Source organism: Cloacibacillus sp. (assembly GCA_036655895.1).
Lineage (GTDB): Bacteria > Synergistota > Synergistia > Synergistales > Synergistaceae > JAVVPF01.
In genome coordinates this window covers 1-56440 of the sequence record JAVVPF010000017.1, presented here as the reverse complement: position 1 = coordinate 56440, position 56440 = coordinate 1, and the positions used below count along the sequence as shown (strand labels likewise).

General features: G+C 55.8%; 62 protein-coding genes (1 of these 62 cut by a window edge). 9 read left to right on the top strand and 53 right to left on the bottom strand.

What is annotated here, in order from left to right; translation table 11 throughout:
- The 3 genes in view from RRY12_07060 to RRY12_07050 are tightly spaced (at most 42 nt apart) and all read right to left on the bottom strand, a layout consistent with a single transcriptional unit that may run on beyond the window.
- Positions 1-1874, bottom strand: the 5' portion of a protein-coding gene (locus RRY12_07060) for an LTA synthase family protein (GenBank protein MEG2184421.1). Its footprint begins 31 nt before the window's first position; 1874 of the gene's 1905 nt are visible here — the first part of the coding sequence; it begins with the start codon at positions 1872-1874; its stop codon lies beyond the left edge, outside the window.
- Positions 1875-1916: 42 nt separating this feature from the next.
- On the bottom strand, positions 1917-3458 hold the full coding sequence (malQ, locus tag RRY12_07055; GenBank protein ID MEG2184420.1) for a 4-alpha-glucanotransferase: 1542 nt from the start codon (positions 3456-3458) through the stop codon (positions 1917-1919).
- Entirely contained in the window at positions 3458-4894 is a 1437-nt protein-coding gene (locus tag RRY12_07050) for an FAD-linked oxidase C-terminal domain-containing protein (GenBank protein MEG2184419.1), read from the bottom strand. Before RRY12_07050 ends, malQ begins: the two co-directional genes overlap by 1 nt.
- 63 nt (positions 4895-4957) lie before the next feature.
- Here RRY12_07050 and glgB point away from each other — a divergent pair, with 63 nt between their 5' ends.
- Entirely contained in the window at positions 4958-6859 is a 1902-nt protein-coding gene (glgB, locus tag RRY12_07045; protein ID MEG2184418.1) for a 1,4-alpha-glucan branching protein GlgB, read from the top strand.
- Between the two features lie 74 nt (positions 6860-6933).
- On the opposite strand, the gene lat is transcribed toward glgB, so the two are convergent.
- The 50 genes from lat to RRY12_06795 all read right to left on the bottom strand — a co-directional run bounded on the left by lat (position 6934) and on the right by RRY12_06795 (position 46748).
- The gene (lat, locus tag RRY12_07040; protein MEG2184417.1) at positions 6934-8298 is read right to left on the bottom strand and encodes an L-lysine 6-transaminase; all 1365 of its coding nucleotides are present in this window, start codon (positions 8296-8298) and stop codon (positions 6934-6936) included.
- A gap of 206 nt (positions 8299-8504) precedes the next feature.
- On the bottom strand, positions 8505-8927 hold the full coding sequence (locus RRY12_07035) for a YkgJ family cysteine cluster protein (protein MEG2184416.1): 423 nt from the start codon (positions 8925-8927) through the stop codon (positions 8505-8507).
- Complete coding sequence (locus RRY12_07030) at positions 8927-9976, bottom strand: rod shape-determining protein (GenBank protein ID MEG2184415.1); 1050 nt, start codon at positions 9974-9976, stop codon at positions 8927-8929. Before RRY12_07030 ends, RRY12_07035 begins: the two co-directional genes overlap by 1 nt.
- A 64-nt stretch (positions 9977-10040) precedes the next feature.
- The gene (truA, locus tag RRY12_07025; GenBank protein ID MEG2184414.1) at positions 10041-10796 is read right to left on the bottom strand and encodes a tRNA pseudouridine(38-40) synthase TruA; all 756 of its coding nucleotides are present in this window, start codon (positions 10794-10796) and stop codon (positions 10041-10043) included.
- Positions 10793-11602: an energy-coupling factor transporter transmembrane component T gene (locus RRY12_07020; protein MEG2184413.1), complete on the bottom strand. Its 810-nt coding sequence runs from the start codon at positions 11600-11602 to the stop codon at positions 10793-10795. Before RRY12_07020 ends, truA begins: the two co-directional genes overlap by 4 nt.
- Entirely contained in the window at positions 11592-12434 is an 843-nt protein-coding gene (locus tag RRY12_07015) for an ATP-binding cassette domain-containing protein (protein ID MEG2184412.1), read from the bottom strand. Before RRY12_07015 ends, RRY12_07020 begins: the two co-directional genes overlap by 11 nt.
- Entirely contained in the window at positions 12419-13252 is an 834-nt protein-coding gene (locus RRY12_07010; protein MEG2184411.1) for an ATP-binding cassette domain-containing protein, read from the bottom strand. The genes RRY12_07015 and RRY12_07010 overlap by 16 nt, the downstream gene beginning before the upstream one ends.
- 56 nt (positions 13253-13308) lie before the next feature.
- Positions 13309-13662, bottom strand: coding sequence for a 50S ribosomal protein L17 (gene rplQ / locus RRY12_07005; protein MEG2184410.1), 354 nt, complete (start codon positions 13660-13662; stop codon positions 13309-13311).
- Between the two features lie 3 nt (positions 13663-13665).
- Positions 13666-14754 (bottom strand): DNA-directed RNA polymerase subunit alpha, encoded by a 1089-nt coding sequence (locus RRY12_07000; protein MEG2184409.1) that lies wholly within the window; start codon positions 14752-14754, stop codon positions 13666-13668.
- A gap of 11 nt (positions 14755-14765) precedes the next feature.
- The gene (gene rpsD, locus RRY12_06995; GenBank protein MEG2184408.1) at positions 14766-15392 is read right to left on the bottom strand and encodes a 30S ribosomal protein S4; all 627 of its coding nucleotides are present in this window, start codon (positions 15390-15392) and stop codon (positions 14766-14768) included.
- 24 nt (positions 15393-15416) lie between these two features.
- Positions 15417-15809, bottom strand: coding sequence for a 30S ribosomal protein S11 (gene rpsK / locus RRY12_06990; GenBank protein MEG2184407.1), 393 nt, complete (start codon positions 15807-15809; stop codon positions 15417-15419).
- Between the two features lie 23 nt (positions 15810-15832).
- Entirely contained in the window at positions 15833-16210 is a 378-nt protein-coding gene (gene rpsM / locus RRY12_06985; GenBank protein MEG2184406.1) for a 30S ribosomal protein S13, read from the bottom strand.
- 6 nt (positions 16211-16216) lie between these two features.
- On the bottom strand, positions 16217-16342 hold the full coding sequence (gene rpmJ / locus RRY12_06980) for a 50S ribosomal protein L36 (protein ID MEG2184405.1): 126 nt from the start codon (positions 16340-16342) through the stop codon (positions 16217-16219).
- 56 nt (positions 16343-16398) lie between these two features.
- On the bottom strand, positions 16399-16617 hold the full coding sequence (infA, locus tag RRY12_06975) for a translation initiation factor IF-1 (protein MEG2184404.1): 219 nt from the start codon (positions 16615-16617) through the stop codon (positions 16399-16401).
- On the bottom strand, positions 16599-16946 hold the full coding sequence (locus RRY12_06970) for a KOW domain-containing RNA-binding protein (GenBank protein ID MEG2184403.1): 348 nt from the start codon (positions 16944-16946) through the stop codon (positions 16599-16601). Before RRY12_06970 ends, infA begins: the two co-directional genes overlap by 19 nt.
- Positions 16937-17707 carry a type I methionyl aminopeptidase gene (gene map, locus RRY12_06965; protein ID MEG2184402.1) on the bottom strand — a complete coding sequence of 257 codons (771 nt, stop codon included), beginning with the start codon at positions 17705-17707 and terminating at the stop codon, positions 16937-16939. The genes RRY12_06970 and map overlap by 10 nt, the downstream gene beginning before the upstream one ends.
- Positions 17708-17718: 11 nt before the next feature.
- Positions 17719-18360, bottom strand: coding sequence for an adenylate kinase (locus RRY12_06960; GenBank protein ID MEG2184401.1), 642 nt, complete (start codon positions 18358-18360; stop codon positions 17719-17721).
- Positions 18361-18380: 20 nt separating this feature from the next.
- Positions 18381-19676, bottom strand: coding sequence for a preprotein translocase subunit SecY (gene secY / locus RRY12_06955; protein ID MEG2184400.1), 1296 nt, complete (start codon positions 19674-19676; stop codon positions 18381-18383).
- 1 nt (position 19677) lies between these two features.
- Entirely contained in the window at positions 19678-20124 is a 447-nt protein-coding gene (rplO, locus tag RRY12_06950) for a 50S ribosomal protein L15 (GenBank protein ID MEG2184399.1), read from the bottom strand.
- Positions 20125-20136: 12 nt separating this feature from the next.
- On the bottom strand, positions 20137-20319 hold the full coding sequence (rpmD, locus tag RRY12_06945) for a 50S ribosomal protein L30 (GenBank protein ID MEG2184398.1): 183 nt from the start codon (positions 20317-20319) through the stop codon (positions 20137-20139).
- A gap of 14 nt (positions 20320-20333) precedes the next feature.
- Entirely contained in the window at positions 20334-20855 is a 522-nt protein-coding gene (gene rpsE, locus RRY12_06940; protein MEG2184397.1) for a 30S ribosomal protein S5, read from the bottom strand.
- Between the two features lie 16 nt (positions 20856-20871).
- Entirely contained in the window at positions 20872-21237 is a 366-nt protein-coding gene (gene rplR, locus RRY12_06935; protein ID MEG2184396.1) for a 50S ribosomal protein L18, read from the bottom strand.
- Positions 21238-21253: 16 nt separating this feature from the next.
- Positions 21254-21796, bottom strand: a complete 543-nt coding sequence (gene rplF / locus RRY12_06930) for a 50S ribosomal protein L6 (GenBank protein ID MEG2184395.1) — start codon at positions 21794-21796, stop codon at positions 21254-21256.
- Between the two features lie 15 nt (positions 21797-21811).
- Entirely contained in the window at positions 21812-22216 is a 405-nt protein-coding gene (gene rpsH, locus RRY12_06925) for a 30S ribosomal protein S8 (protein MEG2184394.1), read from the bottom strand.
- Positions 22217-22233: 17 nt separating this feature from the next.
- Positions 22234-22419, bottom strand: coding sequence for a type Z 30S ribosomal protein S14 (locus RRY12_06920; protein MEG2184393.1), 186 nt, complete (start codon positions 22417-22419; stop codon positions 22234-22236).
- A 13-nt stretch (positions 22420-22432) separates the two neighbouring features.
- A complete protein-coding gene (rplE, locus tag RRY12_06915; protein MEG2184392.1) occupies positions 22433-22975 on the bottom strand; it encodes a 50S ribosomal protein L5 in 543 nt (180 codons plus the stop codon).
- Positions 22976-22990: 15 nt separating this feature from the next.
- Positions 22991-23317: a 50S ribosomal protein L24 gene (gene rplX / locus RRY12_06910; protein ID MEG2184391.1), complete on the bottom strand. Its 327-nt coding sequence runs from the start codon at positions 23315-23317 to the stop codon at positions 22991-22993.
- Positions 23318-23329: 12 nt separating this feature from the next.
- Positions 23330-23698, bottom strand: coding sequence for a 50S ribosomal protein L14 (rplN, locus tag RRY12_06905; GenBank protein ID MEG2184390.1), 369 nt, complete (start codon positions 23696-23698; stop codon positions 23330-23332).
- A gap of 1 nt (position 23699) precedes the next feature.
- Complete coding sequence (rpsQ, locus tag RRY12_06900) at positions 23700-23990, bottom strand: 30S ribosomal protein S17 (protein MEG2184389.1); 291 nt, start codon at positions 23988-23990, stop codon at positions 23700-23702.
- Between the two features lie 6 nt (positions 23991-23996).
- A complete protein-coding gene (gene rpmC, locus RRY12_06895; GenBank protein MEG2184388.1) occupies positions 23997-24212 on the bottom strand; it encodes a 50S ribosomal protein L29 in 216 nt (71 codons plus the stop codon).
- A 2-nt stretch (positions 24213-24214) separates the two neighbouring features.
- On the bottom strand, positions 24215-24634 hold the full coding sequence (gene rplP / locus RRY12_06890; GenBank protein ID MEG2184387.1) for a 50S ribosomal protein L16: 420 nt from the start codon (positions 24632-24634) through the stop codon (positions 24215-24217).
- Positions 24635-24640: 6 nt separating this feature from the next.
- A complete protein-coding gene (gene rpsC / locus RRY12_06885) occupies positions 24641-25315 on the bottom strand; it encodes a 30S ribosomal protein S3 (protein MEG2184386.1) in 675 nt (224 codons plus the stop codon).
- 14 nt (positions 25316-25329) lie between these two features.
- Entirely contained in the window at positions 25330-25662 is a 333-nt protein-coding gene (gene rplV / locus RRY12_06880) for a 50S ribosomal protein L22 (protein ID MEG2184385.1), read from the bottom strand.
- A gap of 13 nt (positions 25663-25675) precedes the next feature.
- Positions 25676-25960: a 30S ribosomal protein S19 gene (gene rpsS, locus RRY12_06875; GenBank protein MEG2184384.1), complete on the bottom strand. Its 285-nt coding sequence runs from the start codon at positions 25958-25960 to the stop codon at positions 25676-25678.
- 25 nt (positions 25961-25985) lie between these two features.
- Positions 25986-26810 carry a 50S ribosomal protein L2 gene (gene rplB, locus RRY12_06870; protein ID MEG2184383.1) on the bottom strand — a complete coding sequence of 275 codons (825 nt, stop codon included), beginning with the start codon at positions 26808-26810 and terminating at the stop codon, positions 25986-25988.
- A gap of 21 nt (positions 26811-26831) precedes the next feature.
- On the bottom strand, positions 26832-27128 hold the full coding sequence (gene rplW, locus RRY12_06865) for a 50S ribosomal protein L23 (protein ID MEG2184382.1): 297 nt from the start codon (positions 27126-27128) through the stop codon (positions 26832-26834).
- Positions 27128-27751 carry a 50S ribosomal protein L4 gene (gene rplD, locus RRY12_06860; protein MEG2184381.1) on the bottom strand — a complete coding sequence of 208 codons (624 nt, stop codon included), beginning with the start codon at positions 27749-27751 and terminating at the stop codon, positions 27128-27130. The genes rplW and rplD overlap by 1 nt, the downstream gene beginning before the upstream one ends.
- A 17-nt stretch (positions 27752-27768) precedes the next feature.
- Complete coding sequence (gene rplC, locus RRY12_06855; protein ID MEG2184380.1) at positions 27769-28395, bottom strand: 50S ribosomal protein L3; 627 nt, start codon at positions 28393-28395, stop codon at positions 27769-27771.
- A 30-nt stretch (positions 28396-28425) separates the two neighbouring features.
- Positions 28426-28734 carry a 30S ribosomal protein S10 gene (rpsJ, locus tag RRY12_06850; protein ID MEG2184379.1) on the bottom strand — a complete coding sequence of 103 codons (309 nt, stop codon included), beginning with the start codon at positions 28732-28734 and terminating at the stop codon, positions 28426-28428.
- Positions 28735-28751: 17 nt separating this feature from the next.
- Positions 28752-29942: an elongation factor Tu gene (gene tuf, locus RRY12_06845; GenBank protein MEG2184378.1), complete on the bottom strand. Its 1191-nt coding sequence runs from the start codon at positions 29940-29942 to the stop codon at positions 28752-28754.
- 35 nt (positions 29943-29977) lie between these two features.
- On the bottom strand, positions 29978-32044 hold the full coding sequence (gene fusA / locus RRY12_06840) for an elongation factor G (GenBank protein ID MEG2184377.1): 2067 nt from the start codon (positions 32042-32044) through the stop codon (positions 29978-29980).
- A 43-nt stretch (positions 32045-32087) separates the two neighbouring features.
- The gene (gene rpsG, locus RRY12_06835) at positions 32088-32558 is read right to left on the bottom strand and encodes a 30S ribosomal protein S7 (GenBank protein ID MEG2184376.1); all 471 of its coding nucleotides are present in this window, start codon (positions 32556-32558) and stop codon (positions 32088-32090) included.
- A 28-nt stretch (positions 32559-32586) separates the two neighbouring features.
- Positions 32587-32958 (bottom strand): 30S ribosomal protein S12, encoded by a 372-nt coding sequence (gene rpsL, locus RRY12_06830; GenBank protein ID MEG2184375.1) that lies wholly within the window; start codon positions 32956-32958, stop codon positions 32587-32589.
- Between the two features lie 33 nt (positions 32959-32991).
- Complete coding sequence (locus tag RRY12_06825; protein ID MEG2184374.1) at positions 32992-33198, bottom strand: ribosomal L7Ae/L30e/S12e/Gadd45 family protein; 207 nt, start codon at positions 33196-33198, stop codon at positions 32992-32994.
- Positions 33199-33386: 188 nt separating this feature from the next.
- Complete coding sequence (rpoC, locus tag RRY12_06820) at positions 33387-38399, bottom strand: DNA-directed RNA polymerase subunit beta' (protein MEG2184373.1); 5013 nt, start codon at positions 38397-38399, stop codon at positions 33387-33389.
- A complete protein-coding gene (gene rpoB / locus RRY12_06815; GenBank protein ID MEG2184372.1) occupies positions 38399-42085 on the bottom strand; it encodes a DNA-directed RNA polymerase subunit beta in 3687 nt (1228 codons plus the stop codon). Before rpoB ends, rpoC begins: the two co-directional genes overlap by 1 nt.
- Before the next feature lie 221 nt (positions 42086-42306).
- On the bottom strand, positions 42307-43956 hold the full coding sequence (locus RRY12_06810; GenBank protein ID MEG2184371.1) for a lectin like domain-containing protein: 1650 nt from the start codon (positions 43954-43956) through the stop codon (positions 42307-42309).
- Positions 43957-44194: 238 nt separating this feature from the next.
- Positions 44195-44788 carry a DUF1847 domain-containing protein gene (locus RRY12_06805; GenBank protein ID MEG2184370.1) on the bottom strand — a complete coding sequence of 198 codons (594 nt, stop codon included), beginning with the start codon at positions 44786-44788 and terminating at the stop codon, positions 44195-44197.
- Between the two features lie 48 nt (positions 44789-44836).
- Positions 44837-45733 carry an RluA family pseudouridine synthase gene (locus RRY12_06800; protein MEG2184369.1) on the bottom strand — a complete coding sequence of 299 codons (897 nt, stop codon included), beginning with the start codon at positions 45731-45733 and terminating at the stop codon, positions 44837-44839.
- Between the two features lies 1 nt (position 45734).
- Positions 45735-46748 carry an HD domain-containing protein gene (locus tag RRY12_06795; protein ID MEG2184368.1) on the bottom strand — a complete coding sequence of 338 codons (1014 nt, stop codon included), beginning with the start codon at positions 46746-46748 and terminating at the stop codon, positions 45735-45737.
- A gap of 251 nt (positions 46749-46999) precedes the next feature.
- Between RRY12_06795 and RRY12_06790 the strand changes: the two genes are divergently transcribed.
- From RRY12_06790 to RRY12_06755, 8 genes are all read left to right on the top strand, one after another.
- Positions 47000-48211 carry a PLP-dependent aminotransferase family protein gene (locus tag RRY12_06790; protein ID MEG2184367.1) on the top strand — a complete coding sequence of 404 codons (1212 nt, stop codon included), beginning with the start codon at positions 47000-47002 and terminating at the stop codon, positions 48209-48211.
- Between the two features lie 131 nt (positions 48212-48342).
- The gene (gene mnmE, locus RRY12_06785; GenBank protein ID MEG2184366.1) at positions 48343-49704 is read left to right on the top strand and encodes a tRNA uridine-5-carboxymethylaminomethyl(34) synthesis GTPase MnmE; all 1362 of its coding nucleotides are present in this window, start codon (positions 48343-48345) and stop codon (positions 49702-49704) included.
- Positions 49667-50950 (top strand): acyltransferase domain-containing protein, encoded by a 1284-nt coding sequence (locus RRY12_06780; protein ID MEG2184365.1) that lies wholly within the window; start codon positions 49667-49669, stop codon positions 50948-50950. Before mnmE ends, RRY12_06780 begins: the two co-directional genes overlap by 38 nt.
- 231 nt (positions 50951-51181) lie before the next feature.
- Complete coding sequence (locus RRY12_06775) at positions 51182-51553, top strand: hypothetical protein (protein MEG2184364.1); 372 nt, start codon at positions 51182-51184, stop codon at positions 51551-51553.
- A gap of 93 nt (positions 51554-51646) precedes the next feature.
- Complete coding sequence (locus tag RRY12_06770) at positions 51647-52237, top strand: TRAP transporter small permease (GenBank protein ID MEG2184363.1); 591 nt, start codon at positions 51647-51649, stop codon at positions 52235-52237.
- A complete protein-coding gene (locus RRY12_06765) occupies positions 52234-53550 on the top strand; it encodes a TRAP transporter large permease (GenBank protein ID MEG2184362.1) in 1317 nt (438 codons plus the stop codon). Before RRY12_06770 ends, RRY12_06765 begins: the two co-directional genes overlap by 4 nt.
- Positions 53551-53702: 152 nt before the next feature.
- Complete coding sequence (locus RRY12_06760; protein MEG2184361.1) at positions 53703-54836, top strand: exonuclease SbcCD subunit D; 1134 nt, start codon at positions 53703-53705, stop codon at positions 54834-54836.
- The coding region (locus RRY12_06755) for an SMC family ATPase (GenBank protein ID MEG2184360.1) at positions 54833-56440 on the top strand (1608 nt) is incomplete at its 3' end. The genes RRY12_06760 and RRY12_06755, both read left to right, overlap by 4 nt.

Here is a 56440-nt window from a genome sequence, read left to right as displayed (position 1 = left end):
AGTATCTTGTCGCTTACGTCAAGCATCTCCGCCGCGTTTTTCGTGGTCCTGTCATACTTGCCGTAATCAAGAGGCGCGCCAGTGCGCAGGTCGACAGCGCTTTTTTTCGCCGGCTGAACGAAGACGCCGCCTGTCACGTATGAGCCGTTTCTGAATATGACGGGCGCGTCTGTGTTTTCCATGTCAAAATAATCTCCGCCGAGCCCGGATTTAAAGTCTGCTCCAAGCAGCGCGCAGAGCGTGCGCGGCAGCCCCGCCAGGCCGAGCGCCGTTTTTTTGTTGTACTTGAGGCGCTTTACCCCGGGCACGTTTATTATTATCGGGACGCTTGAAACGCGCCGCCAGTTGTGATCCCGCGTAAGGTCTACGACAAGCAGCTTTGAGAGGTTAGGCGAGTCCCATTTCGGGATGGCGTTGTGGTCGCCGTAGACGACGATGACGCTTGTATCGTAAAGCCCGTCTTTTTTCAGCCCTTCGATGAAGGCGCCGAACTGAGTGTCAAAATAATGGATGGCGGCGAGGTAGTCGCCTACGACGCTTCCTTTGAGCGGCCCCGCGTCAAAGCCGGACTGTTCGACGAGGCCGGGAAAGTTGAACGGATAGTGGCTCGAGAGCGTCACCAAGAAGGCGTAGAAGGGCTTTTTTTCAGCTTTCATCATCGGCAGCGCCTGCCGGAAGAAGCTCTTGTCGCTTAGCCCCATGCCTATTCCTTCGTCATAGACGAAGTCCTTGCGGCTGACGAAGCGCTCGAAGCCGAGCGCCGGGTACATGTGGCCGCGGTTCCAGAAGCCGGCGCGGTCGCCGTGCAGCCCGAAGGTGGAATAGCCGCTGTCGCGCAGCGTCTGCGGCATCGCGCGGTAGCTGTTGCCGGCGAAGCGCGTGTAGGCGACGCCTGCGGCGGACGGATAGAGGCCTGTGTTTGCTATAAATTCCGCGTCGGAGCTGTTGCCGGCCGCCGTCTGGTTGTAAATGTTCGAGGCAAGCGACGCCTCCCTGAAAAAGGCGTTGAGGTGCGGCGTCACATATTTGCCGTCGTATTTGAGCCCTATGACGAAGCTTTGCAGAGACTCCACCTGTATGACGATGAGATTTTTTCCCTTCGCCGCGCCGAACACTCCCTCCGGCAGCTTTTCTTTCGCGTTCTTCGCGCCGAAGGCGGCCTTAACGGCCTCCACCTCCAACGGCGAGAGCTTCTTGCGAGACGCGGCGTCGAAGAGGCTGTTTTTTGTATCGACGAGATGGTAGGTAAGAGCGCCTACGTTGTTGCAGACGGCGGGCCTGTCCCACATCGCGCGCAGCACGCCAGGCACCTTTGCGTTGTAGCTGTATATACGGTATGAAAAGAGAGCAAGCGCGGCGCAGAAGAAAACAAGCGTGACGCGGAGCCTGCGGCGCGTTATCCTGCGAAAGAAGGGGCGTACAGAGGCTTTTTTGAAGAAGAGCATATAGCCCGCAAGCACGGGGACGTCCGCAAAGTAAAGCAGATCCTTCACGGAAAAGAGCGCGAAGACCGATTCGGATATCTCCCCCACCTGCGCGGAGAGGCCTATATTATGGAACGAAAACAGGTCCGAATAATAGCGGATATGGAGCAGGTCGGTCACGACGAGCGCCGTCACAGCAAGGTCGAAAAGAATCGCCAGCGCAAAGCGCCCCCTGCGCCAGAAGAGCGATACCGGCAGCGCAAAGAGCAGGATTATGGCAAAAGAGGCCGCCATCGACAGCGGCATCCGCGTGACGGCGCCCGAGACCTCGTACTCGAGGAAGTAAAATTTAAAGAAGAGCGCGCATACGAGGAGGGCGAAAAAGACCAGCTCCCTGTAGTCGCGGCGCGCGCGCGTATATGCTCCTCGTGAGTTCATTACATGTTCCATTTTGACGCCCTTTCTCATTTTTATATCTGTTTATATTATATTTTATATCCTGCCGTATATCTTGTTTAGCTCTTTCAGCACGCCGACAAAGTCGCAGCCGGGTTCCGCTATGTTTTTCATCTGCTGCGGCGTCAGGCGCCACTGCCAGCTCCCAGATGCCTGCGACGGGACGTTCATCCGGCACGAGCCGTCAAGCCCAAGGATGTCCTGCACAGGCACGACGGCCAGCTCCGCCGCGGAGGAAAGAGCCATGCGCGTCATGACGGCCGCCGCATTCTCGCGCGTCACCTCGCGTCCGCTGTAGAGGCTGAAATTTATCCTCTCACGCACCGAGGAACCCGCGCGCCACCAGCCAACCGCTGTGTCGTTGTCATGCGTGCCGGTGTAGACGACGGAGGCCGGCTCCGTGTTGTGCGGAAGATACGGGTTGTCCACCTCTCCGCCGAAGGCGAACATAAGCACCTTCATGCCGGGCAGGCCAAGCTCGCGCATCAGATCGCGCACGTCGTCCGTAATTATGCCAAGGTCTTCCGCAATAAACGGCAGAGGCCCGCGCCCAGCCCAGTCAATCTTGTAAAAGGCGCGCAGCATCTCTTTGCCTTGCGCCTGCCTCCACTCTCCGTTTACCGCCGTAGGCTCTGAGGCCGGTATCGCCCAGAAGGCGCAGAGTCCTCTGAAATGGTCTATGCGAAGCAGCCCGAAATATTTAAGAGTATGGGCGATGCGCGCGCGCCACCACGCAAAATCGTCGGCGCGCATACGCTCCCAGTTATAAAGAGGGTTGCCCCACCTCTGCCCAGTTGGGCTGAAATAGTCGGGCGGCACGCCGGCCACGCCGCGCGGAAAGCCCTGCTCGTCAAGGTCGAAAAGCTCGCGCGAAGCCCATACGTCCGCGCTGTCCCAGGCGATATATATGGGAAGGTCGCCCATAAGCGTGACGCCGCATTCCGCGCAGCGCAAAGAGAGCGCGCGAAGCTGGCGGTAAAAGACAAACTGGCAGAATCGGATGAAATCTACGCCCTCTTTTTCTTCGCAAAGAAGCAAATCAAGCGCAGATTCATCATGCGCGGCATACGGCGCGGGCCACGCGGCCCACGGCGCGCCGTCGAATTTTTCCTTAAGCAGCGTAAAGAGCGCATAATCGCGAAGCCAAGAATCTTCTTCGGCGCAAAAGGCCTCATATTCGCCGCGAACGTCTGCAAATTTTTCCGGCTCCGCGCAAAAACGCCTCCACGCAAGAGCAAGCAGCGATTTTTTGCAGCTGTGCGCCGAAGCAAAATCGGCGCGGCCCAACGATGGCGCAAACCACGCGGCAAGCTCCTCCTGCGTCACAAACCCCTCCTGGGCAAGCGCATCCGGGCTTACAAGAAGCAGGTTGCCCGCGAAGGCGGACGGCGCGCAGTAAGGCGAGTTGCCGAAAATTTCAGCGGTCGGCGTGAGCGGCAGCATCTGCCACACGGAAAAACCAAGCCGGCTCATGTGCCCGGCAAAGTCAACGGCCACCGGCCCCATGTCTCCCACGGAATAGGCGCCCGGCAGCGAGGTTATGTGGATCAAAAGGCCGCTTTGTCGTCTGCGCGGCATCAGTCGCCGGTCTTCCAGTCAACCAGTTTTCCGGGATTCAAAATATTCCTCGGGTCAAAGGCGAGCTTCACGCGCTTTATCAGTTCAAGCTGCGCCTCGTCTATAAAATATTTCATGTAATCCTTGCGCTTGAATCCTATGCCGTGCTCGCCGGATAGCGTGCCTCCAAGCCTCTTTATTTTTTTGTAGATATCCTCCTGCGCCGCGTGGAGCCGGTCGTGCCAGTTCGGGCAGTCGGGCGAGATTATCGTGCAGTGCATGTTTCCGTCGCCCGCGTGGCCGTAGGCTATCCACTCCAGACCGTCGGCCTCCGCCGTCTCGCGCACCATTTCAAGCAGCTTCGGCACAAGCGCGGTGGGAACTACGAGGTCCTCCTTCGTGTATCGGCTGTAGAAAAAAGAGACCGCCTCGGGGACGCTCTTGCGCGCCTGCCAGATGCGCTCTTTCGTGCTGCGCGTATCCGCCACGTAGACCTCGTAGGCGCCGTGGCGCTGCGAAAGTTTGCCTATCTCTTCAAACTGGGCCTCGAGCCTCGCCGCGTCGTTTTCTTCAAGCTGGATGATAAGCGCAGCACCCGCCTCTCCAGCTGGAACGGGAGAACCCAGATACCGCTGCGCGAGGTCCAGCGCCTTTTTATCAAGAAACTCTATCGAGGCGGGGATCAGCCCGCCTTCGGTGATTATCTTTGGGACGAAATCTATCGCGCTCTGCGGGTCGTCAAAGGCGGCGAGCAAGTCCACAGAAAAGCGCGGCAGAGGCAGCAGCTTCAGCACCGCCTTCGTGATGACGCCAAGCACGCCCTCAGAGCCGGCCATAAGATGCACGAAGTCAAGCCCCGTTACGTCCTTGCGGCGTTTGCCGCCAAACCATGTGACGGAGCCGTCCGGCAGCACCACCTCCAGCGCCAGCACCTGAGCGCCGGTCGCGCCGTACTTTATCACCTTGTTGCCGCCGGCGTTTTCCGCGATATTGCCGCCGATGTACGAGGCGTCCCCGCTGCACGGGTCGCCCGCGTAAAGCAGCCCGTGCTGCGCCGCCATGCGGCTAATCTCCGAAGTGACGACGCCAGGTTCGGTGGTCAGAGTCAGGTTTTCTTCGTCAAGCTCCAGGATGTTGTTCATCTTCTCAAAGCTCATTACGATGCCTCCGCAGACCGGCATAGCGCCTCCGGAAAGCCCTGTGCCGGCGCCGCGCGGCGTAACCGGTATGCGACGTTCCCACGCTATCTTCATGACCGCCGAAACGTGCTCCGTGCTCTCTGGGAATACCAGCAGCTCCGCGCAATATTCTCTGTCATAGGCGCTCTGCGGCACCTCGTCGCGCGAATAGGTTTTTACCTTTTCCTCGTCGCGGCAGACGTTGCAGGCCCCGATTTTTTTCTCTATCTCATCTATAGCTTCATTGGTTATCTTATTATACGAAAAGAGTGCGTCCATTATCCTACCTCCGATACCATTATCAGGATATAATATCATAAATAAGAGCGGAGGCGATTATCAATGAACAGCGACATTATTTACGGGCCTACGCTGGCCACCGAAAACGATATATACCTCTTCCGTGAGGGAACTCACAGGCGGGTCTACGATTTCCTAGGCGCGCATCCGCATAGCCACGAGGGCCGTGAGGGCGTTCATTTCGCCGTATGGGCGCCCGCGGCGGGCGCGGTAAGCGTCATAGGCGACTTCAACGGCTGGGACGCAGGGCGCGCGCCGCTTGCGCCGCGATGGGACTCCTCCGGCGTATGGGAGGGCTTCGTGCCCGGCGCAAAAACCGGCGAAAAATATAAATACAGCATCACTGCGGCAAACGGAGAACGTTTTAACAAGAGCGACCCTATGGCCTTTTTCTGCGAAACGCCTCCCGACACCGCCTCCGTCGTGGCGGCGCCTATGCACGCGTGGCGCGACGAGGAGTGGATGGCGGCCCGCGCGCAAAAGAGCGACTGCTCTGCGCCTCAGTCCGTCTACGAGATGCACGCCGGTTCCTGGCGGCGCGCGGAGGGCGGCCGCTTTCTCACATGGCGCGAGCTTGCGCAAACGCTGCCGCAGTATCTTACGGAAAACGGCTTCACTCATGTGGAGCTGATGCCGATAATGGAACACCCCTTCTACGGCTCGTGGGGATACCAGACGACCGGATATTTCGCCCCCACCTCGCGCTACGGCGCGCCGGAAGATTTCATGGAGCTAGTCGACGCGCTTCACGAAGCGCAGATAGCCGTCATACTCGACTGGGTGCCATCGCATTTTCCGACCGACGCCTTCGGCCTTTCAAAGTTTGACGGCACCGCGCTATACGAGCATCAGGACCCGCGTCAGGGCTTCCACCCGGACTGGAAGAGCGCCATCTTCAACTACGGGCGCGGCGAGGTGCGCAGCTTTCTGATCTCCTCCGCGCACATGTGGGCCGAACGATACCACGCAGACGGCCTTCGCGTAGACGCGGTAGCCTCTATGCTCTACCTTGACTACTCGCGGCGCAGCGGCGAATGGATACCGAACAAATACGGCGGCAAAGAAAACCTTGAGGCGATAGATTTCCTAAAGGAGCTCAACTGCGCGCTCTACGAAGATTTTCCCGGCATACAGATGACGGCGGAGGAATCCACCTCGTGGCCTATGGTGACGAAACCAGTATGGCTCGGCGGCCTGGGCTTCGGTTATAAATGGAACATGGGCTGGATGAACGACTTCATCTCATACATGTCAAAGGACCCGATATACAGAAAATATTATCACGACCGTCTCACCTTCGGCATGTGGTACGCCTACGCCGAAAACTTCGTGCTGCCCTTCTCGCATGACGAGGTTGTCTACGGCAAATGCTCGCTGCTTGAAAAAATGCCGGGAGACGCATGGCAGAAGGCGGCGAACCTGCGGCTTTTGTTCGGATGGATGTTCGCGCACCCCGGCAAGAAGCTGCTCTTTATGGGCGGCGAGTTCGGTCAGAGCCGCGAATGGAACCACGACCAGAGCCTTGACTGGCATGAGCTCGCAGACCCGCTCCACGCTGGCGCCGCAAAGTGGCTGGCCGACCTGAACAACTTCTACAAAAGCCGCCCTGAGCTATGGGAGCTTGACACAAGTCAGGAGGGCTTTCAATGGATAGACTGCGCCGATAAAGACGCCGGCATAGTCTCCTTCATAAGGCGCGACAAGGCGGGCAACGAACTTGTCGCCGCCGTGAACTTCACACCAGTGCCGCGTACCGGCTACCGCATGGGCTTCCCAAAACCCGGCCTCTGGAAAGAGGCGCTCAACAGCGATGCCTGTGTATACGGCGGTTCCGGCGTCGGCAACATGGGCGCGGTGACGGCGCAGGATATCCCGTTCCACAACAGGGACAGCTCCGCCGAAATAACCGTGCCGCCTCTTGCCTGCGTGATTTTTGTGAAATAAAAACTGTGAAAATAAAAAAGCTCGGGGCGAAGGCCCCGAGCTTTTTGTTTGTAAGGAGTGTTTTATTGTTGGTATTAGCCGAATATTTTCTTTGCGGCTGTGCGGGAGATCTCGATGCCCTTCTGGATGTCCTCAAGAGGAACGTTGAGGGCGGGACGGAAGCGGACTGTGTTGCTGCCGCAGCCGAGGATGAGCATGTTTTCTTTGTGGCATTCGCCGAGGAACTTGTTGCGGAGCTCCGGCGTGCAGATGTCGTATGCGCACATAAGACCCTTGCCGCGGACGTTGCGGATGTATCCGGGGAATTCTGACTCCAGCTCTTTGAGGCCGGCGTAGAGCGCGGGGCCTGCAACGTTGCTGACGTAGTCAAGGACTTTTTCGTCGCGGTAGATCTCAAGGTATCTCTGCGCGCGGACCATGTCCACGAGCGTGCCGCCCCATGTTGAGTTGATGCGGCTGGAGACCTTGAAGCAGTTGTTTTCGACTTCGTCGACGCGCGGGCCGGCTACGAGTCCGCATATCTGCGCCTTCTTACCGAAGGAGAAGAGGTCAGGCTTTACAGGTGCGTGATGTTCCCAGGCCCACATCTTGCCCGTGATGCCCATGCCGCACTGGACTTCGTCGAAAATAAGGAGCATTTCGTTTTCGTCGCAGATGTCGCGGAGCTGCTGCATGAACTCTGTGCGGAAGTGGTTGTCGCCGCCTTCGCCCTGGATGGTCTCGAGGATTATCGCCGCGTGTCCGTCAGGATCGTTCATGAGGGCTTCTTTTATCTGCTTGACAGCCTGCGCTTCAAGCCATTCCACCTGTCCGAGGTTCTCTTCGAGCGGGAATGTGACCTTCGGGTTGAGGATGCGCGGCCACTCTGTGAACTTGGCGTAGCGCTGATGTTTGTTGGGGTCGTTGGTGTTGGTGACGGAGAGCGTGTAGCCTGAACGGCCGTGGAACGCCTCGTTGAAGTGCATAATTTTTGTGCCCTTGCGTCCGTTGTAGGCTTCGCCGGGGGTCACTTTGCCCTTCTGCATCAGCTTCTGGACTTTCCAGTCCATGGCTACCTTGAAAGTGTTCTCGACTGCGAGCGTACCGTAGTCGATGAAGAATACGTGGTTGAATCCCTCGGGGACTGCAACTTCGCCGAACGTCTTTACAAACTCGGCCATCTCCTGTGTGTAGATGTCGGAGTTGGCGACTTTATTGATCGCGGCGCGGAATATTTTTTCTTTAAATTCCGGGTTGTCAAGCTTGGGATGGTTCATACCAAACGGTGATGACGCGAAGAATGTGTAGAAGTCGAGCCATTTTGCACCACTGGCTGCATCAACTATGTGGCTTCCTTTTGACTGTTCCATGTCGATGACGATGTCGAAACCGTCACGAAGCAGAAGCTTTTCGATGGTTGGGAATACATCTTTCGGTGCTACTGAGCAATTTGATGGCATTTGAACAACCTCCTCAATTTTGTGAACCCCATAAAGGTTTTGGTTCAATTAAAAGTTCTTTACATATATAAGTTTAACCTTAGTACATAATAAAATCAAGATGCAATTTCAAGAATATAACGCTCAATTTAGTCTAATTTATCTAATATATCAGCTATAGGAGATTATATTTTCTGACAAAAGAGCAGCTTTACCCCAAATAACGGCTATAAGTACCGCGCAGCTGGCAAATTTAAGAATTTATTCAATATTTCAGGCAAATATAATTTACCTTGATTCATTCCTTGGCAAAAATTGGCGTAATAATTCCAACCATTTTGATCGGTCAGCAGCGAGGGCCAAAACGGAAAAAGACGACACTGTAGCGGCCGTACTTTGTAAATTTTGCACCTCGCTGAGTTTCGTTCAAGAAATATGCAGTCGTAGTTTTCAAGTTCAATAAGGCTGCATTTGCCTTCAAGCCTGACCATATATTTTTCCCTAAAGGCCATCGCGTCGATGCCGAGTTCCTTCGCTATGTTGGCTCTTTCCGCCGGCGTCGTCCAAACGACGCCGGGAGAGCCGCCGCAGCATCGCCCGCAGGCGGCGCATTCAAACCTGAGGCCGCTTTCGCTCCACCAGTAGTCCATTATCTGCTGTTTGCCTTGATGCCTCTTTTTGTAGCAAGATACACTGCGCCAGTTTCTTTGAGTTTGTCGAGCGATTCAAGCGCTATGCCTGTGCCAAGCGCCACGCATTCTCCCGCCGATTCGGCAACGAGCGCGTTTATCTCAGTCTCTTCCATGATGAGTTCGGCAAGGCCGCGCAGGTACGCGCCGCCGCCGGTGAGGATTATGCCGCGGTCCATTACGTCCGCGGAAAGTTCGGGCGGAGTTTTTTCAAGGACGCGCTTGATGCTCGCTATTATCTGGTTGACCGGCTCTTCAATCGCCTGCGCTACGTCTACGCTGTTTACGGTCACCTGACGCGGCAGCCCCTGTACGAGGTCGCGCCCGCGGATGTCCATTGTTTTATCGGGCGAGGCTTTGAGCGGGTCGCAGGCGCCTATCTGCTTTTTTACGTCCTCCGCCGTCTGCTCGCCGATGGCCAGGTTGTACTGCTTGCGCATGTAGCGGACGATAGCTTCGTCAAATTTATCTCCGCCCACGCGAAGCGACTCAAAGACTACGAGGCCTCCGAGCGAGACTATGGCGATGTCTGAGGTGCCGCCGCCTATATCGACCACCATGTTGCCTACGGCTTCGCCGACCGGCATGTTTGCGCCTATAGCGGCCGCCATCGGTTCTTCGATGAGGTAGGCCTCTTTCGCGCCGACTTCAAGCGCCGCTTCAAGCACCGCCCTGCGCTCGACGTCCGTGGCTCCGGCCGGGACGCCTATCATCAGACGGTGGCGCACGATGCGCTCCATGCCAGAGGTCACTTTTTTCAGGAACTCGCGCAGCATGACCTCGGTCATCGTGTAGTCCGCAATAACGCCGTCGCGCAGCGGACGAATGGCCACTACGTTTCCCGGCGTCTTACCTATCATTATTTTCGCGTCTTCGCCGACTGAAAGTATCTTGCCTGTGCTCTGGTCCATCGCGACGACTGACGGCTCACGCAGCACGACGCCCTTTCCCTTCACGAATACAAGTACGGTCGCTGTGCCAAGATCTATTCCAATATCTCTATTCCACATTTATAAATGCCTCCCTCTCTTTAGAGGTCTTCCGAATTTTTTATTTGCAGTTCAAGGGTTAATTTTACCATAATTTTTCGTTGTAGGTTATCTCCCAAAGATAAAGGCCGCAGGCTGGAAATGTCCGACCGCCGTCCTCTCGGCTTTTTTCCGGCGAAAGCAGCTCCGCCACTGCCTCCGGCGCAAGTTCACCGCGCGCCGCAAGCTCGATGTTGCCCAGTATTATCCTCACCATGTTGTGAAGAAAGCCGTCGCCTCGTATCTGAAATACGACAAGCGAGCCTCTGTGCATCAATTTTATTTTGGAGATAGTGCGCACGGTTGATTTGTCAGACGACTCCGCGCGGCAGAAATTTTTGAAGTCGTGGGTCCCAAGCAGTCCAGCCGCCGCGCGCGCGGCAAGTTTCCAGTCGCGCCCAGGGGATTTGAGCCAAAAGACACGCTCCTTCAGATGTGGGTAGATAGTGCTTGAGTTCCATATAAAATAGCGGTACTCCCTTTCGACAGCGCTGAATCTCGCGTGAAAATCATCCGGCGCCTGCGCCGTCCTTATGAACGAGACGCCTTCGGGAAGGTTCGAGTTTACGGCAAGGGTCAGTTTTCGCGGCTCCCATTGGCGCGCCATGTCAAACGAACAGACCTGCGCCCTCGCATGTACCCCGGCGTCTGTGCGGCCCGCGCCCGCCGCGTAGGTTGGGCCGCCGTTTAAAAGCGACAGCGCTGATTCAATGGCCTGCTGAACGGAGGGCTGGTCGGGCTGCACCTGCCATCCGCTGAACCTGCCGCCGTCGTAGCTCACCTCAGCCGCGTACCGCGTCACAGTCCGGCCATCCTGTCTGCCGCAAGTACCGCCGCCACAATGACTATAAAGAGCGCGGCTGCGGCCGCGTCACCTCCGTTATATTTAAGCGGGTACATTCTCGTCCTGCCTGCGCCGCCGTGATAACCGCGCGCCTCCATCGCGGAGGCGAGGCTGTCGGCTCTTTTGAATATTATTACAAAGAGCGGTATGAGAACGGGGATGTAGGCCTTTGCGCGTTTTATGAGGCTGCCGGTCTCAAATTCCGCGCCGCGGGATTTCTGCGCCTTGATTATGCGCCCCGTCTCTTCAAAGAGCGTGGGGATGAAGCGAAGCGCTATCGTTATCATCATGGATATTTCGTGCGCCGGAAGGCCCACGCGCCTGAACGGCGAAAGGAGGCTTTCAAGGCCGTCTGATATTTTTGCCGGAGTGGTGGTGAGAGTCAGGAGCGAGGCGAACATGACGAGGTAGAGCAGCCTAAGCGACATTTTAACTGCGGCTGCGGCCCCCTCCTGCGATATGGAAAGCGGGCCTGCGCGAACTATGGGCGCGCCCGGCGTTATAAAAAGATGGAGCAGCGAGGTGAAGACGACGAGGATGATGACTGGTTTCGCCGATGCGAGCACGACGCGGAATGGTATCTTGGATAATTTCGTGAAAGCGACGAGCGCCGCTCCCCACAGAAGAAAGCCGGTAAGCCCGGACGTTGCGAATATTGCGGCCATCACCGTTATGGTCATAAGTATTTTAAGGCGCGGGTCGAGCGCGTGTACGGGCGACTCCGCCGGCACGTATTGACCGAGCGCTATTTTATCAAATGACATGGCCAGCGCTCCGTATCTCTTCTATGAGCTGTTCCGGCGTCCAGGCAAGGCGCTCCGTCTTCCCGCGCTCTTTGAGCGCCGCGGATATCCGCAGCACCTCCGGCAGCACAAGGCCCTTTATATGTGAGCAACAGAGCGTTTCCGCGGTCTGCGCCGGGGGCTGGAAGGAGACTACGCGCCCCTCTTCAAGCACCAGTATTTTTGAGGCCTCTGTGAGCGCAAGCTCTATGTCGTGCGTTATGTGTATTATGCCCATCCCGCCTTCGGCGAAGGAGGCGAGCATTCGCGACAGTTCCCGCGCGGAGGAGGCGTCAAGGCCGGCCGTCGGCTCATCCAGCACCAGATAATCTGGGCGCGCAGCTATCACCGAGGCTATCGCCACGCGGCGGCGCTGGCCGCCGGATATGTTAAAAGGCGACAGGTCAAGCATGGAAAGGTCTAGGCCTACGGCGGCCATAGCCTCCGGTATGACGGCCTCTATTTCGTCTTCCGAAAGGCCCCAGTTGCGTGGCGCAAAGGCTATCTCTTCACGTATGTTTTCTGCGAATATCTGTTCTTCCGGGTATTGAAAGACAAGCCCCACCTTTTTTCGGACGGAGCGGCGCTTGTCCGCACTCTCTGTGGTAAGTCCGTCCACGGAGACTGTGCCGCTCTGCGGCGTTATCAGCGCGTTCAAATGCTGCGCGAGCGTCGATTTTCCGCTTCCGGTGTGTCCCAGTACGGCCGTGACGCAGCCGGGGTCTGCCTGAAACGAGACGCCGCAAAGCGCGCGGTGTTCGCCGGGCAGTCCAAGTCCGTATGAGTGGCTGAGGTTTTCTACAATGATCGGCATAGTGTGTTTGTGATGCTTTCGACGGATATTTCGCTTTCTTTATCAAAAAGCCCGATGCCGGCAAGCCCTTCGGCAAGCCGTTCAAGAGGCGGTTTGTTCAAATTTAACCGGGCCAGTTCCGCCGCGCTCATTTTTAAAAATTCGCCGGTTGGCAAATCAAGCGCGACGACGCCGTCGCACAGGAGGACGACTCTGTCAGAGAGACGTATTTCCTCAAGGCGGTGCGTAACCTGGACTATCGTTTTGCCCTCTTTGTGCTCCGCCGCTATCAGGTGCGTGAAGTCAGCTCGCGACTGAGGGTCTAGCATGGACATGGCCTCGTCAAGCAGTATTGCCCGCGGCTTCATCGCAAGTGCGCCGGCAAGAGCGAGGCGCTGCTTTTGGCCGCCGGAGAGCGACGAAACGAGGCGTTTTTCAAAGCCGGAAAGCCCTGTAGCCGCAAGAGCCTCTTCTACGCGCGAAATTATCTCGCGCGGCGGCAGGCCTAAATTTTCAGGCCCAAAGGCCGTCTCCTCCTCCACCGTTGAGGCCACTATCTGGTCTTCGGGGTTTTGGAAGACGATGGCGGCGGCTCGGCTCATCTGCTGACGCGTGAGCGCGGAGGAGGGACTTGCGCCGACAAAACAAAGGCCCTGCGTTGGAAAGAGCAGGGCGCTTAAAAGTTTTAGCAGCGTAGATTTGCCGGAACCGTTTGAACCAAGAACTGCAACCCACTCGCCGGCGCGGATCTCCATATCTATTCCCCGCAGCACCGTTTTCGGCGACGACGGATAGGAGAATTCCGCGCCTTTGAGTATGAATTGTTTTTCCTGTGTCATTTAAAATAAGTGATAACGAGAATTATTAGTTCTCGTTATCGGCCTTTGAAGTTCCATTAATCAACCAGCTGTATTACCGCCATCGGCGAAGCGTCTCCGACTCTCGCGCCAAGCTTTACTATTCTGGTGTAGCCGCCGTTGCGTTCGGCATATTTGGGGCCAAGCACATCAAAGAGCTTCGTTACCGCCTCTTTGTGAGGAATGCGGGCGATGACGAGACGGCGGTCGTTGAGGGTGCCGGCCTTTGCCTTGGTGATAAGTTTCTCGGCAACGCGGCGAAGCTCTTTCGCTCTTGTCTCAGTCGTAACGATGCTCTCCTCTATGAAGAGACTGGCAGCCATGTTTCCAAGCATGGCCCACCTGTGGGCGCTGCAGCGGCCCAACCGCCTTGTGTTCATGCGGTGTCTCATTGGTTATTCCTCCTTCAAATTCTGATCGTTCATGTCCGCGTCGTCTTCATCGTCTGTGTCTATCGGCGTGCTTATGTCGCCGCTCAGATGAAGGTCGAACTTGGACAGCTTCTCCTCGATCTCCTTAAGGGAGATTTTGCCGAGGTTGCGGATTTTCAGAAGGTCGTCCCTCGTCCTTGAGACGAGTTCGCCTATCATGTGTACTCCGCCGCGAAGCAGGCAGTTCTCACTGCGCACAGAGAGTTCAAGATCCCTCACCGGACGCGAGTAGATGGAATTTTCGCCCATCGGGAAGCCCGGCAGACCGGCGTGGGCTTCAAAGCCCTTGCCGCCCGCAAGCGCCGCCGACCTTGAGGCCTCGTCGTTCTTGATGATCTCGTCAAGAACGCTGGTGCCGGGGCCTGCAAGAGAGTCCACCAATGAGGCATAGTAGCCCTTTAAGATGCGGCTTGCCTGAATGACGGCGCTCTCCGGCGAAACGACGCCGTTGGTCCATATCTCGAGCGAAAGGCTGTCGTAGTCGGTACGCTGTCCCATACGCTTGTCCTGTATCTCGTATTTGACGCGTTCGACGGGCGAGAAGAGAGCGTCCGTCTGAAGAGCGTCCACCGGAAGGTAGGAGGCTCTCGGACGGTCGATCGGCGCGTATCCTGTGCCGGTCGCCACGTAGATATCCATAGATACCGCGTGTCCCTCTTCAAGCGTGCAGACGTACGCCTCGGGATCTGGGAATTCCACTTCGCTGTCAGGGTCTATGTCAGATACGGTAACGACCTTAGGACCCTTCGCCTCCAGGTGGAGAGTACGCACCGCTGTTGAATGGCAGCGGACCGGTATGTGCTTCAGGTTGACGAGAAGCTCAATTACGTCCTCTTTGACTCCCGGTATGGTGCTGAATTCATGCAGCACGCCGTCAATGCGCGCCGCAACAACGGCGGCTCCGCTGATCGATGACAGCAGAACTCTGCGCAGTGAATTGCCCAGCGTTACTCCGTAACCCCGTTCAAGGGGCTCTACGGTAATCTTACCGTAAGACGGGGTGGATTCTTGTACAATGATCTCATGACGATCATGCTCCATATACTCCCCCACCTTTCGCTGCACTAACGTGCATAGAATTCAACAACAAGCTGTTCGTTTACAGGTACGTCAATCTGTTCGCGGACCGGTACTGTAAGAATCGTGCCTGACATTGATTCCGGGTTAAATTCCAGCCACGCGGGGATGCCGCGTCCTGCAGCCGCTTCCGCGTTTTCTTTGAGGGCGGCCATGTCGCGGCTGCCTTCGGCCACTGCGACTACGTCGCCCGGCTTAAGAAGAGCGCTTGGGATGTCGAGCTTGCGGCCGTTTACCGTGAAGTGTCCGTGGCAAATAAGCTGACGGGCCTGGCTGCGGCTGACGCCGAGGCCGAGGCGGTATACGACGTTGTCAAGACGGCGCTCAAGAAGCTGGAGGAAATTGTGGCCGGTCTGGCCCGCCATTCCTGTGGCTTTTTCATATATTGTGCTGAACTGCGTCTCGTTGATGCTGTAGAAGCGGCGAAGCTTCTGCTTCTCGCGGAGACGGATTCCATATTCACTCATTTTGCCGCGGCGCGTGCCGTGCTGTCCGGGCTTTGAGTTACGTTTGGAAAGTCCGCATTTCTCTGTATAGCAGCGGTCTCCCTTTAAAAAGAGCTTGGCGCCCTCTGCGCGGCAGAGCCTGCAGACAGGTCCTGTGTATCTGCTCATGCTTATAAGTACCTCCTTTAAAGACTACACGCGGCGCCGTTTCGGCGGACGGCAGCCATTGTGCGGGATCGGCGTTGCGTCACGGATAACGTTAACCTGAAGCCCCGCCGCCTGAAGCGAACGGATAGCAGATTCACGTCCCGGGCCGGGACCCTTTACAACTACATCGATCTCTGTAACGCCATGATCCTGTGCAACTTTCGCCGCCTGTGCTGCGGACATCTGTGCTGCATAAGGCGTCGATTTACGGGTTCCTTTGAATCCGACGTTGCCGCCGGAGGCCCATGAAAGGGCGTTGCCCTGTTTGTCGGTAAGAGTCACTATCGTGTTGTTGAATGTTGAGAATATATGAGCAACACCATAGCTGATATTCTTTCTTTCTTTGCGCTTGCGACTGCGCTGTACGCGTTTGGCCAACTGTTATTCCCTCCCCTGAAACCTTACTTGGTGACTTTCTTCTTGCCCGCGACGGCCCTCTTGGGACCTTTACGCGTGCGGGCGTTCGTCTTGGTTTTCTGTCCCCTTACAGGGAGGCCGAGACGGTGTCTGATCCCGCGATAGCAGCCAATGTCCATAAGACGCTTGATGTTCATCGCGATGTCGCGGCGGAGGTCGCCCTCTACGAGACGGTTGTTTTCAATCTCTGCGCGCAGCTTCTGCTCTTCTTCTTCCGAAAGATCCTTAACCCTTGTATCCGGGTTGATTCCAGTGATCTTTATGATATCCTCTGCAACTGCCGGCCCGATCCCAAAAATATAGGTAAGGGCTATTTCGATCCTTTTATCACGCGGCAGGTCTACTCCGGCTAAACGAGCCATTCCCTGCTACCTCCTTGCTCCCTGACGCTGCTTATGGCGCGGGTTTCTGCTGCAGATTATGCGCACGACACCGTGGCGCTTAATGACTCTGCAAAATTCACATATAGGTTTGACCGACGGTCTTACTTTCATTAAATGCAGACCTCCTTGACTGAACTTGTTTCTGCCAATTGAGAATTATATCTCATCTACTTGTATCTGTATGTTATCCTACCGCGAGTCAGGTCGTAGGGCGAAAGCTGCAATAGAACTCTGTCGCCCGGAAGGATCCTGATAAAATGCATACGCATTTTTCCCGAGACATGAGCCAGTATCTTGTGGCCATTTTCAAGTTCTACCCTGAACATGGCGTTCGGCAGCGGCTCCACTACCTTGCCTTTTACTTCAATTACCTCTTCTTTGGCCATTCGGCAGCTTCATCCTCCTGTTTGCAAGATGCGCCGCTGCTTTTTTCCAACAAGTTGGAAAGTTTTTGCATCAACCAGCCATTGTCTAGAGGTTTCCCGCCAGCGACACGCCCAGCCACATCTTCGAGATTATAGTGCGTTTGGTGCAGGTGAATAACATTTTTCTTCTTGGGCTTAGCCGCTTTGAATTCCGCCCCGTTTGCTATCAATACTCTTTCGTTGTCAGTGCCCATAACGGCAAATGGTTTCCCCGCGTACTTTCCGCGGAGCACGACTACGACGTCTCCTGCGCAGAAGCTTACTTTCTGTGTGCGGGAGGTTATTCCCATGGCGTAAGTATCTCCACGCCGTCTTCCGTTACCAGAAGGCTGAATTCAAAATGAGCCGCGTCGCTTCCATCTTTTGTGACGACGGTCCATCCGCCAGGACGCTGGGTAACCTCTTCCGCTCCGATCATCACCATAGGCTCTACACAAAAGGTCATCCGCGGTTTGACGGTTATACCGCTTCCGGGCCGCCCGTAATTGGGGACCTGTGGAGCCTCGTGCAGCCTATGTCCGATGCCGTGGCCTGCGTAGTCCCTGACGAGGCCGTAGCCCGCAGGGGTGACAACTTGTTCTACCGCATGTCCGATGTCTCCGAGCGTTGCTCCCGGTTTCACAGCCGCGACTCCCGCGTGCAGGGATGCCAGAGTGATGTCGAGCAGCCGCTGTCGATCCTCACTGATTTTCCCCACCGCAAAGGTGCAGCATGCGTCTCCGAAAAAGCCGTCGATTGAGGCGCCGGTGTCGATACTGATTATGTCTCCCTCGTTGAGAACTCTGTTTCTTGAGGGGATCCCGTGCACGACCTCTTCATTGATCGACGCGCAGATCGTGCCGGGAAACGGAATAGGCTCCCATGGTACTTTGTATCCTTTGAAGGCCGGTTTGCCACCTGATTTTTTTACCAGATTTTCAGCCGCCTCGTCAAGAGTAAGAGTATCTATTCCTGGTTTTACCATATCTCTCATCAATTTGAGGATATCAGCTACGACCTGGCCTGCTACGCGCATCTTCGCAATGTCCCGGTCGCTTTTAAAGGTGATCATTAAAAAGCGCCTTAACCTTTCGTCCGCTCAAGGATATTGAGCACCGCGTCTTTTTTGCCAGACGCGTCTACGGGGATCAAAAGGCCCTGTTTCTCGTAATACTCAATAAGGGGCTGCGTCTGCTGATGGAAGACGGCAAGACGATTGCGTATGACGCTTTCTTTGTCGTCGTCCCTCTGGACTACCTCTCCGCCGCATTTGTCGCAGAGGCCAGCCGTTTTTTCAGGCTTCAGCACGGTGTTGTATATTTCGCCGCACTTTTTGCAGACTCTTCTGGCCGTGAGCCTCGTGACGACGGTATCGTCGCCGATGTTGAGGCTCACTACCGCGTCGAGCGCGATGCCTAACTTTTTGAGCATACCGTCAAGCGCTTCCGCCTGACCTATGGTGCGCGGGAAACCGTCGAGCATGAAGCCCTCTTTGCAGTCGGGCTCCTGAAGACGAGTCTCCATCATGCCGATGATAACATCATCAGGCACAAGTTTGCCTGCATCCATATATTCTTTCGCGCTCTTGCCGAGCTCCGTCCCCGCCTTGACGTTGGCGCGGAGGATGTCGCCCGTTGATATATGCGCTATAGGGTATTTGGCTTTGATGCTTTCGGCCTGCGTTCCCTTGCCTGCGCCAGGTGCTCCAAGAAGAATGATCCTCATTGTGCTTCGCCTCTTTTGGACTACAGTCTTAAGAGACCGCCGTTTTTACCGCCGCGGCGTTTGAGGATACCCTCGTAATGGCGCATAAGGAGCTGCCCCTCTATCTGATGGACAGTGTCGAGCGCAACGCCGACGACAATTATAACAGCAGTTCCGCCAAAGTAGAACGTATTGATGTTCATGATCCCAGTCATTATGGTAGGAACGACCGCGATTACGGCAAGCGCTACCGCGCCGCCGAGCGTGATGCGGCCCATGACCTTTTCAATATAATCTGTCGTCGGTCTGCCCGGGCGTATGCCCAGTATGAACCCGCCGTTCTTCTTCATATTGTTGGAGATGTCTTCAGGCTTGAAGACGACCGCCGTGTAGAAATATGAGAAGAAGATGATGAGCGCCACATAAAGTATCATGTATATCGGGCTGCTCGGGCTCATCGCCTGCTGTATCATCCTAGCCACGCTGTGCTGGAAAAGACCGGCGATGGTGTAGGGGAAGAGCAGGATCGAGGAGGCGAAGATTATCGGTATAACGCCTGCCGTGTTCACTCTAAGCGGGATGAAGCTTGACTGGCCGCCGTACATTTTGTTGCCGACCATGCGTTTAGCATATTGTACGGGGAGTCTGCGCTGTCCCTCCTGGAGCATGACGCATCCTGCTATTACGCCCAGCATTATAGCTATCGCTATGATGAGCACGAGGAAGTTCATCTCGCCAAGCCTCACCATAGAGGCCGTGCGGACGATCGCCTCGGGTATCCTTACTACTATACCCGCGAAGATGAGCAGCGATATTCCGTTTCCGATGCCGTGGTCCGTCATGATCTCTCCGATCCACATGACTGCTACGGCGCCTGTTGTCAGTGTAAGCGAGACGAGGATTATGTCAAAGAAACTGCCGGAATAGATTCCAAGCCCTCTCAGCCAGCCTGTCATGCCAACTGCCTGAATAAAGGCGAAGGCGATCGTGCCGTAACGCGTCCACTGGACGATCTTCTTACGCCCCTCTTCTCCCTCTTTCTGCATCTTCTCAATGCTTGGCACGACGACTGCGAGCAGCTGCATGACAATGCTTGAGTTGATGTAAGGCGTCACGCCCAGCGCAAAGATGCTGAACCGGCTGAGCGCGCCGCCCGCGAAAAGATCCAGGAATCCCAGAAGGGAGCCCTGGTCAAAAAGTTTTCCGAGGGCTGCTGCATCCACTCCGGGAGTGGGTACGTGCGCACCCAGACGGTATACGAAGAGCGCTGCAAGTGTGAAGAGTATGCGGCGCTTCAAATCGGGAAGCCGAAATGAGTCCCGGAAGGAATCCAGCATGTTATATTACCTCTGCCTTGCCGCCGGCCGCTTCGATTTTCTTTGCGGCCGATGAACTATAGGCATTCGCCTTAACGTTGAGGCTCTTTGAGAGTTCGCCTACGCCAAGCACCTTGACGGGTTTTCCAGCGTCGGAGATGAGACGGAGTTCGTAGAGTTCTTTTGCTGTGACCTCTGTACCCGCTTCAAATCTCTCTTCCAGGTCCGCGATATTCACTATCGAATATTTGACGGCAAAACGGAAGTTGCTGAATCCACGTTTCGGGATGCGGCGTGCAAGCGGCATCTGGCCGCCTTCAAAGTTGGCTTTGATGTCGGGGCTCTTACGGGCCTTCTGACCCTTGTGCCCTTTGCCTGCAGTCTTTCCCTGGCCGCTGCCAAGCCCCTGCCCGAGGCGTTTTTTTGTCTTGCGTGATCCCGGTACGGGGGACAGTTCATGAAGTTTCATGGCAGTACCTCCTTATTCCTCAACAGACCATTCCAGCAGGTGGCCGATCTTGTTGATCATGCCGCGTACCTGCGGAGTGTCCTGGTGATAAACTGTTTCGTTGAGCCTGTGAAGGCCAAGAGCCTTTATGACTCTCTCCTGCTGCGGAGGACGTCCTATTGTGCTCTTCTTCCATGTTATACGAAGTTTCGCCATAGTCTGTCTCCTTCCTAGGCTTCTTTGCTGCGGTCTTTGCCGCGCAGACGGTAGATCTCATCGGGGGTGCGGAGGCGCTTCACAGCGTCCATCGTTGCGTACGCAATGTTGATGGGGTTGGAAGTTCTTCCTGTTACCTTCGCGATGATGTCCTTCACTCCGCCGAGTTCCATGATCGGGCGCACGGAGGAGCCGGCGAGAACACCGGTTCCAGGGGCGGCGGGACGGAGGAGCACTTCTGCCGCTCCGAACTTGCCGATGATGGGATGCGGAAGCGTATGTCCCGTCTTCTTGAGGTCGATAAGGTTCTTCTTCGCGTGCTCGATGCCCTTCTTCATGGCAACCGAAATTTCTTTCGCTTTGCCCATTCCGAGACCGACCTGGCTCACGCCGTCGCCGACGATGACCAGTACGCTGAAGCGGAAGCGCTTACCGCCTTTTACGACTTTGCTGACGCGGTTGATGGAAACTATGCGTTCAGAAAGCTCAAGGCCTCTGCTGCTGTAGGTTTTCTGATTCTGTGTCTCTTTCGCCACTTTATTGCGCCTCCTCTTAGAACTTCAGTCCGGCTTCACGGGCTGCGTCTGCCAGGGCTTTGACTCTGCCGTGATAAACATGGCCGCCTCTGTCGAAGACTACTTCCGTGATTCCGTGCGCAAGGGCGCGCTCTGCAATGAGCTTGCCTACAGCCTTTGCAGCTTCAATGTTGCCAGTGCCCTTAACTTCTTCAAACTTGTCCTGTGTTGTAGAGGCCGATACCAATGTACAGGCCTTCTCGTCATCTATCACCTGAGCTACGATGTGCTTCAGGCTGCCGAAGACTGCAAGACGGGGACGCGCACCGGTGCCTGAAAGCTGTTTCCTGAGGCGACGATGGCGAAGCTCCCGCATTTCATTACGACTGCGATTATTAATCAACGTCCTTCACCTCGCCTTACTTCTTGGCGCCGGCCTTACCGGCCTTGCGGATAACATATTCGCCGGTGTATCTGATGCCCTTGCCCTTATAGGGTTCAGGCGGGCGATACCCGCGAACGTTTGCCGCGACCTGGCCGACGAGCTGTCTGTCAATGCCGCGAACTGCAATTTTGATGGGGCTGTCACACGCGAATTCGATTCCTGCCGGAGGCACGACCTCGACCGGGTGTGAGAAGCCAAGGCTGAGAACGAGGTTCTTGCCCTGCATCTGAGCGCGATAGCCTACGCCTATGATCTCAAGCGTCTTCTGGAAACCCTCGGATACGCCGTTCACCATGTTGTTGATAAGTGCGCGGGTCATTCCGTGAGCTGCGCGGACCTGCTTGTCGTCATTTTCGCGTGTGACCTGGAGGAGTCCATCTTCGATCACGACTGCGATCTTGGGCATCACATCCATCTCAAGCGAGCCCTTGGGCCCGTTGACCGTCACATGCTGGCCGTCTATCTTAACTTCGACGCCCTTCGGAAGCGCTATAACTTTACGTCCTATTCTAGACATTTGTAAGCGCCTCCATTACCACACATAGCAGACGACTTCTCCGCCAAGTCCGCTTTTACGGGCTGCGGCGTCAGTCATAAGTCCTGCTGATGTGGAGATTATCGCAATGCCAAGTCCTCCCATGACCTTCGGGAGTTCATCTTTGGCGACGTAGATACGACGCCCCGGCTTGCTTATCCTGCGAAGGCCCTGGATGACTCTTTCCTTCTGCGGACCATAGTTCATGGTCAGCCTAAGGATCGGCATGGGCTGTTTCGCGTCTGTAATTGTCTTGTAGTTGCGGATATAACCTTCCTCTTTCAAGATGCGCGCAAGTTCGAGGCGCAGCTTGGAAAGAGGCATATCTACCATCTCATGATAGACCACGTTCGCATTTCTGATGCGTGTGAGCATATCCGCGACAGGATCTGTAATATGCATAAAAGGATCCTCCCTTCTTACCAGCTAGCCTTGACTACGCCAGGGATTTTTCCCTCGCGCGCAAGCTTGCGGAAGCAGCAGCGGCACATATCAAATTTGCGCATATATCCGTGGGGACGCCCACAGAGAGGGCAACGATTGTACTTTCTCACTTTGAACTTAGGCTCTGTTGCCGCCTTGTTCACCATACTTTTACGGGCCATTAGCGTCTCCTTCCTAACGGGCGAAGGGCATGCCCAGCTCTTTTAAAAGGGCCTGGGCTTCCTCATCGGTCTTCGCGGTAGTAACAAATGTGATGTTCATGCCGCGCTGACGGATGACCTTATCGTAGTCGATCTCAGGGAAGAGGAGCTGCTCTCTCAGACCGAGGTTGAAGTTACCGCGGCCGTCAAATCCTCTGGGCGAGATCCCCTGGAAGTCCTTGATACGGGGAAGCGCTACGCTGAAAAGGCGATCCACAAATTCCCACATTCTGTCGCTTCTCAGGGTTACCGCACATGCAACCGGCATTCCTTCGCGAACCTTAAATCCGGCTATGGATTTCTTTGCGCGCTTCATCATGGGCTTCTGTCCTGAAATTATGGTCAGCTCGTTGATGGAGGCGTCCATATATTTCTGGTCAAGCTTTGCTTCGTTTACGCCAATGTTGATGACAACTTTGACGAGACGGGGCATTTCCATGACGTTCTTATATTTGAACTGATCGTTCAAACGGGGAAGGACTTCTTCTGTGTATTTCGTTAAAAGACGCGGAGTCATATCAGTCCCTCCTCCTTATGCCTTATCAATGATTTCGCCGCACTGTTTGCAGATACGGACTTTCTTGCCGTCGTCAAGGAAGGCGCGTGAAACGCGGGTCGCTTTGCCGCACTTCGGGCAGACAAGCATTACCTTTGAAGCGGCGATAGCTGCTTCCTTCTTGACGAGGCCGCCGCGGGGATCCTTCTGTGTCGGCTTGACGCTCTTTGTGACAAAGTTTACCTTCTCAACTACTACTCTGTCCTTCTGAACGTCGCGGCTTAAGATCTTTCCCTCTTTACCGGCGTCTTTTCCGGAGATGACGCGTACGCGGTCTCCCTTTTTGATTCTCATTTTAGACATGGCGTTTTCCCCCTATACAACTTCGGGCGCCAGAGAGACGATTCGCATATATTTCTTTTCTCTCAGTTCCCTGGCCACAGGGCCAAAAATACGTGTTCCCTTGGGGTCGCCGTTGGCGTCAATGACTACGGCCGCATTGTCGTCGAAGCGGACATAGGAGCCATCCTTGCGGCGGATCTCCTTTTTCGTCCTTACGATGACGGCCTTTACGACGTCGCCCTTCTTGATGTTTCCGTTAGGGGCCGCTTCACGCACGGCGCCTACGATTACGTCGCCGATGGTGCCGACCTTACGGAAGCTGCCGCCTCTGACCTGTACGCAGAGGATCTTTTTCGCGCCGGAGTTGTCGGCTACGTTAAGTACTGTACGCAGCTGTATCATACTACTGGTCCTCCTCTTCCGTTGCGCCGAGTATCGGGGCTCTCTCGATTATCTCGAGGACTTCCCAGCACTTGTTGGCGCTCAGGGGGCGGGTCTCACCTATCATTACTTTGTCCCCGATACGGCAGTTGTTGCTCTCGTCGTGAGCCATGAACTTCTTTGAACGAAGAACAGGCTTGCCGTAGAGGCCATGCTTTGCCATACGGTCCAGGCGAACGACGATGGTCTTTTCCATCTTGTCGCTGACCACTATTCCGGTACGGACTTTACGATGTGCTTTGCGCTCTTCCATCGCCGGTTACCTCCTTGCTCCTGAGTTATCAATGCCCATCTCTTTTTCGGTGATGACCGTAAGGATGCGGGCGATTGTCTTTTTGACGTCTTTGATTCTTCCTGAATTTTTAAGCTGTCCGATCGCATTCTGGAAACGGAGGTTGAACAGCTCTTCCTTAAACTGCTTGTGCTTATCTTTTAGCTCAGATACGCTGAGATCTCGAAGTTCCTTGGGATCCATCACTATTCACCTGCTCCCTCTCGGGTTAACATTTTTACCTTGATGGGCAGTTTGAACGATGCAGTACGGAATGCCTGTTCAGCAACATCACGGGGTACGCCTGCTATTTCAAACATGACGCGGCCGCGCTTTACCGCTGCTGTCCAGTATTCCACGTTTCCTTTTCCTTTACCCATACGTGTTTCAAGCGGCTTCTCCGTGACCGGACGGTCAGGGAAAATTCTTATCCAGATTTTTCCGCCTTTTTTCATCTTACGGCTTATCGCTACACGGACTGCCTCGATCTGACGCGCTGAGATCCATCCGTTTTCGCAGGCCTGAAGGCCGAACTCGCCGAAATCTACCTTAACGGCGCCTTTGCTGTAACCGCGGAGAGCTGTAAGGTGAGGCTTGCGGTATTTTACTCTTTTCGGTGCAAGCATCAGATGTTACCCCCTCTCCTTTGCTGCGGGCTCGGTGTCGAAGATCGGTTTGCGCTCCATTACCTCGCCTTTGTATATCCACACCTTGATGCCGATAACTCCGTAGATGGTATGAGCCTCTGCGAAGCCGTAGTCGATGTCGGCTCTCAGTGTTGACAGGGGGAGCTGGCCTTCAAGGTACCACTCCGTGCGCGCGATTTCAGCACCGCCTAAGCGGCCTGCGCACTGGATCTTGATGCCCTTCGCTCCTGATTTCATCGCGCGGAAGATTGACTGCTTCATTGCGCGACGGAAGCTGATTCTGCGCTCCAGTGAAGATGCAACGCCTTCGGCAACTACCTGCGCCTCAACGTCCGGGTTCTTCATTTCCTGGATATTTATCATTACCCGGTTGCCGGTCATCGCCTGAAGTTCTTCACGAACTGCCTGTATCTCTGCTCCCTGCTTGCCAATTACAACACCAGGCCGGGCGGTCCAAACTGTGAAACGCATGACATCGCCAATACGCTCTATCTCTACACGGCTTACGCCCGCCTGAGCCCAACGCTTTTTGATCCAGTTTCTGAGCTCGAGGTCTTTGTGCAGATACTTCGCATATTTCTTTCCGTCAGCGTACCAGCGGGATTCCCAATCGTAGATAACGCCAAGTCTATAACCTACCGGGTGAACTTTCTGACCCACCGTGTCACCCCTCCTTACTTTTCACACACGACCATAGTTATATGGCACGTGTGATGTCTGAACGCATGAGCGCGGCCCATTGATACGGGGCGGAAACGCTTCATGTACGCTCCCTGATCAGCCGTGGCTGTCTTGACGATGAGCTTATCCATGTCAAGGCCGTGATTGTGCTCTGCATTCGCTACCGCGCTCTGCAGGACCTTCTCAGCATATTTTGCCGGCTTATTCGGAGTATATTTAAGAATCAAGAGCGCTTCAGAGGCGCTTTTACCTCTGACGAGCGCAAGGACTCTGCGGACTTTGTTTGCAGAAATACGGATCTGCTTTGCCGATGCTTTTACTTCCATCCCTCGCGGCCTCCTACTTCTTTACCTTTGTGGAGCGTTCCTGTCCGGCGTGTCCGCCGAACTTACGGGTAGGCGCAAACTCACCGAGCTTATGTCCTATCATATTGTCGCTGATGTAAACAGGAACATGAATGCGGCCGTTGTGCACAGCTATTGTGTGTCCGACCATTTCAGGCGTGATCGAGCAGGCGCGGGCCCAGCTCTTTATAACGATCTTCTTGCCTGAGTCGTTCATGTTCTCTACCCTGCGAAGAAGCTTCGCGTCTACGTAGGGTCCTTTTTTTAGTGAACGAGCCATCTGATTTACCTCCTACAGATCCGGGCTACTTCTTGCGGCGGCGGACGATGAACTTATCCGACGGCTTACGCTTGCGGGTACGGTAACCCTTTGCCGGAGTACCCCACGGTGAGACAGGATGCTTGTGCGACTTGCTCTTGCCTTCGCCTCCGCCCATAGGATGGTCGACAGGGTTCTGAATCATACCGCGAATATGCGGACGAATCCCGAGCCAGCGAGTTCTGCCCGCTTTACCGAAGACGACGTTTTCATGCTCTTCGTTGCCTACCTGGCCTACCGTCGCCATGCACTCAAGCAGGATGAGACGAAGTTCGCCTGAAGGCATACGCACGAAGGCATATTTGCCCTCTTTGGCCATGAGCTGAGCTGAAACGCCTGCTGAACGGACCAATACTCCGCCGCGTCCGGGTTCGAGCTCCACGTTGTGGATGACCGTACCGACGGGAATGTCCTTAAGTTTAAGGGCGTTTCCGGGGCGGATGTCCGAACCTTCTCCGGCTACTATTGAATCACCTACGTTAAGGCCGATGGGAGCAAGGATATATCTCTTCTCACCGTCTTTGTAGGAAATGAGCGCGATGCGTGCTGAACGGTTGGGATCGTATTCGATCGCCGCGACCTTGCCGGGCACTCCGAACTTGTCACGCTTGAAATCGACTATGCGGTATTTGATCCTTCCGCGACCGCCGCGGTGGCGCATTGTGACGCGCCCGTTGTTGTTGCGTCCCGCTGACTGCGACAGCGATGCTACCAGGCTGCGTTCCGGCTTCGCCTTTGTGATCTCAGAGAAATCGGGCGTCGCCATCTGACGGCGGCTGGGCGTAGTGGGACGAAATTTCTTAATTCCCATTTAGATGTTTCCCCTTTCTGCCTAGGCGCCCGCGCCTTCGAAGAATGCTATCTTTTCGCCCGCTGCGAGCGTTACGACTGCTTTCTTCCAAGAGCGAGAACGACCCAAAAAGGCGCCCATCCGTTTCGGTTTTGAACGGACCTGGATCGTATTTACCTTGACAACCTTGACTTTGAATACTTCTTCGACGGCCTTGCGGATCTCGATCTTATTGGCCTTCGGGAGCACTTCAAAGGTATACTGTCCCATTTCCATCTGACGGCTTGTCTTCTCCGTTATGACGGGCCGGACTATTATATCATATGCGATCGCGTTCATTATGCAAATACCTCCTCGAGCTTCTTAATTGCTTCCGGAGTTGCAATCAACTGATCGTGATTAAGAAGGTCGTAAACGTTTACGCTGTCGACATGCTGCACATAGACGCCGGGAATGTTCGCGGCTGACTTTACGACAGGCATGTTCGTCTCGTGAAGGACAAGAAGGGGCTTTTTGCCGCTCTGCACTGCAGAGAGGAATTCAAGCATCGTCTTTGTCTTCGGGGCTTCGATTCCGAAGCTTTCGATGATCAGCATGTTGTCCGCCTGAGCCTTGAGCGTCAGCGCGCTGCGAAGCGCGATGCGGCGAACCTTTTTATTGACCTTCTGGTGGTAATCGCGCGGGTGAGGACCGTGGGCCACTCCGCCGCCTACCCAAATCGGCGAGCGTGAGCTGCCGGCGCGGGCACGACCTGTATGCTTCTGTCTCCAGGGCTTTTTACCGCCGCCGCGGACATCTCCGCGGTCTTTCGTGTTGTGAGTTCCAACACGGCAGTTAGCCAGATGCGCGACCACAACTTGGTGCATGGCCGGCACATGGACCGGGGCTCCGAAGACCGCATCGGAAAGAGTCATCTCTCCGATAACTTCGCCTTTAAAATTTACCTCTTTAATTACAGGCATTGTCTTCTGCCTCCCTATTAAGCAGTCTTGCGGATCATCACAAGGCCGTCTTTAGCGCCGGGAACGGGACCTTCGATGAGAAGAAGGTTGTTCTCTTCGTCAATACCAAAAACTTTGAGGTTCTTGGTGGTGACGCGCTCGCTGCCCATGTGACCCGCCATCCTCCGGCCCTTCATTACACGGCCGGGGAAGCTGCTGCATCCTATTGAACCGGGGTGACGATGCGTAACCGAGTGTCCGTGGCTCGCCGGTGTCCCGCCGAAGCCATGGCGCTTGATAACGCCCGCGTATCCCTTACCTTTGCTTACGCCGGTGACGTCGATAACGTCACCATTCTGGAACAGAGAAACGGTGATCTCCTGTCCCACCTGGTAGTCCTTCGTGTCATCCACGCGGAACTCCCTCAGCCAGCGCCTGGGCGCTACGCTCTGTTTCTCGAAGTAACCCTTCATCGGCTTTGTCAGCCTGACGGGCTTCACATCTCCGAGACCGAGCTGCACTGCGCTGTAACTGTTTTTTTCAGGTGTCCGGATTTCAACGATCGTGCAGGGCCCTGCTTCTACTACTGTCACAGGTATCGCCTTGCCGTTTTCGTCGAAGACCTGGGTCATCCCTACCTTGCGGCCCAGAATCCCCATACTCATTAACGTTTCACTCCTTCTTAGATCTTAAGCTTAGAGCTTGATCTGTATATCAACACCAGAGGGCAGATTCAGCTCCATAAGAGCCTCCATTGTCTTCTGCGTTGGGTCGATTATATCGATCAGGCGCTTATGCGTCCTGATCTCGTACTGGTCACGCGCGTCCTTGTCGACATGCGGTGAGGTTAGCACGCAAAAGCGGTTTACCTCTGTCGGAAGGGGCACGGGGCCGGATACTCTGGCTCCGGTACGCTGCGCCGTGTCCGCGATCTGAGTCGCGGAGGCGTCAAGTACGCGGTGGTCGAATGCCTTCAGTTTTATGCGGATTTTCTTTGCCAAAATATTACCCTCCCGGGGCTCTATGCGATGATCTCAGTTACGACGCCGGCGCCGACTGTGCGGCCGCCTTCGCGGACTGCGAAACGGAGCCCTTCCTGCATCGCTATCGGCGCGATGAGGTTGACTTCAAATGTGCTGTTGTCTCCCGGCATTACCATTTCGACTCCGTCAGGAAGTTTGATCTCGCCTGTGATGTCGGTGGTGCGGAAGTAGAACTGCGGTTTGTATCCGCTGAAGAACGGGGTGTGGCGTCCGCCTTCTTCTTTCTTAAGAACGTAGACTTCGCCTTTGAAGTGCGTGTGCGGCTTGATGCTGCCCGGCTTCGCGAGGACCTGTCCGCGTTCGACGTCTTCTTTGCCTATGCCGCGAAGAAGGATGCCTACGTTGTCTCCGGCTTCCGCGTCGTCAAGGATCTTGCGGAACATTTCAAGGCTCGTGGCGACTGTCTTGCGCGTCTCTTTGATGCCTACGATCTCTACTTCGTCTCCAGGCTTGACTATGCCTTTTTCTACACGGCCGGTTACGACTGTGCCGCGGCCGGTGATGGTGAAGACGTCTTCAATGGGCATGAGGAACGGGAAGTTGACTTCGCGCTCAGGAGCCGGGATGTAGTCGTCGCATGCCTGCATGAGGTCGAGGATGCTCTGCGTCCAGTCGTTGTCGGCTTCTGATTCAAGGGCTTTCAGAGCGCTGCCGCGAACGATGGGGATGTCGTCTCCGGGGAATTCGTATTTGTTGAGAAGGTCGCGAATTTCCATTTCAACGAGGTCGAGAAGTTCGGGGTCGTCTACCATGTCGCATTTGTTCATGAAGACTACGAGGGCGGGGACGTTGACCTGACGCGCGAGAAGAACGTGTTCGCGGGTCTGGGGCATCGGGCCGTCGGCCGCTGATACGACGAGGATGGCTCCGTCCATCTGCGCCGCGCCTGTTATCATGTTCTTGATATAGTCGGCATGTCCGGGGCAGTCGATGTGCGCGTAGTGGCGCGCTTCTGTCTGGTATTCAACATGTGAGATGTTGATCGTTATGCCGCGCTCCCTCTCTTCGGGGGCCTTGTCGATCATGTCGAACGGCGTGAAGTCCGCTCCGCCGTGGCGGGCCAGGGTCTTCGTGATCGCCGCTGTCAGCGTCGTCTTGCCGTGGTCGATATGGCCGATGGTGCCTATGTTAAGATGGGGCTTATTACGCTGAAAATGCTCTTTTGCCATTTTAAATCCAACCTCCTTGATGTAATTCTATATATTTAATTCTTAAGAAGCTCTTCGGCGACATTACGCGGAACTTCTTCGTAATGGTCGAAGCTCATTGTAAACGATGCGCGCCCTGATGATTTGCTTCTGAGGTCTGTCGCGTAACCGAACATTGATGCGAGCGGAACGAATGATTTGACGATGCGCGCGTTCGCGCGGACGCCCATCTCCGCCACCCTGCCTCTGCGTGAGGAAAGGTCGCCTATGACGTCGCCCATATATTCTTCGGGAACTACGACTTCCACGTTCATTATGGGCTCCATAAGAACGGGGTCCGCCTTGCGGATGGCGTCTTTGATAGCCATTGAACCCGCGATGCGGAAGGCCATTTCAGAGCTGTCGACCTCATGGTAGCTGCCGTCGACTATGGCGACTTTGATGCCGATGACGGGGTATCCGCCGAGAATGCCGTTGTTGAGGGCCTCTTCGACGCCCTTCTGTGCCGCTGGGATGTATTCCTTCGGCACAACGCCTCCGACTATTTTATCTTCCCAGATAAAGCCGCTGCCTTCGGCGATCGGCTCGACCTCAAGGACGACGTCGCCGTACTGTCCCTTACCGCCGGACTGACGGACAAACTTGCCCTGAGCTCTTGCGGGTTTGCGGATGGCTTCACGATAGGCGACCTGCGGGCGTCCAACTTTAACTTCGACGCTGAACTCTCTGCGCAGACGGTCTACGATTATTTCAAGATGAAGCTCTCCCATACCGCTGATGATCGTCTGGCCGGTGTCTTCGTTGACGGAGACGCGGAAGGTCGGATCTTCCTCGGAGAGGGCTTCGAGGCCCTTTGCAAGTTTTATCTGATCCGCCTTGCTCATAGGCTCAACTGAGAGCGATATGACCGTCTCGGGGAAGATGAGGTTTTCGAGAAGAACGGGATGCTTTTCGTCGCAGAGCGTATCGCCCGTGCGAACCTGCTTCAGTCCGGGTATCGCTATGATGAGTCCGGCCTGGGCGCTTTCGAGTTCTTCGCGCTTGTTGGCGTGCATACGCAGGATGCGTCCTACGCGCTCACGCTTGTGCGTGGTTGAATTATATATGGACATACCGTTTGTGAGCGTCCCTGAATAGACTCGGCAGAAGGCAATCCTTCCAACGAACGGGTCGACCATTATTTTGAAGGCAAGGGCCGCGAACGGCGCTTCGGCGGAGGCTTTGACCTCTACTTCCTTCGTTATGTCGTCGGGATCCACTGCGACGACGGGGGGCATATCCAGCGGACTGGGGAGATACCAGACGACGGCGTCAAGGAGGGGCTGAACGCCCTTGTTCTTGAAGGCCGAGCCGCACATTACTGGGACGATGTCAAGGTTTATTGTAGCCTTTCTGATGGTGCGCTTTATCATTTCGAGGGAAACTTCTTTGCCTTCGAGATAATACTCCATCATTTCGTCGTCGTAATCGGCGAGCAGCTCAATCATTTCCATTCTCGCAATGTCAGCCTCTTCCTCAAGCTGAGGAGGGATGACCGCGTTATGGAACTCCGTACCGAGGCTGTCATCGTAAATGATCGCCTTTTTGTGTACGAGGTCGATCATTCCTGCGAAGCCGTCTTCCACTCCGATGGGGATCTGAATTGGAACTGCCTTTGCGCCAAGACGCTTGCGCATCTGGTCTACAACGGCAAAGAAATCGGCTCCTACCCTGTCCATTTTGTTGACGAAAGCTATTCTTGGAACACCGTATTTGTCGGCCTGACGCCAGACTGTCTCTGACTGCGGCTCAACGCCGCCGACAGCACAGAAAACGGAGACAGCGCCGTCAAGGACACGCATTGAACGCTCTACTTCAACTGTAAAGTCTACGTGCCCGGGCGTATCAATTATGTTAACAAGGCAATCGTCCCAGAAACAGGTAGTTGCCGCCGATGTGATAGTAATACCACGCTCGCGCTCCTGTTCCATCCAGTCCATTGTAGCCGCGCCCTCGTGTGTTTCGCCGAGTTTGTGCTTACGTCCTGTATAGAATAAGATACGCTCTGTAGTCGTCGTCTTACCTGCATCTATATGCGCAGCTATTCCGATATTGCGCACTTTACTTAAGTCGATGCCCTGCATCGTCAACACCACCAAACTAAATCAGAATTTATATTACTTGCCACTACCAACGGTAATGTGCAAACGCACGGTTGGCTTCCGCCATGCGGTGCGTATCTTCGCGCTTCTTTACAGAACCGCCTTCGCCTTTGCAGGCGTCTCCAAGTTCGCGGGCGAGGCGTTCCACCATGGGGATGCCTTTACGTGAACGGGAGAAATTGATTATCCAGCGAATGGCCAGGGCCTGAGCTCTTTCGGGCTTTACTTCTACAGGTACCTGATAGGTGGCTCCGCCTACGCGGCGAGGACGAACCTCTACCAGCGGACGAACGTTGGTCATCGCTTTATCGAATACTTCGGCAGGCTCAATGCTGAGTCTGCTTCCGGCCAGATCCAGTGCTCCGTACAAAATTCTTTCTGCTGTGCTCTTTTTACCGCCGAGCATAAGGCAGTTGATGAATTTTGCTATTGCGGGGTTCGCATAGACTGAATCGGGCGGTGTGATGCGTTTTTTTACATGTCCTTTACGCGGCATAAAAAACTACCTCCCATTAAATATCTTATTACTTCGGCTTGCGGGCCCCATAGCACGAACGGCTCTGACGACGGTTTTCAACTCCGCCGCAGTCAAGCGTGCCTCTGATGATGTGATAACGGACACCAGGCAGGTCCTTTACACGGCCTCCGCGTACAAGCACTACAGAGTGCTCCTGAAGGTTGTGACCGACGCCCGGAATATAAGCTGTAACTTCGATTCCGTTTGTAAGGCGCACACGGGCGACCTTACGAAGAGCAGAGTTAGGCTTCTTAGGCGTCACTGTATAGACGCGGGTGCAAACACCGCGGCGCTGCGGATTCTCCTGAAGAGCAGGCGCGCTTGATGTGCGTCTCTTTTCTTCTCTGCCATTGCGAATAAGCTGGCTAATTGTTGGCAAATAGCTCCCTCCTTTCCCTAGTAATGACTATTTTTACTTTTTTAGAATTGCCGCTACCGCCGTCTTTCGACTGAGCGCGCAGGCTCTTCCCAACATTTGTGAACTCTCCGCGTACTCCACGGGGATATTCTTTTCCGATAGCGCGATTTTTATCGTTGCCGCAAGTTTCTCGTCGATGTCCTGCGCGATAAAGACCTTTGTAACTTCGCCTCTCGAGAGCTTCCGCAGGACGCTGCTCAAACCCGCGCTTCTCGGAGAGGAGGATAATTCACTTAAAGGCACACGAACACCTCCTGTGCAAAGTCGCACCGATATATAATAACAGCGGAGGACGCATGTGTCAATAAAACACGCGTCTTCCGCCATTGTATTTTTTAAATATTTCTATTTTTTAAAAATTAAGCATCCGCGGTCGCTTCTTTGCTTTTTTACCCCTTGAAGGAGACTGCGAGCGCTTCGTCTTCTGCGGCCGGAGTGTCGGCCACTTCGGTGATCTCTACACGGCGGTGACGTTCGATGCCGGTTCCGGCGGGAATGAGAAGTCCGATGATGACGTTCTCTTTCAGGCCGACGAGGCTGTCCACATCTCCTCTTACGGCGGCTGCCGCAAGGACCTGCGCCGTCTGCTGGAACGACGCCGCGGAGAGGAAGCTGTCTGTCGCAAGCGCGGCCTTTGTAACGCCGTGTACGACGGGACGCCACTGCGGTTCTTCGCGCAGTCTGCGCACGAACGAGAGCCTCTGTATCAGTTTTTTGTATTCCGAGGCGGCAGCCTTTGAGCGGAGCGTGACGTTTTCAGCGCCGGACGCCGCGAGCTTGTCAATGACGGAGCTGGTTATCTCCTGCGCCGCGTCGGCCGCAAGTTTGCCGTCCTTGCCGTATACCGGTTCAAGAAGGATCTTGCCGAGAGCCTTTTCTGTAAGGAGAAGCTTGACCACGCGCTCCTTTGTAAGGATGAGGTCTTCGCTTTCGACGCCGGAGATCGCGCCTTCGACGATGCCGCGTACAACCGAACCGTCAATGACGTGCGGGATGTCCGTTATTATCTCGCCGTCTGCGTTGAAGGCCTGAGTGACCGGCTTGCCGAAGAAGTGCTCAATGAGCACGTGGTGCATCGCGTCTGTGATATTGAGCACTTCGGGCGCCTTCCAGAGTTTTATCTGGCGCACGTTGTGTTCTCTTATCAGCGCGACCGCTTCGTCGTCAAGGGGCATGTCGGCCTTGATAAGTATACGCGCGCCGTCTTCGACGTCCGCCGCAAACCACGCCTTGCCCTTGAACTCTTCAAGCAGCTTCATGTCGCGCGCCTGGATGGGAACAGGCTTCGCAGAAACTATTGTCGAAAGCTCCGCAAAGGCGAGCTTCGTGCCGTCGGCAACGAGAGTTTCTCCGCTTTCGGCGTCTACGAAATCACCGATTATCTCCATGCCGTCAAGCATACGGCGGAAGTTGGCTTCGCCGATTATGACGCGCACGGGGCCATGTCCGTCGTCTCCCGCCATTTCAGTCTCGGCGCCGCCGGACTGGAGGATGGTTTCAAGTTCCGCTTTCAGAGAACCGCTAATGACGCCGCCGCGGTCCGTCTCGCCTTCGCCGGGAAGGTCAAGGCTCTTGAAGTCCTTAAGGAAGTTGTATGAGACGGCAAGCGATTCTTCGTTCTCGCGGCATATCTCGTCTATGGACTTTTCAAGGTCCTCTTTCCAGACGAGCTCGCCAGAGACGAAGGCGCTGTCTCCCTCTTTGAGGACGCGCACTCTGTTTACCGGCGCGACCTTGCGGAGGATCGTTTCTATATGCTTGTCGTTGATGGAGACGCCCTGTGAACGATAGACCTCCTGAATGCCGTCAAGCAGATAGTGCTGAACGGCCTCAAGGCCTTCGACTTCAAGGAGCTGCTGCGGGTCGATGTATCCCTCAGTGAGCAGCTGGCCCTTCGTTATCTGAGCGCCCTCTTCGATGCCGGAGAGGAGGTTCTGGGAGGCGGGGATGTTGTATGATACGCGCTCTTCCGTGCCGTCTTCCTTTTCCTTTGACAGTATCAGCTTGCGCTTTCCGTCCATCTCGCGGATCTCTATCAGGGTGCCTGTATCTTCGGCCAAGATTGCGACCTTTTTGGGACGGCGAACTTCAAAGAGCTGCTCGATCCTCGGAAGGCCCTGCGTGATGTCTTCTCCGGTGAACTGACGTACGCCGCCTGTGTGGAAGGTACGCATCGTAAGCTGCGTGCCGGGTTCTCCGATGGACTGGGCCGCCACTACGCCTACTGATTCTCCGATGGCGACGCGCTTTCTGGTGGCAAGGTCGCGCCCGTAGCAGGTGCGGCAGATGCCGTGGCGAAGTCCGCAGGTGAGCGGGCTGCGCACCCATATCGAGGTGACGCCCAAGGAGTCTATATATTTCGCCTTTTCGACGCTGATCTCTTCGTTTCTTTCAAGCAGCAGCTCGCCGGTCTCGGGATGTTTCACATCTTCGAGGCTTATGCGTCCCGCGAGGCGTTCCGTCATTGAGATGGTGGCCTTGCCGTCCTGCTGGAGCAGCGGGCGTATTTCGACGCCGTGATGCGTGCCGCAGTCCTCGTCCATGACGATGAGGTCCTGCGCGACGTCGACGAGGCGGCGCGTCAGGTAGCCGGACTTAGCGGTACGAAGGGCGGTGTCGGCAAGCCCCTTTCGGGCGCCGTGCGTTGAAATGAAGTATTCCAGCGTGTTGAGCCCCTCTTTGAAGTTAGCGACTATCGGGTAGCGTATGATGCGTCCCGACGGGTCGGCCATGAGGCCGCGGATGCCGGCCATCTGAGCCACCTGTCCGCGGGAGCCTCGAGCACCAGAGTCGACCATGATGCGCAGAGGGTTGCCCATCTCCATACTGTCCATGATCCTGTCGGCGATGTTGCGTCCCGCGTCGGACCAGAGTATGTCTTTCTGGCGCATATATTCGTCTTCGGTGAGGATGCCCATTTCAAACTGAGCCGTGAGATCCTCTTCAACGTCCATCGTCTTGGAAAGTATCTCTTTCTTTTCCTTAGGCACGATGACGTCGCCGACGCCGAGGCTTATGCCGCTTACTGTGGACCAGCGATAGCCTAGCGTCTTCAAAGCGTCGAGCATATTGACCATTCCGGTCTGCCCAACCTTGTCGTAGGCGTCGTCGAGCAGCTTGCCCATTTCCTTCTTGTTTATTGTTTCGTTCTTATAACGGAAGCCCGGGTGCAGCGCGTTGTTGAACAGCACGCGGCCCGGCGATGTCTCTATCCATTTTCCGTCTATCGTTTCGCACTCCCACTCAGGCGCCTTTTTGAGGTAGACCTTCGTGTTGACGTGTACCAGTTCATGGTCGAGCGCCGCGAATACGTCTTCAAAATTGCGGAAGTGCATTCCCTCGCCCTTCATGCCGTCGGTTATCGTCGTAAGGTAATAGACGCCGAGGATGATGTCCTGCGTCGGAGTGACGACCGGCTTGCCGCTTGCCGGAGAGAGCAGGTTGTTGGAGGAGAGCATGAGCACCCTTGCCTCGGTCTGCGCCTCAAGAGAAAGCGGGACGTGGACGGCCATCTGGTCTCCGTCGAAGTCCGCGTTGAAGGCGGTGCAGACGAGCGGATGCAGACGGATGGCCTTTCCTTCTATGAGGACCGGCTCAAAGGCCTGGATGCCGAGACGGTGCAGCGTAGGCGCGCGGTTCAGCATTACTGGGTGGTCCTTGATTATCTCTTCAAGGATGCCCCATACCTCGTCGCGGCCGCGCTCGATGAAGCGGCGCGCGCTCTTTACGTTGGGGGCGAGTCCGCTTTCAACAAGCTTATGCATGACGAACGGCTTGAAGAGTTCAAGCGCCATCTGCTTCGGAAGTCCGCACTGGTATATCTTCAGGTACGGCCCGATGACGATGACTGAACGGCCGGAATAGTCGACGCGCTTTCCGAGAAGGTTCTGGCGGAAACGGCCTTTCTTGCCGCGCAGCAGGTCGGTAAGGCTCTTGAGCGGTCGGTTTCCCGCACCAAGGACGGCCTTGCCGCGGCGTCCGTTGTCGATGAGCGCGTCAACGGATTCCTGGAGCATTCTTTTTTCGTTGCGCACGATGATCTCAGGCGCCTTAAGCTCCTGAAGCTTGCGCAGACGGTTGTTGCGGTTTATGACGCGGCGGTAGAGGTCGTTCAGGTCGGAGGTTGCAAAGCGTCCGCCGTCCAGCTGGACCATAGGACGAAGGTCGGGCGGGATGACTGGAAGCACGGAAAGCACCATCCACTCAGGACGCGAGTCGCTCTTGCGGAAATCCTCCGCTACCTGGAGCCTCTTTACCAGCTTGCGTTTTTTCTGGCCGGAGCTCTCCGCGATCTCCTCGCGGAGCTGATCCACCAGCGTGTCTATGTCTATCTGACGAAGCAGCGTGAATACGCCTTCTGCGCCTATGCCAGCCTGGAAGCCTTTGTCGTAGGCCGCGCATATCGCCTCTTCGCGCTCGATTACGATATCTCCGCGCGTAAAGGGCGATTCTCCGCCCTCTATGACGATGTAGCACGGATCCTCTATCGTCTCCGTCTCCTCCGCCGTCAGAAAGCGCTTCGGATATTTCTGCGAATAGAGGTGCAGCTCCGTGTCGGAGATGACGTCGTTCTTCGCAAACGGAAGGCGCACGACAGCCGTTACAATGTACGCCTCCTGATTGTTGAGAACTGCGCGTTCCGCCCTAAGCTCGGGATCGCGGCCCTTCATGGCCTTCATCTTTGAATCGGAGACTATCTCAGCAGAACCGTCCTCCGCGTCGTCTTTTATTATCCTGTAGGCCGGCTCGACCTTGAAGAGGTCGTCGCCGAAGTCGCTGCGGAAACGGCTCACCTGAGCGGCCGTTACGATGTCGCCCTCTTCAGCCGGCACCTCTTCTACTCTGGAGACGCGGAAAGCCTCTTCAGCCTTGAACTTAGGGTCGTAGAAGCGGTGGATGCGTTCCTCAGAGGCGGTCATCAGCGTGCCGCGGCGCGCGAGGTCTGGCCTGCGGCCTTCGCTTACGACCTTGAAGACCTTCTCCCTGCGGCGCGTAGGCGCAAAGTAGACCACCTTTTCAAGATCCTTCGTAGAAGCGCCCAGCAGAAGGCTGAGGCGGCTCGGGATGCCGCGGAGGTACCATATATGTACAACGGGTGCCGCAAGTTCGATGTGGCCCATCTTTTCGCGGCGCACGCGGTTGTCGGTGACTTCGACTCCGCAGCGCTCGCAGACGACGCCGCGGAACTTGGGACCGCTGCGCTTGTATTTTCCGCAGGCGCACTCATAGCTCCTGATGGGGCCAAAGATACGCTCGCAGAATAGGCCGTCCTTTTCGGGGCGGAGCGACCTGTAGTTTATCGTTTCCGGCTTTTTGACCTCTCCGCTGGAAAGTTCCCTTACTCTCTCGGGAGAGGAGAGCTTCATTCTTACTCCGGCAATTTCATGTCCTGCGTTTGCCATTAATATTCATCCCCCTGCTCACCGGTTTTTGTTCCGCTTTCAAATAAATCGTCGCCTAAAATCGCGGCGTCCTTCTCTTCGTCGGTCTCGTGCAGCTCAAATGCGCTGTATTCCGCCGCGCTCTCGTGGAAGAGGTCGTCGCCCGCACCCGCCGCGGCCTTCGCCGGAGACGCCATCTCGGGCGCAAAGGCCGCGTCTAAGTCGTCCACAGTTGAGTCCGGCTTGAACGAGACGTGGCGCACGTTCTTATCGTCGTCATCATCGTTGAGCACAAGCTCGCCGAAGCTGCCGTCCGCGTATTTTATCTCCACGTCGAGCGCAAGTCCCTGAAGTTCCTTTATGAGCACTCGGAACGATTCCGGCACTCCGGGCTTCGCCAGGTTCTCGCCCTTTACGATACGTTCGTAGGTCTTTAGGCGTCCGCGGATGTCGTCTGACTTCACCGTCAGCATCTCCTGAAGCATGTGAGCCGCGCCGTAGCCTTCAAGCGCCCAGACTTCCATTTCTCCGAAGCGCTGGCCTCCGAACTGCGTCTTTCCTCCCAGCGGCTGCTGGGTGATAAGGCTGTACGGGCCTATTGAACGCGCGTGGATCTTGTCGTCTACAAGGTGGATCAGCTTCAGCATGTACATGACGCCCACCATGACCTGATTTGCCATCGGCTCGCCGGTGCGTCCGTCGAAGATGGTGATCTTGCAGTCGTCGCGCATCTCGGGATACTTGTGCTCCTGTATCCACTTGACGTCGGGCGCTATGTCCTCAGCCGTAGCGGACTCGAAGACAGGCGTTACGACCTTGTATCCGCGCTGCATGGCGACGAAGCCGAGCATAGTTTCAAGCACCTGCCCGAGATTCATTCGGCTCGGAACGCCCAGCGGGTTCAGCACTACGTCGACAGGCGTACCGTCGGAAAGGTAAGGCATATCCTCCTCCGCCATTATCCGAGAGACGACGCCCTTGTTTCCGTGACGTCCGGCCATCTTGTCGCCTTCCGTTATCTTACGGAACTGGGCGACGTAGACCTTCACCACCTCGTTGACGCCGGGGCTGAGGTCTTCGCTGTTCTTTTCGCGGGAAAGGCGTTTTATCTCGACTATCTTTCCGCCCTCGCCGTGCGGCACGCGCAGGGAGGTGTCGCGCACCTCGCGCGCCTTTTCGCCGAAGATGGCGCGAAGCAGCTTCTCTTCCGGCGACTGGTCGGATTCGCCCTTGGGCGTCACCTTGCCTACCAGAATGTCTCCCGCCTTGACCTCGGCGCCGACGCGCACAATGCCGTCTTCGTCGAGGTTCTTAAGAGCGTCTTCGCCGACATTCGGGATGTCGCGCGAGATCTCTTCGGGGCCAAGCTTCGTGTCGCGGGCTTCGACCTCGTATTCCTCTATATGTATAGATGTGTAGAAATCTTCTTTTACCAGCTTCTGCGAGAGCAGGATGGCGTCTTCAAAGTTGTAGCCCTCCCATGAGACGAAGGCGACTACGACGTTGCGTCCGAGAGCGAGTTCGCCCTCTTCGCAGGCCTGTCCGTCTCCGATGATCTCATTGGCGTCGACATGCTGGTTTGTATAGACTATAGGACGCTGATGGATGACGGTGCCCTGGTTGGAGCGCCTGAACTTCGGCATCTTGTATTCGTCGTGTCCGCCGTCGTCCGTGTCTATCTCGATCCTGTCCGCGTCGACGTAGGAGACCGTACCGGCGCGTCTTGAAACTACGCAGGAACCTGAGTCCTTCGCTATGCGGTGCTCAATGCCCGTCCCTACTATCGGCGAGTCCGGGAATACGAGCGGAACGGCCTGACGCTGCATGTTGGAGCCCATCAGCGCGCGGTTCGCGTCGTCGTGTTCAAGGAACGGAATGAGCGCCGTCGAGATGGAGACTATCTGCTTCGGCGAAATGTCGAGGTAGTCAAGCTCCTCCGGCTTTATCTCTATCGTGTTGTCATGGTGACGCACGTAGATGCCGCCGGTGCTGCTTGGGATGATGCGCCCATCGTCGTCCATCGGCATATCCGCGCGTCCGACGTAGTATTCGTCCTCGTCGTCGGCGGAGAGATATACGATCTTCTCCGTGACTTGCCCGTCTACCACCGCGCGGCGCGGGCAGACGAGAAAGCCGTATTCATTGATACGCGCGAAGGTCGCAAGCGACGTGACAAGGCCTATGTTCGGGCCTTCCGGCGTTTCTATAGGGCAGACGCGTCCGTAGTGCGTATGGTGGACGTCGCGCGCTTCAAATCCCGCACGTTCGCGCGAGAGGCCGCCGGGGCCGAGCGCCGACAGACGGCGTCTGTGCGTAAGTTCGGCAAGCGGGTTCGTCTGGTCCATGAACTGCGAGAGCTGGCCGGAGCCGAAGAACTCGCGCAGCGCGGCCGAAATCGGTCGCACGTTGATGAGGTCCTTCGCCATTGCGGCGGCAAGGTCCGGCGTGGTCGTCATACGTTCGCGCGCTATGCGCTCCATGCGGAGCAGACCTATCCTCACCTGATTTTGCAGCAGTTCGCCCACCGCGCGCACACGGCGGTTGCCGAGATGGTCGATGTCGTCCATGTGCTCCTCTCCGTCACGCAGACGGATGAGGCCCTTTATTATTGAAACGATGTCCGTAACGGTCAGAAGACGTTCCGTGCTGGCAATGTCAAGCTGCAGGCGGCGGTTTATCTTGTAGCGGCCCACGCGGCCCAGGTTGTATCTGCGCTGGTCGAAGAATATGCTCGTGATATATTCGCGCGCGTTTTCCATACGCGCAGGTTCGTTGGGGCGCAGCTTGCGGAAGAGTTCCAGCATAGCCGCGTCGGGAGAGTCGGTGTTGTCGCGCTCGATGGTGACGGCAAGCGCGGGGTCGATGTCCCACACCCACACCTTCGTGCGGCCGTGGTTCCACAGAACCTCCATGTGTTCCTTTGAGAGCCTTGTGTTCTTGCGTATCTCAACCACGCCGGAGCCGTCCGCGGAGAGAATGTCCTCTGCGAGCAGCATTCCGCGCACGTCGTCGCCAACGAGATCCTTTTCGATCTCCTTGCCGTCGAAGAGAGAGATGATTTCGTCGGTGCTCTGGATGCCGAAGGCTCTAAGCATCATAGTGACCGGTATCTTCTTGCGGTTGTCTATCTTGACGGAGAGCAGCTCTCCGGGCGCAAGGTCAAACTCTATCCAGGCGCCGCGGTCAGGGATGAGCTTCGCTACGAAGGTCTCCTGTCCGGGGATGCCGAGATCAGCGCTGTAGTAGACGCCGGCCGAGCGGGCCAACTGGTTTACCACGACGCGTTCCGTTCCGTTGATGATGAATGTTCCTCTATCCGTCATTGTGGGGAAATCGCCGAGATAGATTTCCTCTTCTTTTATTTCGCCGCTCTTTTTGTTGATCAGGCGGATCTTCGCACGCAGCGGTCTCGACCACGTAAGGTCCCTGCTGCGGGCTTCATCCAGGCTGATCGGAACTGGATCGACGTAATAACTTACTAATTCCAGCGCGAATGAGCCGTCATAGCTTTCGATCGGGAATATTTCGTCGAAAAGCTCCTGCAGCCCCTGTGAATTACGCTTTTCAGGCGCGGTCTCCGCCTGAAAAAACCACCGGTATGAGTTGCGCTGTACCTCAACCAGATCTGGCAGTGCAATTAAATTCTTTTCCCTGCCAAAAACAACACGCCGTTCAAATGCTTTACCCGAAGTCTGTCTAACCTGCATGGGAGCATCCTCCCCATTCCAGAATTTGATGAGAATGTACAATCGTACAAATGGAAATTATAGCAAAAAAGCGACAACTGTCAATAGACAGGTATCGCCTGTTTTTAATTTATTTGAAGTATATAATAGAAGTTCGGTTTCCCGACAACCGGTATTATGAGGCATAGAGCCGCTTTTTGTCAAGAAGCGGCCGGCTTTTCCGCTTTCGTTTCAATTCCGCCTTATTTTATAGGCCTCCCGCGCCCGCGTCTTCTGACAAACGGGACTGCTGCGGCAAACAAGATAAGGCCGTAGGCTCCGGCGGAACAGCCGCCTGACGACTCAGGGTCGTCCACCGTAAAGGCTTTGAGACAGACGCTTGCCTTGGAATCGGCTCCCATCCCGTCGTCTGAGAGTATATCGTCAAAAATTTCCCCGTCGGGGGATATCCACCCCTCGCCTGCGTTTGCGGCGGCGCTTTCAGAGTAATTCTCCAGCACATATTCGGCCGGTATAAGATACGGCGTCTTATCGGACGAAGTATGTACCACTATTGAGAATTTCGAGCCTTTAGCCACACGTACGGGGGTGTCAAGGGCCACCGTATGATAGCCGGGAGCGCCTATAGAAAGAGTTTGCGTCGCAGCGAGCTTTCCGTCCACAGGAGAGGCGGCGCACCTCGTGTATATCTGTATCGTGCACTTCTGATCCGGTGCGGAGGTATAAAAGGCCACTGAGGTTACCGCTTCGTTCCCTTTTGCCGTGAACATATTGGCAAAGCTCGCTTTATCGCCGTACCCTACAAAACCGACGGTGCCAAGCGGGTCATATTGATAGATATTCTCTTTTGACAATGCCGGCGCGGTGTCGTAGACTACGCCGTCACACAGGCTCGGCTCCTCGTAAGAGACGTAAAAATATCCGTCAAGGCCCCAGTCTGCGCCCCAGCTGTTGCGCACTATCCACGCGCCCGGCTTTTCCGGCTTTTTATCAAGGCTCGCAGCATCAAACGAATACTCATCATCCCATCCTACCACAGTCACTGCGTGGTTCGTCTTAGAATAGGGTGCGCCGGAATAAAATGCGCAGGTCTTTTTATCATAGGCGCTGTCTTCGTATAGTAGCCCGACAGAAAGAGCGCCGTACCGCATAAGCGCCTCTTTGAGCATTTCTTTTCTTCCTGGTGTAAGAACGACAGAGACCTCTGTTTTCATGAGGTTGCCGAGATAGAGCGCGTTTAGGAGCTTGTAGCCTCTGTTCATCTCAGCTGGAACATACACCTCAGAGAGTTCTTTAGGCGTAGGGCAGAGCGCCTCAGAAACAGCGCCTGTGCCTCTGGAAAGAAGCGCAACGGCCCTCCAGTCGTCGGCCCCCGCACTGTGATATGGGGCTCCACTGCTATTGGTAAAAGAGGGAAAAACGGAGGTAGGATTATACCCAAAATAGGTCAGATACCATTCGGAGAGAAAAACGTCTTGAGAATTGGCAAGCCCTTTCGTGATAAGGTTGGATTCCGTGGCCGACATAGCAGAATGCGTCCAGCAGTTCCCAAAAGGATACTGGTTTCTCACGGCGGGCATACGCTCTCGTAAATCATAGCTTGAAGGAAGCGTGGCCGCCCTTTTCAAAGAGGCGGCGCCTCCGATGCCGTAGGCTACGTTGTCAAGATGGCTCCAGTTGACTGGAGAAGGCGCGTAGCCGTAATCCGTCGCCTTAGAAAGGGGTTTGGCTCGGGCTGATGCTTTAGAGTGGACGGCTCCGTTCCACTTGGTAAAGGCAGCGGAAGGCTCCTGAGCTTTAAGCGGAGACGAGGCCAGCGCCTCCTGCGCAGCCAAAGGCGCAAGCGCCGTCACGAAGACAAAAAAAGCAAAAGCTCTGACAAAATTTTTCATAACATCATCCTTACAGTTTAAAATTATTGTGCTTCTCAACATAGATTATAATAACATTGTCCTGCTGTATGTGTTATATTTTTATATAACATTTACGTAAAGGTGCTTAATTACGCAAAGGAGATGAAAGAGCTTTCAGAGCTTACGGCAAAAAAACGATAGGATCCTGGCCGCAAAGACAAAAGCGCCACGGTGGAAGTCTCACCTACAATGGCGCATTGTTAATGTTTTTTAGTCCTTAATCATCGCATTCGTTGTCTTTACAGGCCTTTTTCAACATTCTTTTGTAGATGGCGGAACAGTAGAGCGCGCCCATCGGGTTGTGGGCCATCACTCTGTCCTTTACCGCGACTGGGACGGCAAGACAGTGCGAGTGTTTCAAAAAGAGCGCGTCGTGCCCGACGCACAGGCCGAGCACGAGGTTCAGCTCCGTGCCGGCCGCTTCTAGCACCTTCGCCTGCTCTATCGGGTTGCAGGATATTTTGCCTATCCTGTCGCTCTCCATCGCGCCTATCTCCGCCTTGGGTATTCCGCAGACTTTGCAGTTGACCGTTTCTATTTCAAAATATTTTGAAAGCACCGCGCAGAGCTTCTCCGCCTCTTCCGAAAAGGCTTTGCAGAAGGCGACTCCGATTTTTTTATATCCCATCTTCTGCGCGAAGATTATTATTTCTTCTATGCGGTTCTTCTCGCCATAGTATTCCGCCTCAACCTCTGAGGCGGCGCGCATGACGCGGTGTTCCTCGCTGTCCGCGTACAGCGAGGAGGCGTCGCAAACAGAACAGGGCGTCCCCTCGCCGCACGGTTTTTCTTTACACAGGTCACATCTCATTGGCAGCACTTTCCTTACATTCAGGCCGGCCCGAAGCCATGGGTGCGGTCAGTTTTCGTATTTTAAGATATCGGGCGGCAGCGGCGCCGTTATCGTTTTTTTCCTGAGTTCAGCCGGAAGCGACGCGTCGTCTGGGAAGATGAGTTTGTAGGCGTGCAGCAGCGGCCTTTTCGCGCCGGAACCTTTGCCGTATTTCGTATCTCCGACTATCGGATGTCCTATCGCCGCAAGGTGTACGCGCGCCTGATGCGGACGCCCCGTCACCAGCTCCGCCTCGACTACGCAGTTTGAGCCGGCGCTTGATATTTTTTTATAGAGCGTAAGAGCCGGCTGGCCGCTTACGTCGGGCTTTACCGTGTTTGTCGAGTTTTCTTTGAGCAGAGGCAGCTCTATGCGCCCCTCGGGCTCCGTCTGCCCTTCGACGACGGCGTGATAGATCTTGCGTATCTTGTGGAGCCTTATAAGCTCGGCAAGGCCTCTCTGGGAGGCTCCGGTCAGCGCTATGACGACCGCGCCGCTTGTGTTTCTGTCAAGCCTCTGCACAGTTGCGGGGCTGTAGTCGGCGCGGCTCCATTTAAGCTCGGCAAGCGCGCGCGTGATGAGAGAGTCTCCGCCCTTCACGTCTGGCTGGGTGAGCAGCCCTGCCGGCTTGTTGACTATCCAAATCTTATCGTCTTTGTAGAGCGTCTCAAGCGGAGGATATTCCCGCGCGGCGTGCGCTGGCGCGGCTGGGGCGTCGCGCATCTCGTCGCTCCACGGCAGCGACAGCCGGTCTCCTTCAGAGAGGCGCGCCTCCTGCTTTGTCTTTTTGCCGTTAAGACGCACCTCGCCGGTGCGTATCGCCTTCATTATCGCGCCGAGCGGCACCTGTGGCCAGAGCACGCGCAGCACGCGGTCTACGCGGCGTCCATCGTTATCGGCGGAGATGACGAGCTCCTTCGACATTTTACTTTTTCCAGAACCTGCGCTGCGTCGAGTTGTTCCACGCGGAGATTGGCTGCTCGTCGCTCAGGTTCTTGACGGAGTCGTTCCAGCAGAACATCCTGAAATCCAGCTCGTCGGATGAAGAGACGATCATCGCCTCCGGCGTGGCCGGAACGACGGGCGAGCCGTATTCGCGCTGTCCGTGGTGGCTCAGGATGATGTGCGCGAGGTGCAGACGCGTTTTGTCGCCGAGGCCGTAGCGCGCGGCAAGCTCCGTGAAGCGCATGTAGCCCTGCGCCACATGGTCGAGCAGCGCGCCCTCTATCGTTATCTCAGGCACGGAGATCATCTTGTAGGAATCAAGTTTGCCGATGTCGTGCAGCAGAGCGCCCGCTATTACGACGTCCGTGTCGACGTCGTAACCGGCCTCCCGCATGGAAAAAGCCATGGCGCGCGCGCACTCGGCGACGGAGAGCGTGTGCTCAAGCAGGCCGTTTGCGTAGGCGTGATGGTGGCTGACGGCGGCGGGCCAGTCGCGGAAACGGTTCCACAGCTCCCCCTCGAATACCTTTGCTATGAACTCCCCCGCCTCTCCTCCGCACTCGGACTTTAATTTCTCAAAGCGCGCAAGCAGCTCTTCGACCGGGATCGGAGAGCGCGGCATATAGGAGGCCGGCGTATATTTTTCCTGATTGAGCAGCGTCAGCTTCGTGAAGTTGAACTGAGGCAGCCCGCGGTATTCCGTCACCTTCCCGTTGACGCCGACGCTTTTGCCGATAAGCTGCAATATTTTATCCGCGTCGAGCCTGTCGTCCTCGTTCTGCGGCAAGGACTCTGATTTATCGAGCCACTGTCCGTCGGACCACACCTTGGCCTCTACGCTTCCAAAAGAATCCGAGACCGTTATGTCATAATATGTTTTTCCGTTTTTATCGCTCTTCTGGGCAAGCGCGCTCACTACGAAGATGGCTTTGAATATGTTGCCGTCTTTGAGTTTTCGCAGATCTTGGCTGTTGAGCAGGAGGTTTGCATTCATTGTTTTGTCTTCCTTCCGTTTATAGCCTTTTTTATAGCCTTTTCTCGCTTTTAATTATAGCTTTTATAGAACCGCCGTGCTTATAATAACATCTTTTTCTCATGAAGGCTTGAAAAAAGTACGCGTTATGAGCCGCTTATTTGCAAGATGAACGCCGTGGTGCGGACAATTAATACATCAGTTGTCCGTGCCGCCTAGTTTTGGGAAAACGTGTATAATACGATTAAACCTTAATTTTGGAGGGATTTTTTATGGGCACGATCAATTGGGATTCAAAACTTTCAGAGATAGCGTTAAATGTTAAGCCTTCTCCAATTCGCGCGCTTCTAAAATATACGAAGACGCCCGGAGTCATCTCCTTCGCGGGCGGCAACCCAGACCCCGCAGTCTTTCCCGTAGCTGAATTCGCAGAGGCCGCGCAGATCCTGACGCGCGAGGGAAAGGATATTCTTCAGTACGGCGCGACCGACGGCTATGAACCTCTCAAGGGATACATCGCAAAATGGATGGCGCCTCGCATGGGCCGTGAGACCGGCGCCAACGAGATGCTCATCACCACCGGCTCACAGGAGGGCATGGACCTTCTCTGCTCCGTGCTGCTCAACGACGGAGATACCATAATCGCCGAAGGCCCCACCTATCCCGGCGCGCTTCACGCGATGCGCAACCGCGGCGCGCGTTTTCTCTCCGTGCCATGCGACAAGGACGGCCTTTGCGTCGACCTGCTGCCCGGCGTCATCGAACAGGGCATCAAGGACGGGCATAAAATCAAATTCATCTACACTATCGTAAACTTCCAGAACCCGTCGGGCGCTACGCTCTCGCTCGAACGCCGCGAAAAGCTGCTTGAGATCGCCGAAAAGTACGACCTCGTGATCTTTGAAGACGACCCTTACGGACATCTGCGCTACAACGGCGAGCACGTCCCCACAATATTCTCGCTCGACAAAAAGAACAGCGGACGCGTCGTCTACGCCTGCTCCTTCTCAAAGATACTGGCCCCAGGCACGCGCGTGGCGTGGATAGTGGGCGACCCCGCGCTCATCCAGAAGATGGTGATGATAAAGCAGGGCACCAACCTCTGCACAAGCGTCGTATCACAGGCGCTCGTCTACGAATACTGCCGCCTCGGCCATCTGGACGGCTTCCTGCCGAAGATAATCGCGCATTACGGAAAAAAACGCGACGCTATGGACGCGGCCTTCAAAAAATATCTGCCGGCCAACACCACCTATCACACGCCGGAGGGCGGTTTCTTCTTCTGGCTCCAGGTTCCCGGCATTGATTCCCAGAAGCTCTTTATGAAGGCGATAGAACACGGCGTTGCCTTCGTCACCGGCCCCGCCTTCTACGCGGAGCCAAACACGGGGCTCGACTTCATGCGCACCTGTTTCACCTTCGCACAGCCACAAGAGATAGACGAGGGCGCAAAGCGTCTCGCAGAGGCTATAAAGTCGCTGTAAAACATCCGCGCGACCAAATAAAATTTTCAAAGCCGGGGGCTCTCGCCTCCGGCTTTTTCTTTTCACTGATTTACCGCGCGCGTCGTATGGTTTATCATTAAGTGACTTTTATATAAATCGGAGCGAGATCCATGAGAGAAGATATCATAGCCGCCGTCGCCACCGCTTGGGGCGAAAGCGGTATTTCAATAGTCAGAGTCTCCGGCTGCGGGTCGTCCGCGCTTGCCGGCAAAATGTTCAAATCAAAGCGGCCCTTTGAGAGCCAGCCCGCGAGGTATATGACGCTCGTTTCGCTTTGCGGCGCGGACGGCGAGCCCTTTGACGAAGCGCTTGCCGTCCGTTTTGAGCGCGGCGGGAGCTACACTGGCGAGGAGAGCGCGGAGATACAGTGCCACGGAGGGCTGATAGCGGCGCAGCGCTGTGTGGCGGAGCTGTGCCGGCTTGGCGCGCGGCTTGCGCTGCCGGGAGAGTTCACGCGCCGCGCCTTCATAAACGGGCGCATGGACCTGGCGCAGGCGGAGGCCGTGCTTGGGATAATCAAGGCAAGGAGCGACGAGGCGCTTAAAGCCTCCGCGCGCTCGCTGCAAGGCAGCCTAACCTCGGAGATAAAAAATTTCATGGAGGCGCTGACGGAACTCACCGCCGCGCTTGAGGTGGATCTTGATTTTCCCGAGGAGGGCGAAGGCTTCATCACAAAGGACGAGAGCCTCTTGCGCCTAACGGCGCTTTCTAGCGACTGCGCCGCGCTCATCCAGCGCTGCCGCAGCGGGATGCTGCTGCGCGAAGGCGTGCGCGCCGCGATAATAGGCCGGCCGAACGTTGGAAAATCCTCGCTGCTGAACGCGCTGCTTTGCGAAAACCGCGCCATCGTCACCGCCACCCCTGGAACGACGCGCGACAGCATCGAAGAGACCTTCATCCACAAAGGACTGCCGATCAGGATAATAGACACGGCTGGCATTCGCGCAACTGACGACGAGATAGAGGCCATGGGCGTGCGCCGCTCGCTGAAATCAATGGAGGAGGCGGACGTAGTGCTCTGGATACTGGACGGCTCTGAGCCGTTTTCAGAAAACGGCGCGGAGCTGCTGCCCACCGGCAAAAATCATGTGATCGTCCTCAACAAAAGCGACCTTCCGCAGGTCGTCTGCGAAGAGAGCCTGCGCTTGAAATTTCCGAAAAGCCCCGTCATATCCGTCTCTGCCGCAACCGGCTCAGGCATAGAGGAGATGAAGGAACTCATCATCGCCTCCGTCTCGGGCGGCGAGAGCCTCTCGGGCGGCTGCGCCGTAACCGCCCGTCAGATGGAATGCCTGATAAACGCAGCATCCGCGCTGACAGAGGCGGCGGCCGCGCTTACGGCTCAGGCGGGCGGCGACCTCGTTCTCTCGTGCCTCGCCGAGGCGCGCGGACACCTCGCCTCGCTGCTCGGACTGGACGCCGCGGAGGAGCTTCTTGACAAAGTATTCGGAAATTTCTGCGTCGGAAAATAATACGGAAAGTCCGCCGCTTGCGGTGACGCTTTCGGCGGAAAGCCCGTTTGAACTTCAAAGAGTCTGCTTTGAGGCGGCCGAACTTCTGCTTTCGGGACGGCGCTCGCTTTCTGAAATCTCTAAAAACAGCCTGCTTGTTCCGGCAAAAAAATTACGGCGCGCCATAGTCTCATCAAGCGCGCGCGAGGCGGCGCTGCTTTTAAAAGAACCGCAGCCCACGGCACGGGCCTCAACGCTGATATTCGCCTTTCCAGGGCAGGGCGCATCGGGCCCCGTCCCGGCGCGCGAACTGGCGCGCGTCATGCCCGTCTTTTGCGAATATCTGACAAGGGCGGAGGCGGTCGTCTCATCAGAACCCGCCGCGGCGGAGCTTTCGATCTATCCGCTTCTTGCGCGAGGGCGCGCAAGAACGAGCGCCGACGAACAGATAGCCGTCTTCGTCTACGGAGCGGCTGCGGCCTTTCAGTATATGGCGTGGGGCGCCGCGCCAGATATGATGCTGCCCCACTCGCTGGGCGAGCTGACTGCTATGGCCGTCTCCAAAATGGCATGCTTTGAAGACATCCTGCGCTTCGTCTGCCGCCGCGCGGCGCTAATAGACGCTATAAAAGAAAGGGGCGTCATGACTGCAATGGAGGCCTCTTATAGCTGTGCCATGCAGCTTGCGGCGCGTTACGAAGGCCTCTCCGTAGCCGCGGTGAACAGCGGCACCTCAGTAGTCCTCTCCGGCAAAACGGAGGCCATGATAAAGGCTGAACGCGATATGGAGATGGCAAAAATTGCGCACCACCGCCTCAGAGTGCCTAACGCGGCGCACTCCTGCGTAATGGAGCCTGCGCTCAGCGGCATAAAAAAACTTGCCTTCCCAAAGCTTTCTCCGCCTTTCTGCCCCGTCTATTCGTCGCTGGACGGCCGCCCGCTGGAAGCGGGCGACGCCTCGTCTCCGCGTTGGCGCGCGGCGCACTGCCGCTGCGCCGTTCGTTTTGATTTGGCGCTTTGTGCGGCGCGCGCGCAGTGCGAAGAGGGCGGCGCTTTGGCTGTGGAGTTTGGCGTCCACCGCGTGCTTGCGGCGCCCGGCGCAACTTCCGTCCCAAACAGCAGGTGGCTTGGCGCCTCCTCCATGTCGCGTTATCACGAAGGCAAGTCGCAGCCCTACTGCTTTAAAAGGGGAATCATGGAGACGATGGCGGCGCTGTGGGAAAACGGTTTTGTCAGCGGCACAGAATGGGCGAAGCTCTCGCTGTGACAGCTTCGCCGCGTAACGCGCGACGCTCCCGCGCGCGGAGGCAAAAATCGCAGCGAAGCCGCAAAAATCCTATTTAACTTTTTATCGGGCGTTCATAACAATAATTCATAAATGGCAATACATTAAAGTTCGCTTTACACTCAACTTCCTAGAGGATATAATCCTACACAAAAGAGGGAAACTGTTGTAATATATCAGTTGTCCAAAAATGGATAGAGAGGGGATGCGGCAATGGTACATCAAACCAGATTTCTTAAGACATCAGCGCTCTGCCTTCTCGTATCCGTAATATTTCTCTCCATTGTCGCCGGCTTCGACGGCCTAAACGACATCCGCACCGACTTTAATTTTGGCGATGTAAGGATAGAATCCACCGCCTCAATTTCTTCCGTTTTAGAAAAAAATTCTCCCTTTGCACTCTCCGCGCTCAGTTTTCTGGCTCAGGCCGGACGGCGCGCGTCAAAGGACGGCGCGGGGCTTTTCCTTCCCGACTCGTTCTGCGCAGACGCGCCTAAAATCTACGCCTGTCTGCGGCTTTCGTCGCTCTCAACCAACAATCTTCAGGAAGAACTCCACCTCGACACAATCAAAAAACTGGAATAAAGCCCCGGAAAAAGACGGCTATCCGTAAGGGAGACTGTGTATTTTCACAGCCTCTGTATCCAACTGTCTTTTTAAAAGAAAGGGGCCTTTATAATGGCTGAAACTACAGAACGCATCGAGATGATGGAGCTGCTTGCAGAGGAAGAGACTATCTCTCTCAGACGCCCGTCGAATCTCTTTGACAAAGTTGTGATAAGCTTCTATTCAATAGTATGTTTTGTAATGGCGATGCTTCTGGTGATTATCATCAGCGCCGCTACCATCATGCGCTACGCGTTTGAGATGGACCTCTACGGTTATGAGGAATGGATAAAGATCTTCGCCTTCTGGCTATACTTCATGGGAGCCGGCTACGGGGCCTTTGCCGGAACGCACGTATCCGCCGACCTCGTGCAGTCGTATCTTAAAGAAGGAACCTTAAAAAGGGTCCTCACCTTTGTACGCACCTTTATCACCTTCAGCGTAACGCTGCTCTTCACATGGTATGGCTGGGAGTTTTTCATCTTCGGCTTCATGGGGCCGCTTGGGACTTTTGTCGCTCTGCCGAAGACCGTCGCCTGGCGCATCCCGCTCTGGACCGTTTATCTTTCGATTTTCCTCGGGCTGCTTTCAATGAGCTGGTATTTCATGCTTGATATGATTTCCGCCGGCAAAAAACTTTTTAAAGGAGGCGAAGCAGCATGATCTATATCGCCCTGCTGATTCTCATACTGACGCTCACAATAGGAGTTCCCGTACCGGTAAGCTTCATGGCCTCATGCGCGTGGCTTATATTCTTCGGAGGCGTGGGAGGCGTTGGCTACCCGCCGTCGCAGCTGCTGCCGTACGGCTTCACGCAGATGAATTCCGTCTCGCTCATCGCCATCGCTATGTTTATACTGGCCGGCGGCATCATGGAGCGCGGACGCATCGCTGAAAAACTGATAGACATGGTGGACGTTTTCGTAGGACACATAAAGGGCGGCCTCGGAATCGTAGCCGTCGTCTCCTGCGCGGTCTTCGGCTCTATATGCGGCGCGGCCTGCGCAACGCTTTCCTGCATCGGCGCAATCATGTTCCCGCGTCTTCGCGCCGGCGGCTACCCAATGGGCCACGCCTGCGCGCTGATGGCGAACGCATCGCTGCTGGGACTGCTCATACCGCCGAACGCGACGCTCATCATCTTCGCGTGGATAAGCGGCATCTCTGTGCTTGCCTGCTTCCTCTCCACAATTGGACCTGGAATAATCACGATAATCCTGCTCAGCCTCATCAACGTCTGGATGCTCCGCAACAATAAAGAGGTCTTTGTCGAGCAGAAACGCAGCGGCAAAGAACGCATGGACATGTTCATGAAACGCGGCCGTCTCGCTATACCGGCGCTCATCATGCCTATCATGGTGCTTGGCGGCATCTACGGCGGCATCATGACGACGACGGAGGCCTCGGCGCTCGCGGTGCTTTACTGCATACCGATAGGGCTCTACATCTACAAGGGCCTTTCATGGAAGGGGCTATTCAACATCGTCGTCGAATGCTCGATAACGACGGGCGTCATAATGATAATGCTCTACTCCGTCTCGATGCTTTCACGCCTCTACATACTTGAAGACCTTCCCGGCCGCGTGCTGCATCTTTTCTATGCAATTTCAAAAGACCCAATCGTGGTCATGCTTATGATAAACGTATTCCTCGTGCTGATGGGAATGCTGATGGACGACATCAGCGTCGTCGTGCTCACCACGCCGATACTGCTGCCGATAATCCTTGACCTCGGCTTCAACCCCGTCCACTACGCCGCCATTGTAGGCGTAAACACGGCGCTCGGCTGCATAACGCCGCCGGCGGCCCCTGTACTCTATTTGAGCGGGCGCGTCGGAGGCGCGCCTATCAACGAGATAATGAAGCCGGCGCTCACCCTCATGGTGCTCTGCTGGATACCTGTGCTGCTCGTCACAGCGTACATCCCGAAGGTAGTGCTTGCTCTTCCGCACTTCATACTGGGCGTGCCGTGGTAGACCTGCGCACACAATAATTACCGATCAGTCTCTTTGGAGCCGCCCGACAACGGGCGGCTCTCTTTTTCAGCGCGGCGCGACGCTTTCGTTTACGTTATAATCTAGGCGATAGTTTATTGCTGTGATTCGCATTTTTGCTACGGAGGACGCTCATGAAAATAATACATCTCTCAGACCTTCACCTCGGCAAACGGGTCAACGAGTTTTCCATGCTGGAAGACCAGCGTTATATTTTAGATCAGATAACGGCAATCATAGAGCGCGAAGCGCCGCAGGCTGTGCTCATAGCGGGCGACGTCTACGATAAAACTGTGCCGCCAGCGGAGGCGGTGACGCTCTTTGACCGTTTCATTAGCAGGCTCTCGCAGACGGGCACGACCGTCCTCATAATAAGCGGAAACCACGACTGCCCGGAACGGCTCGCCTTCGGCGCAAGCATCCTGCCTCGCGGCGGTGTGCATATCTCCCCTGTATTTTCTGGGGAGCTTTCGTGTGTCACTCTTGAAGACGAGTTCGGCGCGGTGCGCTTTTACCTGTACCCGTTCGTGAAGACGGCGCAGGCGCGCGCGGTATTTGCCGACGACGAAATAAACGACGCGCGGCAGGCTGCGGAGCGCATATTGAAAGAGGCGGCCTGCTGCAATGAACGGTGCGTCTGCGTCGCGCACCTTTTTGTCGCAGGAAGCGCGCGCTGTGACTCGGAGGATATGGCCGCAGGCGGCGTAGAGGCCGTGGAGGCTGCGCTTTTCAGCCGCTTCGACTACACGGCGCTTGGCCATCTGCACGGCCCGCAGCAGCTTTGCGGCGGCCGCGTGCGCTACTGCGGCTCGCCGCTCAAATACTCCTTTTCGGAGGCCTCTCACAAAAAATCCGTCACAATAGCGGAGCTGCGCGAAAAAGGTTCGCTCGTGATACGTGAGGAGCCGCTTTCGCCCATGCGGGAGATGCGCGAGATACGCGGAAGCTACGAAGAGCTCACCGCACGCTCCTTCTACGGCGGGCTTGCGCGAAACGACTACTTCCACATCACTCTTACGGACGAAGAGGACGTCTTTGAGGCCGCGGCAAAGCTTCGCGTCATATATCCGAACCTGATGCGTCTTGACTACGACAACCTTCGCACGCGCGCGGAAAACGACTGCGAAGGCCCAGGGCGTGCGGCGGACAAAAGCCCTGTGGAACTCTTCCGCGAGCTTTATCAAAAACAAAACGGCGCCGAAATAACGGAAGAACAGGCGAAATATCTTGCCGGACTGATAGATGAAGTGTGGGGTGAGGCGCTGTGAGGCCGCTCAAACTTACGCTCTCGGCCTTCGGGCCGTTTAAGGGGCGAACCGTCATAGACCTGGAAAAGCTCGGCAAAGACGGGGTGTATCTTATCTGCGGCGACACAGGCGCGGGAAAGACGACCATCTTCGACGGGATAGCCTACGCTCTGTACGGCGAGGCAAGCGGAAAGACGCGCGGCGCCGAGATGTTCCGCTGCAAGTACGCGGAGGCTGCGACGCCAACGTTTGCCGAGCTTGTCTTTCTCTTCGACGGGGCGCGGTACACCGTACGGCGCAGCCCCGCTTTCATGAAGCCTAAAAAACGCGGGGAAGGCTTCACGGCGGAGAACGCCTCCGCCGAACTGCGCCTGCCGGACGGCTCCGTCAAAAGCGGCTCAACCGTGGTGACGAGCGCGGTAAAAGAGCTGCTCGGGCTTGGCTGCGACCAGTTCTCACAGATAGCGATGATAGCGCAGGGCGAGTTCCTGAAGATGCTGCTTGCCACAACGGACGAACGGAGCGCGCTGCTTTCGACGCTGCTTGACACAACCCGCTACCAGAAATTACAGAACCGGCTGAAAGAGGAGGCCGCTTTCTGCGAACGTGAGTGCGCGCAGCACAGGCAGTCTCTGACGCAGTATATAAACGGAGTAGAGGCCGCAGGCGAAGGCCAGAAAAAGGCGCTGGGCGAAGCGGCCGCAGCCTCCGCTAAAGAGGCGCTTTCTGTGATCTTTGAACTGATCAAAAAAGACGAGGAAGCAGAGCGGCAGCTGCTGTGCGAAATAGAGGCCGCAGAGGGCGAAACTGCGGAATTGAACGCCGCCAAGGCGCGCGCCGAAGCGCGGGAAAGAACGCTGCAAAACCTCCGCGCGGCGCAAAAACGTCTTGAAGAGGCCGACGCTGAGCTGCTGCGGTGCTCCGCCCTATGCGCTGCGGAAGAGGCGCGTTCAGAGGAGCGCCTTGCGCTAAGCGCCGAAATATCGGCTATAAAGGCTGAACTTCCAGCCTATGACGAACTCGAAGAGCTTCGCGCAAAACACGGCGCAGCCAGGCGCGAAATCGAAGACGATAAAAAAACGGCCGACGCGCTGCGTGCGCGGATTGAAAAAACAGTCGAAGAGTTTGAGGGGATGAAGGCAGAAGAGCTTGAACTAAAAGAGGCTCCGTCGCAAAAGGCGGCAAAAGAGGCGCAGCTTGCGGAAGTAAAGGCGCAGGCGGCGCGCGCCGCGGCAATTGCGGAGGAGGCGCGCGCGCTCACAAAAGCGCGAGAAGAACTTGCCGCACAGCAAAAGACGGCAGATGCGGGAGCAAGAGAGCGCGCGCGTGAAAAAGAACGGCTTGAAAACCTAATGGCAGAGGAAAAAAAGGCGCTTTTCGCACTCAAACAAGAGGCGCTTGAAGCAGGAGGCGCGGAGCTAGCTCTTGAACGCGCGCACAACCGAGCCTCATGCGCAAAGGCGGCGGAAGAAGAGCTTGTGACGCTTAAATCACGGCTTGCCAGGTACGAAGCAAGCGCGGAGGCCATAGCCGCGGCGCATGCAACGCTCCTTACAGCACAGGCGACCTACGAAGAGGCGGCCACAAGACACCGCGATAAGAACATAGAATTTTTGAGCGCACAG

Excerpts from the sequence above, each read along its gene's own strand:
- malQ (MEG2184420.1), bottom strand. The coding sequence starts at position 3,458 with ATGCCGCGCAGACGACAAAGCGGCCTTTTGATCCACATAACCTCGCTG.
- RRY12_07050 (MEG2184419.1), bottom strand. The coding sequence starts at position 4,894 with ATGGACGCACTCTTTTCGTATAATAAGATAACCAATGAAGCTATAGAT.
- glgB (MEG2184418.1), top strand. The coding sequence starts at position 4,958 with ATGAACAGCGACATTATTTACGGGCCTACGCTGGCCACCGAAAACGAT.
- lat (MEG2184417.1), bottom strand. The coding sequence starts at position 8,298 with ATGCCATCAAATTGCTCAGTAGCACCGAAAGATGTATTCCCAACCATC.
- RRY12_07035 (MEG2184416.1), bottom strand. The coding sequence starts at position 8,927 with ATGGACTACTGGTGGAGCGAAAGCGGCCTCAGGTTTGAATGCGCCGCC.
- RRY12_07030 (MEG2184415.1), bottom strand. The coding sequence starts at position 9,976 with ATGTGGAATAGAGATATTGGAATAGATCTTGGCACAGCGACCGTACTT.
- RRY12_07020 (MEG2184413.1), bottom strand. The coding sequence starts at position 11,602 with ATGTCATTTGATAAAATAGCGCTCGGTCAATACGTGCCGGCGGAGTCG.
- RRY12_07015 (MEG2184412.1), bottom strand. The coding sequence starts at position 12,434 with ATGCCGATCATTGTAGAAAACCTCAGCCACTCATACGGACTTGGACTG.
- RRY12_07010 (MEG2184411.1), bottom strand. The coding sequence starts at position 13,252 with ATGACACAGGAAAAACAATTCATACTCAAAGGCGCGGAATTCTCCTAT.
- rplQ (MEG2184410.1), bottom strand. The coding sequence starts at position 13,662 with ATGAGACACCGCATGAACACAAGGCGGTTGGGCCGCTGCAGCGCCCAC.
- rpsD (MEG2184408.1), bottom strand. The coding sequence starts at position 15,392 with ATGAGCAGATACACAGGACCTGTCTGCAGGCTCTGCCGCGCAGAGGGC.
- rpsM (MEG2184406.1), bottom strand. The coding sequence starts at position 16,210 with ATGGCTCGTTTAGCCGGAGTAGACCTGCCGCGTGATAAAAGGATCGAA.
- rpmJ (MEG2184405.1), bottom strand. The coding sequence starts at position 16,342 with ATGAAAGTAAGACCGTCGGTCAAACCTATATGTGAATTTTGCAGAGTC.
- infA (MEG2184404.1), bottom strand. The coding sequence starts at position 16,617 with ATGGCCAAAGAAGAGGTAATTGAAGTAAAAGGCAAGGTAGTGGAGCCG.
- RRY12_06970 (MEG2184403.1), bottom strand. The coding sequence starts at position 16,946 with ATGGGAATAACCTCCCGCACACAGAAAGTAAGCTTCTGCGCAGGAGAC.
- map (MEG2184402.1), bottom strand. The coding sequence starts at position 17,707 with ATGATCACCTTTAAAAGCGACCGGGACATTGCGAAGATGCGCGTAGCA.
- RRY12_06960 (MEG2184401.1), bottom strand. The coding sequence starts at position 18,360 with ATGAGGATCATTCTTCTTGGAGCACCTGGCGCAGGCAAGGGAACGCAG.
- secY (MEG2184400.1), bottom strand. The coding sequence starts at position 19,676 with ATGCTGGATTCCTTCCGGGACTCATTTCGGCTTCCCGATTTGAAGCGC.
- rplO (MEG2184399.1), bottom strand. The coding sequence starts at position 20,124 with ATGAAACTTCATGAACTGTCCCCCGTACCGGGATCACGCAAGACAAAA.
- rpmD (MEG2184398.1), bottom strand. The coding sequence starts at position 20,319 with ATGGCGAAACTTCGTATAACATGGAAGAAGAGCACAATAGGACGTCCT.
- rplF (MEG2184395.1), bottom strand. The coding sequence starts at position 21,796 with ATGTCTAGAATAGGACGTAAAGTTATAGCGCTTCCGAAGGGCGTCGAA.
- rpsH (MEG2184394.1), bottom strand. The coding sequence starts at position 22,216 with ATGCATATTACAGATCCTGTCGCGGATATGCTCACACGCATCAGAAAT.
- RRY12_06920 (MEG2184393.1), bottom strand. The coding sequence starts at position 22,419 with ATGGCCCGTAAAAGTATGGTGAACAAGGCGGCAACAGAGCCTAAGTTC.
- rplE (MEG2184392.1), bottom strand. The coding sequence starts at position 22,975 with ATGACTCCGCGTCTTTTAACGAAATACACAGAAGAAGTCCTTCCCCGT.
- rplX (MEG2184391.1), bottom strand. The coding sequence starts at position 23,317 with ATGTCTAAAATGAGAATCAAAAAGGGAGACCGCGTACGCGTCATCTCC.
- rplN (MEG2184390.1), bottom strand. The coding sequence starts at position 23,698 with ATGATACAGCTGCGTACAGTACTTAACGTAGCCGACAACTCCGGCGCG.
- rpsQ (MEG2184389.1), bottom strand. The coding sequence starts at position 23,990 with ATGGAAGAGCGCAAAGCACATCGTAAAGTCCGTACCGGAATAGTGGTC.
- rpmC (MEG2184388.1), bottom strand. The coding sequence starts at position 24,212 with ATGGATCCCAAGGAACTTCGAGATCTCAGCGTATCTGAGCTAAAAGAT.
- rplP (MEG2184387.1), bottom strand. The coding sequence starts at position 24,634 with ATGCTTGCACCGAAAAGAGTAAAATACCGCAAGCCTCACCTTACAGCT.
- rplV (MEG2184385.1), bottom strand. The coding sequence starts at position 25,662 with ATGGAAGTAAAAGCATCGGCAAAGCAGATCCGTATTTCTGCAAACAAA.
- rpsS (MEG2184384.1), bottom strand. The coding sequence starts at position 25,960 with ATGGCTCGTTCACTAAAAAAAGGACCCTACGTAGACGCGAAGCTTCTT.
- rplB (MEG2184383.1), bottom strand. The coding sequence starts at position 26,810 with ATGGGAATTAAGAAATTTCGTCCCACTACGCCCAGCCGCCGTCAGATG.
- rplW (MEG2184382.1), bottom strand. The coding sequence starts at position 27,128 with ATGAACGCGATCGCATATGATATAATAGTCCGGCCCGTCATAACGGAG.
- rplD (MEG2184381.1), bottom strand. The coding sequence starts at position 27,751 with ATGCCTGTAATTAAAGAGGTAAATTTTAAAGGCGAAGTTATCGGAGAG.
- rplC (MEG2184380.1), bottom strand. The coding sequence starts at position 28,395 with ATGAGTATGGGGATTCTGGGCCGCAAGGTAGGGATGACCCAGGTCTTC.
- tuf (MEG2184378.1), bottom strand. The coding sequence starts at position 29,942 with ATGGCAAAAGAGCATTTTCAGCGTAATAAGCCCCATCTTAACATAGGC.
- fusA (MEG2184377.1), bottom strand. The coding sequence starts at position 32,044 with ATGCAGGGCATCGACTTAAGTAAAGTGCGCAATATCGGAATAGCTGCG.
- rpsG (MEG2184376.1), bottom strand. The coding sequence starts at position 32,558 with ATGCCGCGTAAAGGACATGTAAAAAAACGCATCACACCGCCCGATTCA.
- rpoC (MEG2184373.1), bottom strand. The coding sequence starts at position 38,399 with ATGGCAAACGCAGGACATGAAATTGCCGGAGTAAGAATGAAGCTCTCC.
- rpoB (MEG2184372.1), bottom strand. The coding sequence starts at position 42,085 with ATGCAGGTTAGACAGACTTCGGGTAAAGCATTTGAACGGCGTGTTGTT.
- RRY12_06810 (MEG2184371.1), bottom strand. The coding sequence starts at position 43,956 with ATGAAAAATTTTGTCAGAGCTTTTGCTTTTTTTGTCTTCGTGACGGCG.
- RRY12_06805 (MEG2184370.1), bottom strand. The coding sequence starts at position 44,788 with ATGAGATGTGACCTGTGTAAAGAAAAACCGTGCGGCGAGGGGACGCCC.
- RRY12_06800 (MEG2184369.1), bottom strand. The coding sequence starts at position 45,733 with ATGTCGAAGGAGCTCGTCATCTCCGCCGATAACGATGGACGCCGCGTA.
- RRY12_06795 (MEG2184368.1), bottom strand. The coding sequence starts at position 46,748 with ATGAATGCAAACCTCCTGCTCAACAGCCAAGATCTGCGAAAACTCAAA.
- RRY12_06790 (MEG2184367.1), top strand. The coding sequence starts at position 47,000 with ATGGGCACGATCAATTGGGATTCAAAACTTTCAGAGATAGCGTTAAAT.
- mnmE (MEG2184366.1), top strand. The coding sequence starts at position 48,343 with ATGAGAGAAGATATCATAGCCGCCGTCGCCACCGCTTGGGGCGAAAGC.
- RRY12_06775 (MEG2184364.1), top strand. The coding sequence starts at position 51,182 with ATGGTACATCAAACCAGATTTCTTAAGACATCAGCGCTCTGCCTTCTC.
- RRY12_06770 (MEG2184363.1), top strand. The coding sequence starts at position 51,647 with ATGGCTGAAACTACAGAACGCATCGAGATGATGGAGCTGCTTGCAGAG.
- RRY12_06765 (MEG2184362.1), top strand. The coding sequence starts at position 52,234 with ATGATCTATATCGCCCTGCTGATTCTCATACTGACGCTCACAATAGGA.
- RRY12_06760 (MEG2184361.1), top strand. The coding sequence starts at position 53,703 with ATGAAAATAATACATCTCTCAGACCTTCACCTCGGCAAACGGGTCAAC.